We start from the raw sequence: 57,070 nt of genomic DNA, 5'->3' as shown, positions 1-57,070 counted from the left end.
CGGGGGCAGCAGGCCGGCGATCTTCTCCACCGCCTTGGGCGGCGCGGACAGCGCGGTGCCGACGGGCGTACCGGTCAGCACCAGATCGCCCGGGTCGAGGCGCTGGAACCGGGTCAGCGCGCGCAGCGCCTCCAGCGGCGGGTGGACCATGTCGCCGCCGACGAGGGCGTTCTGGCGGGGCTCGCCGTTGACCGACAGGGTCAGCCGCAGGTCGGGGAAGCGTGCGAACTCCTCGGCGTCGAGCAGCACCAGGGCGGGTCCGACCGGTGTGAAGCCGGGGTAGGACTTCGCCTCGTAGAACTGGGTCCGGGACAGCTGGATGTCCCTTGCGGACACGTCGTCGGTGACCACCAGTCCGGCCACGTGGTCGGGCAGGGAGTCGTCGGTGATCTCGGTGCCGACCGGAACGGCGCGGCCGACGACCAGTCCGATCTCGACCTCGTAGTCGAGCAGCCGTACGTGTGCGGGTCTGACGACGTCGTCCAGCGGGCCGCCGATCGATCCCGACGCCTTGCGGAAGAACGTCAGCGGAACGGTCTTCGGGTCCATCCCCGAATCCGCCGCGTGAGAGGCGTAGTTGGTCATCTGGGCGACCACGCGGCAGGGCGCGGTGACCGGCGAGACCAGGGCGAGGTCCGCGACGCGGTCGGTGGCCGGCGCGGTGGCTGCGCCGGCGATCGCCTTCCGGTCGGCGAGGAGTTCGCCGGTGGTGGTCGCGGCGGTGTCGACCCTGGTCGCTCCGCCGTCGTCGCCCTCGGTGAGGACGTACCAGGCGTCGGCGGTGTGCAGGAGGGAGGTGCTCATGAGCGGGCCACTTTCAGCAGGCCGAGCAGGCGGGGGACGTCGAATTCGTTGTCTTCGCGCAGTGCGGAGAGCATTCCGGCGAGTTCGCGGAGGGACTCCTTGCCCGGCTTGACGCCGAGGAAGTCCGCGGTGGCGGGCGGCCCCCACTGGGCGAGGCCGGAGGCGGTCATCGGTGCCCAGCCGGGTGCGAGGGTGTTGTCGAACAGGTCGCCGTCGCTGAAGTGCTCGACGAGGAACCCTTCCGGGTCGCGCCAGTAGTCGAAGATCTGGCTGCCCTGGACGTGCCTGCCGATTCCCCACGACCGCCGGTAGCCGTGCTCGCGCAGGTACTCCCCGCCGGCGGCCAGCGCGTCGAGGTCGGCGACCTGGTAGGCCGAGTGCACGTAGCGGTCGACCGGGCCGAGCATCATGGCCAGCGTGTGGTGGTCGGCGGGGGTGGCGCCGCGGTCGCAGCGGATGAAGCTCATCACCGGGCCGCGGCCGCGCTGCCCGGGGTAGTAGAGGAAGTCGCTGACGATCAGGCCGAGGTACTGGAGGTACCAGTCCAGCGTCCGGCGGTAGCTCCTGGTCTGGATCACCAGGTGCCCCAGGCGCTGCACGCGGGCGGGTTCCCTCGGCGGCCGCTGCGTGGCGTTGGTGCGCGGGCGGTCGTGCCCCAGGTTGAGCGTGTGCGGGGGCTGCGCGGGCAGGGCGGGCAGGTCGTGCGTGCCGGAGACGACGCGGACGCGCAGCCCGCCGGGGTCGGTGGTGGCGGCGGCGATCCCGCCGAGCGTCTCGGGCAGAGGGGCCACGCGGGTTCCGGCGGCCTCGGCGAATCGTGTGACGTCCTGGGGGTCGGCCGCGCGGAACGCCGGGCCGAGGAAGGCCGATCGGGGTCCCTTGCGGACGATCACGCAGGGGCCGCCGGGGTCCGTCCCGCGCAGGTGCAGTTCGTCCTCGGTGCTCAGGGACGCCGTGAAGCCGAACGCCTCGGCGAACACCGCCGTGCGTGCCAGGTCCGGCTTGGAGAACTCCAGCCAGGCGAGGTCGGGCACCTTGATCACGGGATTCGCGGCCCTGCCGGGGTGTTCGCCGGTGAGCGCACCGCGCTCGCTGTGCAGGTCCGCGTGCTGGTTCTGGTGGGGCACTGCCGCCTCCTCGCAGGTTCTGACGGAATCGTCAGTCCTGACGATTCTCCCGTCAAGAGGTTCTGACGAATTCCTCACCACTGGCTAAGCTGGCTCACCGAACGACAGAGGGAGCACGCATGCCCGAGCAGCCGCCGAACCGGCTGGAGCGCCGCAAGGCCCACACCCGCGCGGCCCTGGTCCGGGCCGCACAGGCGCTCATCGCGGCGGGCCGGACCAACGTCCCGGTCCTGGAGATCACCCGCGCCGCCGACGTCGGAATGGGCTCCTTCTACAACCACTTCACGTCGAAGGAGGACCTCTTCCGCGCGGCTGTCGAAGCCGCCCTGGAGGCCCACGGCACGCTGCTCGACACACTGACCGACGAACTGACCGACCCGGCGCGGGTGTTCGCGCAGAGCTTCCGGCTGACCGGCCGCCTGCACCGCCGGCAGCCCGACCTCAGCAAGGTCCTCCTGCACTACGGGTTCGAACTGACCACGTCGGAGCACGGGCTCGCTCCGCGCGCCCGCCGCGACATCGAGGACGCCGCACGCGAGGGCCGGTTCGAGGTGCGCGACCCCGAACTGGCGCTGGTGACCGTCGCGGGAGCCGCCCTGGGCCTCGGCTGGCTCCTGCACCAGGACCCGGAGCGCGACGACGCCGAGGCCACCGACCGGGTGACCGAGGATCTGCTGCGCATGTTCGGCGTCGGCGCGGCCGAGGCGCACCACATCTGCACCCGGCCGCTGCCCGATCTCGACGCCGCGCTCGACAGCGCCGGCTTCGCCGCCTGAGCCGCGGATCTCCGTACGAGACGCCGGGTCACCCACCCACCCGGATGTGCATCAGGTCGTTGCCCACACGCACCCGGCCGTTGAAGCCCCTGCTCGCCCGGCTCTTCCACCGGCTGTCGGGGATCTCCTTGGTGCCCGGGGCCAGGTGCGACAGCACCAGCGTCTTCACCCCGGCCGGCCGGGCCACCTCGGGGCCGATCCGCGTCACGTCGGAGTGACTGTTCTCGTGGTGCCGCAACTGCTCCGGTGTGAGGCCCGCCGCCTTCACGATCTCCAGGTCGATGGCCTCGTGCACGAGAACGTCGCTGCCCCGGGCGAGGGTGACCATGTTCGGCGTGATCGTGGTGTCCCCGGAGAACGTGACGGAGCCGTACCGCGTGTCGAAGCGGAACGCGAAGGAGGGGAACACCGGGGGATGGGCCACCAGAATGGCGCTGACCCGCACATGCTCGTCGGACATCACGGGGAACGGCTCCATCAGGGGAGCCATCGCGCCGAGCGGACTCGCACCCACGTCGGGAACGGGGATCTCGTGCACCCGGTACAGGTTCCTGATGTCCGGCCAATTCTCGTCGCGCATACGGAGGTTGATGTCGTAGGCGCTCGCGCTGACGGACTTCTCGACGAAGTCCGCCAGCCCGGGTGTCGGGCTGTCCGGCGCCAGGGTCGCCACCGGCTGCCCCGACGACGGCGCGGGCAGAGCCCCCGCGGAACCGGGCCCGTAGAAAGCGACGGGATGCGTGAGCGGGTCGACACCGCCGAAACGCAGCCACAGCAAGGTGAAGAGATCGGCGAGATGGTCGGAGTGCAGGTGCGTGACGAACACCGCGTCGAGAGCCGCCGCGGAGAGGCCGGACCTCTGGAACCGGTCGAAGGCGCCGTGGCCGAGATCGACCAGATAGATCCGGCCGTCGACGACCAGGGCACTCGAGATACCGGTGCGTCCCTGCATCGGAACCGGGCCGGCGGCGGTGCCGAGCAGCACCAGATGGGCGCCCTTGTTCAGCACGGACGCCGGCGGCAGGCCGGCGGAATCGGCCGACGCGGCGGCGGCCGCCGCGGGCGAGGCGGCGACCGCGGCACCCGAGGTCACCGCGGTGGCACGCAGAACGGAGCGACGGGACAACGGCATTGCGGCTCCTTTTTTCGAAATTGCAGGACAGCTGGAGAGCAAAAGATCAATTTCGGAATTCCGTGCTACGGTGACGCGCGATGCCCCCCGAACCCGCTGAACCCACCACCCGTAGCAACGCCGTCTTCGACCAGTTGCGCGCGGATCTGCTGGCCGGGCGCCTCACCCCCGGTTCGAAGCTCAAGCTCGCGGTGCTCGGCAGGCGCTGCACCGCCAGCCTCTCCGTCGTCCGCGAGGCACTGAGCCGCCTCGCCGAACAAGGGCTGGTGGTAGCTCACCCCCAGCGGGGCTTCAGCGTCGTCGCACTCAGCCCCGAGGACCTCGCCGACCTGACCGCCACCCGGATCGACCTGGAGACGCTCGCGGCCCGCCGCTCGGTGGAACGGGGAGACCTCGCGTGGGAGACCGCGCTGGTGGCCGCGCACCACATGCTGGCCGGCACTCCGGCGGCCACCCCCGAGGGCGAGGTCAACGAGGAGTGGATCACCGCCCACAGGGCGTTCCACGAGGCACTGATCGCGGGCTGCGGAAGCCGCCGCCTGCAAGGCATGACCAGCGCGCTCCGGGACAGTGCCGAGTTGTACCGGATCTGGTCGGAGTCGCTCACGCACGACCATGCCCGGGACATCGCCGGCGAGCACAGCACCCTGCTGTCGCTGGCCATCGGCCGTGACGCCGACGGCCTGGCCGACGCCCTCGCCGCCCACATCCAGCAGACCACCGACGTACTGCTGCGCTACGCCGCGCACACCGGAACGGGCGGCGCCTGACCACCGCATCCCGCCCTCAACTCCGGTGCGCGGCACGGGGGAACAGGCGGGCCCCGTTGCGCGTCGCCAACTCCCGCCAGGTTTCCCCGCCCGGCCTGTCGGCCGCGTCGATGGCGGCGAGCTGCGCGTCCACCGCGAACGCCGGGGTCCAGCAGTAGTCGCTCCCGTAGACCAGACGCTCGACGCCGAACGCGCGCTCCAGAGCCGGGACTTGGTGGGGGAACGGCGTACCGGCCATGTCGAACCACAGGTTCCGCACCTGGTCCGCCACGGGGTCGCCGTCGGGCGCCATCACCGCGCGGAACAGTTCGACGCGGTCCGCCAGCAGGGGGAGCGGGCCACCGCCGTGGGAGAGGATCCACTGGATGCCGGCGAACCGCTGGAGTGTCCCGGTGAAGATCAGGTCGCTCACCGCCCGTACCGTCTCGAACGGGAACTCCAGCATCGGCCGGGGCCTGCCGAGCGCGATCGCCTCGGCGTGGGGCGGTGACGTCGGGTGCACCAGCACGGGAGTCCGCCGACGCGCCAACTCCTCCCACAGGGGCGCGAATTCAGCGTCGCCGAGGTAGCGGCCGCCGACGTTGGTCTCGACGATGACGCCGTCGCAGTCCAGTTCGTCGAGGGCATGGGCCAGTTCCGCGAGCGCGCCGTCCACGTCGGGCAGCGGCAGCGACGCGAGGTGTCCGAAGCGGCCGGGATGCGCGCGGCGGATCTCGGCACCGGCGTCGTTCACCTCCCGCGAGAGCAGGCGGGCCGCCGCGTCGTCGCCGAAGTGGGTCCCGGGTGACGACACGGACAGCAGCGACGTCCCGATGCCCCAGCGCTCCATCAGCTCCAGGTGTGCGCCGGGCTCCCAACTGGGCCAGAACGGCATCCCGTCCGGCGCCCGGTGCCCTGCCGCCGTGGCGGCCTCGACGTAGGCCGCCGTGAGGAAGTGCGCGTGCACATCGACCAGTTCACTCACGCCGCACCGTCCCTGGTTCTCCCGGTCATCACCGGCTCCCTCGCTCCCCGTCGGTGGGCAACGCGCACAGTCTTGCGCATAATTTCGAAATCTCAAGAGATTGACCAAATTCTGTGTCATCCATGAGCGTCGACCGGACTGGGCGTCGACCGGGCAGCGGTCGGCCGGCGCGGTCGCCACCTGGCGGTTGCTGGACATGGCCGACGATGACCGCCGTCACCTGCGGGCACCGCCGGGAACAGCCGGCCGACGGCGCCGCGCGGGGTGCGGATGTTGAAGGCGGTGACCGGTCGACCCCGAGAGAGGTCCGGGGGACCGGCGCACACGGCTGTCATCCGGCGGGGCAGAGCGGTCCGGCCTTTGGGGCGGGCGGGGCGACGGCTGCCGGAGAGCCGGGCGCGAGCACCGGCGTGGCGCCCACGCCCACGCCCAGGCCCGCGCCCGCCCCGCAGACGGCGTGGCCGAGTCAGGTCGGCCACGTGCGACGTCGGGGCGGCCGTCAGGCTCAGGTTGGTGTCCCTGTGCCGTCTCTCCCACCGTGGCCGTGCGGGTGAGGGCGCGGCGCGGTACTGGATACCGGTGTCCAGCCACCGTTCGAAGCGCGAGCGATGCCCGCTCCGAGCAGACCGCCGAGCAGACCGTCGGCAGGACGAGGTCCCGCGGCCGGAAGACGCGACGAAGGGGTTTGCCGAAGACGCATCAAAGAGCGCAAGAGAGCATCAGGTTGAGCCGGTGAGGGGGTGCCGGGCTCACTCCGTACATACTCGCTCCCCACTCGGCGTGGTCGGAGCATGAAGCTCGTCGCGGCTGGTGAACACCGGCGGCATGACGGCAGACGTGCCTACTCCTCCGCCCGGTCTGCGCAGGCGGATCGGATCTCCTCCAGCAGCTCCGGGTAGCGCTCGCCGTAGGTGTTCACCGCGTGCCACACGGAGTCCAGTGCCGCCTTCAGCGGGTCGGGCTCGGCGGCCGCGAGGACCGCCGGAAGGGCGAAGTGGGGCTGTGAGATCCGCTCGGCGCCGGTCGCGGTGCCGGAGATGTGCACCACCGCCTCAGCGCGGGCCTCGCTCCGGACCGGTGTCGGCCTGTAGCCGGCGGGTGCCGGCGGAACGAGCGCGTTCAATCCCTTGCCGACGCCCCGCCGCCTGTGCCCGCCGCCTCCCGCCGCGAGTCGCACCGGCCCCGTGGCCGCCGGGGGTGTGGCAGGACGGTAGGGAGGCCGCTGCGGAGGTACCGCCCGGGACACCGACCGACTCGGAACATGTGGATCGGAGCGCAGGGCCTGCCACATCCGGGCCGTGTCGTCGAACGGCGACGGCAGGGGGCGTCTCTGCGTCAACGCGGTGAGCGCCTGGGTGACCCACGAAATGCCGGTCAGGCCCGCCGCCTCGCAGGCCCGCCGGGCGGCCAACAATGCCACCGCGCGCTGGACTTCGGACCCTGCGGCATCGAGCTTATGCACCAGATCGCTGTCGAAGCGGAGCAGACCGCGGACGTTGCCGCCGACGCCGCGCAGTGCCTCGCTCGGCAGCCGGCCGCCCCACTGCCACTGCTCATAGTGCAGTCGTCGCTCCTCGTCGGCCCGCTCGTCCGCCTGGCGGGCCAGGCGCTCGGTCTCGGCGCGCTGCTCCGGTGTGGGCGGCGGTGGAAGCTCGCGCGCGAAGCGGTGCCAGTAGGCGGCGCGCTTCGAGGTCTGGCGGATCACCTGGTCCGCGAGGGGCGGAGCGGGCCAGAACTGCAGGAGGTAGCGGTCCACCTGCGGCTCCTCGGGCAGTCTGGTGTCGCGCTTACCGCCCGCGTCCATCCCCTGGGCGCAGTACCGCACTCGGTAGGCGGTCCGCTCCAGATCCAGGTCCCACGCGGCCTCGCCCGCCCACTGCACCAGACGGGTGCGGTCCGACACCGGGCGGAAGGGCACCTCCACGACGTCCTCCCAGGCGGGGTCCAGCGGAGGTTCTTCGTCGTGGACTTCCACGACGAAGCCGACGTTGCCCGTGTGCAGCCCGGTGATCAGCCAGAGCACCCCTGGGACCGCCGCCCCGCACAGCCCGCCACGCTGGCCTGCGAACGCCTCGTTGAGGCCGGGATTCACGCCGTCCCGATCGCTTTCGACGTAGATCTGGCCGTAGTGAACGTGCACCTCGCCTGTGACTGGCCTGCGCACAGCACCCCTTCCCTTGTCAGGTCGACGCCCCGACCAGCCTTCGCCGGACGGGCCGTCACGTGCGCCGCAGCATGCCGCAGGCCAGTGACAACAGGGCGGACGGCAAGGGGACTTGGCAGTGGTCTCCGCGTCCCGCTGCCGGCAGGGTTCCCGTCGGGCGGAGAGGCGAACAGCTCCGCGAACACCACCTTGAAGACGCCTCCCGACGTCCCGACCGGCACAGCCGTACGACCGGTCACCCTGCCGGACGCCCTCAGTCCCTGCACGCCCATGAGATGGAACCGGCTTTGAGGTGCGCCCCCAAAGTGTTGCGGGTGAACTCGGCTTGCCGGGGGCGCTGTTCGGCGGCGACGCGACGCGACGCGTCCTCGGCCGTCCGTGCCGAGCGGTTCGCGCCGAGCGGTCTCCGTCGAGGGGAGGCCGCACGTGGGGCGTGGGCGCCGCCGTGCACCGAGTCACACGAACCGGAGCAGCACCACCAGGGCGATCGGTGCGAGGGACAGGACGCCGACCCTGTGCCACCGGACGTCCTTGCGCCTGACGAGACCGAGGAAGGCGAGCGCGTATGTGGTCGCCAACGGAATCACCGCTACCAGGCCCACGGTCGGCGACGGATGACGACCGAGGGCCAAGATCGCCCAGAGAGCGATCCACCCGGCGGTCCCCGCTGCGAGCACCCACATCGTGAGCAACCGGCGCCGGGCGTTACCCGTGCCTGCGCGGGACTCGGTGATCACATCGCGGATGATTACAACTCCCGTCCAGGCAAAGAGCGTTGTGACTCCCAGGATGATGAGCAACCCGAATGCCGCAAGACCGCCGTCACCGATGACCGCGTCCGGACTCCGGAAAGCCTCCAGAAGGATCCAGACCGGGACGCTCAACATCATGCCTGCCGCCCAGGTGTAGACGATCTCGCGGCCCAGCCGTTCGGACCACCACGATCGCAACCTCTTTACCCCGAAAGAGGCTTGCCGCAATCCCTCGCCCATACGCCCGTCTTCCCCCCATCCACCTCTGACGGCCCGGCACCCCGGGCCGTCCCTCCGAGGGGGACGCAATCAACTGAATGCACGGTTCTCCAGGCCCACTTGCCGGCACCGGCCGGACCGGGGCGTCGCGATGGAGTTGATGGTCGGCAGCGGCCGTGAGCGAGTGTCAGGTCCATCATGCCTGCTGGGAGGTGGTTTTCGGTAGGACGGAGCACACGTCCGTTCAGGCTTGTTCAGGGTGGCTGCCCGCCCGCAGACTCGTCGTCATCCACTCCCCGACGTTCGTGTCGGCATCCGTTTGCGGCTGCCGACACGTTCGTCGTGCTGTCTCGTCGTGGGACGGGAGCAGACGGAGGTGGGGGAACGGAGGGGGACCGATGGATCAGGACATGGTCATGCGGGCGAGGGTCCAGTTGCTCAGTGCCAACCGGCGGGTGGTGCGCGGCACGGAGGGGCTGCGGATCTACCGCCTGCTGACGCAGGTCGAGCCCGAGGTGTACGGGTCGAAGCTGGCGTACGTTCTTGTGGAGGCAGCCGCGTCCTCGCAGGTAAGGGAGTTGCCCGAGCAACGGCTGGCGTTGCTGGACGAGGCGGTGGCGGTGGCGTCGGCCCTGGAGCCCGTGAATCCGTACAGGGCGAGGGTACTGGCGAAGGCGCTTGCGGCGAGGCGGGAACTTGAGAGCGACAACCACAGCGGATCCGAGAGGGCCGCGGGGGACATGTGAGGGGGCCCGGTCGACCGCGTGGCCGCATGCGGCAAAGCCGGTGACGTGCGCGAAAGCCCCGGGCATCCGGTCGCCCATGGACGGGGCACGAGTCGGCGTCGCGCATTCCAAGCGTGCGACCCCGCGCGTCGGCGGCATGTGTTCTTGAGGGCGGATGCCGGATCAGGCACGCATCGACGCCGAGGTTGAGGCGATGTGGCTCGCGCTCGTTTCGACGCCGGAGTTCCTGTGGCGCAAGCCGCACGGTGTTCGCGATCGCTGCGCTTCCGGGAGCGACGCCGGGGCAGGGCGTCTCGGCGATTCGGCGAGCGAGGCTTCGGCGGGCCCGACGTCCGGAGGTTGTACGACGCGACCTGCCGCTCCGGCCGGGACCGAGCGGCAGCTCGCGCTGACGGTTGCCGGAGGTGGCCGGCACTCGGCACGCAGACCTGGTCCTCCCGGAACTGCCAGGTCGCCGGGCCGCGCTCCTGCCCAGGGCTACTGCGCACGCGCACAGCGCCGGAAGCCTGCCGTGGCCGGAGGCCGACATCGTCGGCGACGCGGTAGATCGGGAGTGCGACGACGCGCGAAGGACGAGATGACAAGAAAATCGAACATGCGATCTAATGCGGGGAATGGAAGAGACCGCGTTTCCCGACGACCCGATGCGGATCCAGCAAGTCTGGAGTGAGACCAACCAGGCACTGTGCGCGCACCGCCCGCAGGAGGCGGCGTTGCTGCGCCGACGTCTGCCCAGGCGTTCCGTGCACCAGTGGTGGCAGCCCTTCTGGTCCGGCACCGTGGCATCGCCGGCTGCCCGGGTCGAACCGTGCCGAGCGGTCCGGTCCTGGGAAGCAGTGGCGGCGTGATGGCGCCGGAGGCCGCGCCGACGCTCGCGAAGGAGCACCTCGGGTGAGTGACGCACCGATCGTTGTGCACAGGGCCCTGCCCGGCGGTGGCCGAAGGGTCACCGTGCACAGGGACGGCAGGGACGAGACCCTCGGTATCGCTCACAACGACCACGACCTGACCGTGTTCCTGGAGCGCGCCGGCATCGCCGAGCCCGAGGATGTGCTGGACGATGCGCGGTGGGTGGAGTGGCGCGGCGGCCACGCCCACGACTTCACTGCGACGTGACAACTCGGCGTCCGAAAAACGGAGTTGCTGGAGGATGAGCTTGTGGTCCACCGGATTCTGGGGTGCGGCTGGATGGCATCTCCAAGCGCCCGCTGTTCCCGAATGCGAACCCGAACCCGCTCCGGAACCGGAGCCGGAACTGGAACCCGAACCTGGGCCTGAGCCGAGGGGACGGGAGCGGACGTGGCCTGTGAAGGCGTTGGGTGCGATGGAGGCGGTCACGACTGTTGCGGGGCTGCCCGACCGGGCAGCCGATGCGGCAAGTCTGCGGGCAGGCCCGGCGCCGCACCCCGTGTGCGCTCCTGGCTCCTTGACCGCTCCGGCATGCCGAATACACGTCGTGTCTGGCGGACCAGCGTGCATGCGGGGCTGCGTCTGCCGTGATCGGGGCGGATGCAGGGAGCCAGGGAGCCAGGGAGCCGGGGAGTCAGGGACCCGGGACAGCAGCGCGGCGTCCGGTTGCACGCGGTGCGTGCGGTCTGGCGACAGGGCCACCCGCGGCAAGGTGCGCGTGCGCGTCCGTGGTGACCGCCGCCCCGGTGCGGCAACCCGAGCCGAGTCGATCCGGCCCAGGCTCGGCCAGGTCGAGAAGTCGGCCGCTGCGGGCGTCCAAGGCCCCGCGTCCAAGGCCCCCTGTCAATGCGTCGCGCAGAAGTCCACCGTCTTAAGTCAAGCCTAAAGAAAAGGCGTTGAAGTTCTTGACCGGTGCATGGCGGGCGGGCATGGTGCCGGTGGGCGCTTTCCCGGCCCTGCTCTCCGGTCGCGGTCCCGGGAGACGAGTTCGTGTGCAGCCGGTGTGACCGTGGCACCTGGTGCGGCCGCGGCCCGTGAGGGGGCCGGGGGAGCACCGGGGCCGCGCGGGCGGCGAACCGGGCGGAGCCGTGCGGCAGTTCGCGCTTCTCGCGGACTCGCGGCAGGACACCGCAGGGCAACCGGGGAGCGCGCACCCGCACCCGCACTGCTCGGCGACCTCAAGGAGACGTTGTGATCGGCAGACCCCCGGCCTTAACCTCCCACAGATCTTTCCGCGTGACGATCCTGGCATGTGTGACGATGCTCGTCGCCGCCCTGGTCCTGACCGTCACGCAGGCCCCCGCCCGTGCCGCCGGAACCCTCCTCTCCCAGGGGAAGTCGGTCACGGCCTCCTCCACCGAGAACGCCGGCACCCCGGCCACCGCCGCCGTCGACGGCAACCTCGGTACGCGCTGGTCCAGTGCCGCCGCCGACCCGCAGTGGATCCAGGTCGACCTCGGTGGCGCATCGACGATCAGCTCCGTCACCCTGAACTGGGAGGCGGCGTACGCCACGGCGTACCAGATCCAGACCTCCACCGACGGCACCACGTGGAAGAGCGCCTACACCACCACGACGGGCCGAGGCGGTACCGAGAACCTCACCGTCAGCGGTTCCGGGCGGTACGTGCGCCTCACCACCACCCAGCGCGCCACTCAGTACGGCGTGTCCCTCTGGGAGTTCCAGGTGTACGGAACGGGCGGCGCCACCAGCGCCTGCTCGACGACCAACGCCGCACTGGGCAGGCCCGCCACCGCCTCCTCCGCCGAGAACGCCGGCACCCCGGCCAGTGCCGCGGTCGACGGCAACTCCGGTACGCGCTGGTCCAGTGCCGCCGCCGACCCGCAGTGGATCCAGGTCGACCTCGGCTCCGTACAGAGCGTCTGCGGCGTCCAGTTGAGCTGGGAGGCGGCCTACGCGAAGGCGTACCAGATCCAGGTCTCCACCGACGGCACCACGTGGAGCAGCGTCTACACCACGAGCACCGGCGCCGGTGCCACCGAACTGGTCTCCCTGTCCGGCAGCGGGCGTTACGTCCGGATGTACGGCACCACCCGAGCCACCCAATACGGTTACTCGCTCTGGGAGTTCCAGGTCTTCACCGGAGGCACGACGACTCCGCCGACCGACGGCGCGACCCTGCTGTCGTACAAGAAGCCGGCCACCGCCTCGACCTACCAGGACGCCAACAGCTGCACCGGCTGCACCCCGGCGAAGGCGTTCGACGAGGACCCGGCCACGCGCTGGGCGACCAGTGACACCAACGGCTGGGTGGACCCGGGCTGGATCGCCGTCGACCTCGGCGCGACCGCGCACATCACCAAGGTCGTCCTCCAGTGGGACCCGGCCTACGCCACCGCGTACCAGATCCAGACCTCGTCCGACGGCGTCAACTGGACCAGCATCTACTCGACGTCCAACGGTAAGGGCTTCAAGGAGACCCTGAACGTCGACGGCACGGGACGCTGGGTGCGGATGTACGGCACGGCGCGCAGCAACGGCTACGGCTACTCGCTGTGGACCTTCGACGTGTACGGCACGGGTGGCAACCCCACCGCGCCGCCCGCGCCCCCGGCCGATCCGGGCAACCCCACGCACCTGGTGTGGAGCGACGAGTTCAACGGCGCGGCCGGCACCAAGCCGGACAGCACGAAGTGGTCCCAGGACCCCGGCAACGGCCAGAACGGCGAGCTGGAGTACTACACCAACGGCGACAACACGTCGATGGACGGCAACGGCGACCTGGTCATCGAGGCGCGCAAGGAAGCGAGCGGGCAGTACACCTCGGGCCGGATCAACACCTCCGACCACTTCAACTTCACCTACGGCCACGTCGAGGCACGCATCAAGGTGTCGGGCACGCAGGGCCTGTGGCCGGCCTTCTGGCTGCTGGGCTCGAACTTCAAGACCGGCACACCGTGGCCCAACTGCGGTGAGATCGACATCATGGAACACGTGGGCAAGGTCGCGGACTCCGTGTACTCCACGCTGCACGCCCCCGCGTACAACGGTGGCAACGGCTACGGCTCGCCCTACACGGTGGCGGGCAGCGACTTCGCCGACGCCTTCCACACCTACGCCCTGGACTGGAACTCCAGCCGCATGACCTTCTCCGTCGACGGCAAGAGCTTCTTCACCGCGGACCGTTCGACGGTGGAACAGACCCGGGGACCGTGGGTGTACGACCACCCGTTCTACATCATCCTCAACAACGCGGTGGGCGGTGACTGGCCCGGCGCTCCGGACGCGACCACCGTGCTGCCGCAGAAGATGCTCATCGACTACGTGCGCGTGTCGCAGTAGTCGACCACCGCACACATCCCGGTTCCACGTCGTGCGGCACCGTGCTGCGGATGCCGCCCGACGACGCCGTGGCCGCCCGGGTTCCCCGTGCGGCCACGGCTGCTTCTCGGTCCGGGGCACCGTGGTCACGGTGCGCCGGGCAGGGCCGGCCGACAGGGCCCTTCGGAGGGGAGTGCGATCACGTGAGGTCTCCGACGCGGCAGCATGCGGCCGGGAACATCCGCCGATGACAGGGCGTCACCGGGACCAGGCTTCGCGCGCTACGGGCACTGGGCCGACGCAGGGAAGACGGCGCCTCGCAACGGCAGGGCTGCGGCCACCCCGGCGACGTGGTTGCCGGCAGCCTGGCGGACGCGTCACCAGCCCGTCAGGAGCAAGTGGTTGACCAGGAGCGCGCCCGCCGCCTGGACCGTCAGCCAGAGGCGCGGGCGCGGCAGTAGCGCGCACGCGGGTGTCAGCCACGCCACGAACGGCAGCCAGATGCGCTCCGTCTCCGCCTTGCTCATCCCGGAGAGGTCGGCGGCCAGCAGTGCGAACAGGGCGCACAGCACGAGCATCGCGAGGCGCGCCTCGGCGGAAGAGTTGTCACGTTCCGCCGTGCGGGCAGCGGCCACGGGCGCGGGCAGGAGGGCGCAGGCACCCGCATCCGGCCGGCCGGCCGTGCCGGGTGGGGTGGCGGCGGCACCCTCGACCGCGGCTGCCGTGTGCCCGACGGGTTCGAGGGCGGGACCCGGGCGAGCAGCCGCCCGTCCGTCGGAGCGGCCCCCGGCGGGGCCCTGTTCCGTGGGTCCTGGGGCAAAGCGGCCGCCGCCGCCGGGCACACGTCGCGCAAGCAGCGCGCGGCCGGCCCGCACCAGGGCCGGCGCCGTCGCGAGCCCCGCGCACAGGACGGTGCACGCGAGGTTGGCCCAGACCCAGTAACCGAACGGCCGTACGCCGCCCACGCCTTGGTCGTAGCGTGTGACGAGCAGGCGGTAGGCGTCCCACCAGTTGAATCCGGCCACGCCGAACAGCACGGGCACGACGGCGGTTCCGCAGAGCAGGGGAACCGAAAGCCGCGGGAGGTCGCGCCCGCGAGGGCGCTGGAGCAGCAGCGTGCCGGCCCCGATCAGGGCGATCAGGGCCAGTCCGTAGGACAGGTAGCAGGTCAGCCCGAACAGAAGGCCCGCGCCGAAGGCCGCCGTCCGGGGGCGCCGTCCTGTCGTCGCGCATGCCCACAGGGCCACCGACCAGGCGGCCACCGCCGCGAAGTACCCGTCGGCCGAGGTGCCCGCCCAGACGGCGCTCGGTGCCAGGGCGAGGAACGGGGCGGCCCGCCGAGCCGTTTCCCGGGAGGCCAGCCTTCCGACGGTCACGAGAACCGCGACACACGTGGTCGCGCCTGCGCCGATGCACCAGACACCGGCCCAGCCCCCACCGCCCAGTCCGACGCGATCGAGCAGCACGAACGTGAGCGTGGACGCGGGCGGGTGTCCCGCGACGTGGGCGGGCCAGGGGGCGGGGGAGCCGAGCAGGATGTGGTGGGTGAAGTCCCGCAGTGCCGCCGGGACGTCGTGGAACCGGTCGACGGCCTGAAGATATTCGTAACGGCTGGCAAGCCGGTGGGCGACCCCGCGTTGCCAGCCGTCGACCAGCGCCAGCGACCACGTCCAGACCAGGGCCGTGGCGCAGCTCGCGCCGAGCAGCGCCCGCCACGACAGGCGGGCGGCGACCGCCGGACCGTACCCGGCCACGACGATCGCCGTGGCCAGGGCGGCAGGAGTGCCGGGGCCCACGTGGGGGCCCCAAGAAGCCAACAAAGGTGGCCAGTTGACGAACAAGGTGTGGTCGGCGCCCTCGATGTGACGGCCCACCAGGACGGCCGCCGCCACGAGCAGGACGGCGGCGGAAGCGGCTGCCGGGTCACGAAGCTGATCGCGGTTCACACGTGGACGCTAGGCGGGAAACCCCGCATGGACGTCACGCCGGGCGGTGACGTCAGCGTTTCGTCATGAGTTGCGCCCGTGTGGGCGGCCCGGGTGGGCCTACGGTCGGGGCATGTCACCGTCTCCCGCGCCGACCGGCCCTCCCGGGCCGACCCCGGCCGAGTCAGGCCCCGGCACCCCGCCGCCCGCGCGCTCGGTTCGTGCCCTTCTGTCGTCACCCGCCGCACCGTCCTCGCCCGCCTTCTGGCGCAGCCCGGTGCGCGGCGCCTGGTTCACCTCGGTGCTCGGGGTGGTCCTGCTGGCCGGGATCACCGTGCTGTTCGTGACGGGGCTGCTCTCGTACGCGGCGTACAACCCCGGGCTGTCGCCGGTGAACGACAAGACACCGGACAAGGGGCTGCTCGGTTTCTACCTCTTCTCGTGGCCGACCCACCCGTACTGGCTGTACCGGCTGACGCAAGGGGTGCACGTCACGCTCGGTGTCGCGCTGGTGCCGGTGCTTCTGGCGAAGCTCTGGTCGGTCGTGCCGAAGCTGTTCGCCCTGCCTCCCGCGAGGTCTCTTGCGCACGCGTTCGAGCGGATCTCGCTGCTGCTCTTGGTGGGCGGCGCCCTGTTCGAGTTCACGACGGGCGTCCTCAACATCCAGCTCGACTACGTCTTCCCGGGCTCTTTCTACCCACTTCACTTCTACGGGGCGTGGGTCTTCTTCGCCGCGTTCCTCGCGCACGCCGTGCTCAAGACGCCTCAGGCCCTGCGCAATCTGCGCGCGGGGACACTTGGCGGGGGCCGGGCCCGAGGCCCGGCGAAGCGGGCGGCGACGGACGAGTCGCCGCACGGCGACGGCGACGGCACCGGGGAAGCGGTGGGCGCCGACACGTTGGCATCGGCCCGGCCGGGCGACCCGACAGTGTCGCGGCGTGGTGCGGTCGCGATGGTCGGTGGCGGTGCGCTGCTCCTGTTCGCCACGACGGTCGGGCGTTGCTTCGACGGATGGCCGCGCCGCACTGCGGTCCTCGCGCCGCACGGGGGCGCCGAGCCCGGCAGCGGGCCGGGCGGGTTCCAGATCAACAAGACAGCCGCCTACGCCGGCATCGACGCCCGGGAGACCGGGGCGGACGTGTGGCGGCTCGTGGTGACCGGGCGGTCCGGTGCCGTTCGGCTGTCCAGGGAGGATCTGCTGCGCATGCCGCAGTACGAGTCGGCGCTGCCCATCGCGTGCGTGGAGGGCTGGTCGACGTCGGACCAGCGATGGCGGGGTGTGCGACTGCGCGACCTGGCCGCACTCGTCCACGGGAACACCGGAGCCGACGGCGACGGACCCCCGGATGTCCTCGTCGAGTCGCTCCAGCGGCACGGCGCGTTCCGCCGCTCCGCACTGCGCGCCAACCAGGTGGCCGACCCGCGCTCGCTGCTCGCGCTGCGGGTGAACGGAGCCGACCTGACGCCCGACCACGGTTTCCCGGCGCGGATCGTCGTGCCGGCGGCGCCGGGCGTGCTCAACACCAAGTGGGTGTCCCGCCTGACGTTCGGAGAGCTGTGATGACAGGTGAACCGGGGAACGGCGGATCGACGAACGCACAGGGCGCCGGTCGTCCCACGACGGTAGGGCACCCTGCGGCGGTGTGGCGTCGCGGGCAGCTGGGGAGCCCGTTCCAACTCCTCCTGCTGGCCTGCTCGTTCGCCCTGGCGGGCTACGCGGGGGTGCGACTGCTGGCGGGCGACTGGTTCATGGTGGTGGTGTGGTTCGTCGGGGCGGCGTTGCTGCACGATCTGGTGCTGGTGCCCCTCTACTCGGTGGTGGACCGTCTGGTCGTGAGGTCGGCCGGTGCGGCCGGGCACCGTGACCGCGCGCTGTACGTGCGGGTCCCGGCCGTCCTCTCGGGGCTGCTCCTGCTGGTGTGGTTTCCGTTGATCACAGGCCGGGTCGCGGATCGCTACCGGGCGGCCACCGGGTTGTCGCCGGACGGGTTTCTCGCTCACTGGCTGCTGATCACGGCCGTGCTGTTCGGTGTCTCCGCGCTGCTGCTGTTCGTGCGGGTGCGCAGTGAGACGAAGCACCGGCCGCCGTCCGTCCACTGATCACATGGCAGCCATCCGGCGTGCGCGGCATGCCGCAGCAGTGCCGTCGTGCCCAGCCGGGCCCACGGAAACGCGGAGCCCTTGCGGAGGTCCGCGGTGTCGTGGGACCCGGCGCCCGCGCGCTCCTCGCGACGTGTGACGCCGGGAGCGGGGACGATGCGGACGGTGACTCGCTCGTCGATGTCGGCGGGCGCGGTCTCCGCCACCAACAGGCCGCCTGGGCGTAGGAGTTGACCCACCCGGTGGAGCAGCGCGCAGGGGTCGCCGCCGATACCGATGTTGCCGTCGATCAACAGGACGGTGCCCCAGCGGCCCTCGGCGGGCAGCGGCTCGAAGACGGAGCGCTGCAGCGCCGGTCCGCCGAACCGGCGGGTACGCGCCACGGCGGCCTCGCTGACGTCGATGCCCAGGGACCGTCGTCCCTGCGTGGCCAGGGCGGAGACAAGTCGTCCCGGTCCGCATCCCACGTCGAGGACGCTTCCCTCGCAGCGGTGCAGCACCGCCAGGTCCGTCGCGTCGGCGGCAGCACACCAGCGTTCGATCTCCAGGGGCAACAGCCAACCGTCGGTCCGGCGCAGGAACAGCGGACCGTCGCCCGTGCGCAGGGCCTCGGAGTAGACGTCGTCGCGGGACCAGAGGCGTTCCGTGTTCTCTCCGGGCGCGTCCTGGGCGTGTCGGGCGGGAGCGGACGGCGAGGGCGAGGCGATGACCCGGGCCGGATCGGTGATCGCGGGGCGCACGGTGCTCATCGGCCACCCGCTGCGGTCAGTTCCTCCAGCCGCGTCGCGAAGCGGCTCCCGGGAACGGCCGCGGCGACCGCGTGCGCGTCGGACGCGGTGTCCACGTCACGCAGCCGGGGCAGGTCGCGTACGCGCAGGCCCGCGCCGACCAGACGCTCTCGCTGCATCGCGCCGGTCGTGGACGTCGACATGGGAACGCCCCGCAGCAGATCCGGGTTCGGTTCGGCGAGGCCGAGGGCCCAGAAGCCCCCGTCGTCCGCGGCGCCGAAGAAGGCGTCGCAGCCCTCGAAGTCGACGGTGAGCAGGGCCGCGGTCACCTGCGGTGTGTCCATGCCGATCAGCAGTGCGGGGCCGTCGCAGCCGGCGAAGGCGGCGGCGAGGCGTTCGTCCAGGGCGCCGGCGCACTGGGGTTCGACGTCGAAGCCGGGCGGCAGCCACGACCCGGGCGTTCCGTCCAGCACGAGGACGCGGCGTGCGGCGGGTGTTCGAGCCACGGTCCGCAGGGTGTCGGTGAGCGCGGCCTCCGCCAGTGAGGCGGCCTCACCGGGGGTGAAGGGCGGGGTCAGCCGCGTCTTGACGCGTCCGGGCCGCGGTTCCTTGGCGATGACGAGCAGAGTGGTCACGACCGGACTTCCTTTCGCTGCACGGGGTTTGCCTCACCGGCGGCGGAACCGACGGACCCGGCCGGAGCCGGAGCCGGAGCCGGAGCCGGAGCCGGAGCCGGAGCCGGAGCCGGAGCCGGAGCCGGAGCCGGAGCCGGAGCCGGAGCCGGAGCCGTCCCGCTCGCGGGGAGGGCGGTCGTGCCGGCAGCGGTCAGCACTCGGCTCATGTCCCGCACCGCGTGCCAGGTGCCCCGCCAGGTGCCGGTGACCTTGGAGGCACCCGTGCGCGGCAGGTAGGGGACGTCGTGTTCGGTGACCCGCCATCCGGCGTCGGCGGCACGCACCACCATCTGGAGGGGGTAGCCACTGCGCCGGTCCGTGAGGTCCAGACCGAGCAGGGCCTCACGTCGCGCGGCACGCAGTGGACCGAGGTCGTGCAGCGGCAGCCCGGTCCTGCGGCGCAGCAGACGCGCGAGGGCGAGATTGCCGACCCGGGCGTGAAGGGGCCAGGCGCCCAGCCGCTGCGGGCGACGGCGTCCGAGTACCAGATCCGCCTCCCCCGAACGGATTTCCTGCACGAAGGGGATCAGGCCCGACGGGTCGAGCGAGGCGTCGCAGTCGCAGAAGCAGACGATGTCCGCGGTCGCCGCGGTGAGCCCGGCATGGCAGGCGGCGCCGAACCCGCGCCGCTCCTCGTGCACGACGGTCGCGCCCAGCGCGCGGGCGACGTCCGCCGAACCGTCGGTGGACCCGTTGTCCACGACGAGTGCCCGCCAGCCCGCCGGCATGCGGGCCAGTACCCAGGGGATCGCCTCCGCCTCGTCCAGGCAGGGCAGGATCACGTCCACTCCCACCGGTGGGGAGGGGTCAGCTGGAGATGCGCCGGGAGAGATCTTCACGCCCTCACCTTACGGATGCCAAACGGGCAAAACGGGCTTCCCCACCTTACGGATTGCGGACGTCGCGAGCGTGCCGGGCCGTCCGTGGCCGACGGGTGCGACGCTGGACGCATGCAACAGCCGAACGAGCCCATGGCGGCGGTCCTCGCGGGACCCCGCGCCTCCGACAGCACCCGGGTCCTCGTCGTGGACGACGACTCGACGGTGGCCGAGGTGGTGGTCGGCTACCTCGTACGCGCCGGTTACGAGGTCGACCGCGCGGGTGACGGACCCACCGCCCTGGACCTGGCCGAGGCACACCGGCCCGGCCTTGTGGTCCTCGACCTGATGCTGCCCGGCATGGACGGCCTGGAGGTGTGCCGCCGCCTGCGCGAGCGCGGACCGGTGCCCGTCGTCATGCTGACCGCGCGCGGTGACGAGGACGACCGAATCCTCGGTCTGGAGGTGGGGGCCGACGACTACGTCACGAAACCCTTCAGCCCTCGGGAGCTGGTGCTGCGCGTGGACGCGGTGCTGCGCAGGTCGCGGACCGTCACGGCGGCGCCCCCGCTGCGCGCGGCGGGCCTCGCGGTCGACCCCGTCGCCCGCCGGGTGACCCGCGACGGAGTCGAACTCGCGCTCACCCTGCGGGAGTTCGACCTGTTGACGTTCTTCCTCCGGCACCCCGGCCAGGCGTGCAGCAGGGAGGACCTGATGCGCGAGGTGTGGGGATGGGACTTCGGCGACCTCTCCACCGTCACCGTGCACATCCGCCGGCTGCGCGGCAAGGTGGAGGCCGATCCGGCCCGGCCCCGCCTGATCCGGACGGTGTGGGGCGTGGGGTATCGGTTCGATCCGGCGACGGCCGACGGCCCGACGGCCGTCCCGTCGGCGGCAGACGACTCGGCCCCGGGGGACCAGGCCCCGGGGGACCAGGCCCCGAGGGACCAGGCTCCGGAGGACTTGGCGGCGGTATGCCCGGCCGTGACCGGTGACGCGGTCCACCGTGCTTCCGCGGACAGCCGCGCGGCGGACGTCTCCGCCGGGGCGGAGGACTGACGGTGCGGGACAACCTGCTCATCGCCCTCTACGCCTTCCTCGGCGCCGCGACCGTCGGCCTGCTGGGCGCCGGCGTGCTGCTACTGGTCCGGCGCCGTTCGCTCACCGTGCATCTCACGGTGGTGGTCGTCGTCGCGGTCTCCGCGATGCTGGCCGGCACCCAGGCCGTGGCGCGGGCCATGTTCCTGTCGGCGCACGACCTGCGGGTGGTCACGACGGTCGTCGCCATGGCCGCCGTCGTATCCATGGCGACCGCGCTGCTCCTGGGCCGCTGGGTGGTCGCACGCAGCCGCGAACTCACCCTCGCTACACGCTCGTTCGGCGACGGCGGCGACTTCACCACGCCCCTCGCCCCGGCGACCGCCGAACTGGCCGCCCTCAGCCGGGAATTGGAGGCCACGAGCGCGAAGCTCGTCGAATCCCGCGACCGGGAAAGGGCGTTGGAGTCCTCTCGGCGCGAGCTCGTTGCCTGGATCTCCCACGATCTGCGCACCCCTCTCGCCGGACTCCGCGCGATGTCCGAAGCGCTGGAGGACGGCGTCGTCTCCGATCCCGACCGCTACCTGCGCCGGATGCGCACCGAGGTCGAGCGGCTCAACGCCATGGTGGGCGACCTGTTCGAACTCTCCCGCATCCACGCCGGCGCGCTGGCGCTCACGCTCGCCCCCATGTCGGTGTACGACCTGGTGGGCGACGCGATCGCGGGCGCGGATCCGCTCGCGCGCAAGCACGGGGTCCGGCTCGTCGACCAGGGCGTCGCACCGATCCCGGTCGAGGTCGACGGCAAGGAGATGAGCCGGGTCCTGGGCAACCTGCTGGTCAATGCCATCCGCCGGACTCCGGCCGACGGGACGGTCGCCGTGACTGCCGAGCGGTCGCCCGAGGGTGTCGTCCTGTCGGTGTCCGACGGCTGTGGAGGCATTCCGGAGAAGGACCTGCCGCGCGTCTTCGACACCGGCTGGCGCGGCAACCACGCGCGGACCCCGCCGGCCGGAGCGGGTCTGGGACTCGCGATCGTGCGGGGCATCGTCGAGGCGCACCGGGGGCGGACGACGGTGAGCAACATTCCCGGTGGCTGCCGCTTCGAGGTCGTCCTGCCCGTCGCCGGGGTGTGATCCGGCGGGCGCCCGGCGACGGCGCCGCAGGCCGCGGACACCGAGGCCCGTTCCTGCTTCCGCAACCCCCGTGCCCCCTGGGGCCCTACCTTGTGGCGTCCTCGCGCAGTTCCGCCCGCGCGAACTCGGTCATCCCCTCGGCGAAGGCGACCTCCGGCTTCCACCCCAGTTCGGCGCGCAGCCGCGAGGAGTCCGCGGTGACGTGGCGTACGTCCCCGAGCCGGTACTCACCGGTGACCACGGGCTGCGGACCGCCGTGCGCGTCTGCCAGCGCGCGGGCCATCTCCCCGACCGTGTGCGGCTGCCCGCTGCCGGTGTTGTACACAGTGAGGACTCCGTTGGGGGGCGAATCGCTCTCCAACGCGGCCACGTTGGCCCGCGCCACGTCCCGGACGTGGACGAAGTCCCGACGCTGCCGCCCGTCTTCGAAGACCCGGGGCGACTCACCGCGCGCGAGGGCGGAGCGGAAGAAGGAAGCGACACCCGCGTACGGAGTGTCCCGCGGCATTCTCGCCCCGTACACGTTGTGGTACCGGAGCGAGACAGCGCTTCCGCCGGTGGCGCGCGCCCATGACGCGGCGAGGTGTTCCTGGGTGAGCTTGGTCGTGGCGTACACGTTCCGCGGATCGACGGGCGCGTCCTCCGCGACCAGGCCGGGGGAGAGGTCGGCGCCGCAGCCCGGGCAGCCGGGCTCGAAGCGGCCGGCGTCGAGGTCGCCCTGTGCGCGCGGTCCGGGCCGGACCGTGCCGTGTCGCTCGCACAGGTACCGTCCCTCGCCGTAGACCACCATCGACCCCGCGAGCACGAGCCGCCGTACGCCCGCCTCCGCCATGGCCGCGAGCAGCACGGCGGTGCCGAAGTCGTTGTGGGAGACGTACCGTGCCGCGTCGTCGAAGCCCTTGCCCAGTCCGACCAGGGCGGCCTGGTGGCACACCGCATCCACGCCGGACAGGGCACGGGCGACGGCGCGACCTTCGCGGACGTCGTCGTCGATGTCGACCCGGCGGTCGAACACGACGGGTTCGTGCCCGCGCGCCGCGAGCGCCTCCACCACATGGGACCCGATGAACCCGGCACCGCCGGTGACCAGTACACGCATACCTGCACGTTAGGGTGCGTCGGCCCGTGTCCGGCAGGGCCACGCCCACCACGTCACGGCTTCGTAAGACACGCCCTCGGGCGTTTGGCCGATCCGCCTTCGCACGACGGGACGGGACTTCGGCGGCCCACCGAGCCGCCGCGTCGGGATCGCATCACACACCGGTGACGTGGGTGCTCGATCGGCCATGTCGTCCGAGCACCCACGTCGGCGGCGGTGCCAGTGCGGCGCACCACCGCGGTGTGCGGCGGATCTACCCGCGGTGGCCCGAAGCGAGCGGGTTGCCGGCCTTCTTGACGACCTTGGCTATCCAGGCCATGGCCTCGGGCACGTCGTAGTTGCCGGCGTGCGGCTGGTTCCATGCGAACTGGTAGTTCACGTCGCCGACCTGCGGGTCCGCCTCCAGCGCGCGGTCGAGGTTGATCGAGATGATGAACGAGGTGTCGCGGTCCCGAGTGCCGGTGCGGACATACCAGTTGGGCGCGGTGTCCGCGGCCTTGGTGCCGACGAAGTCCATGGGATTCACGAGGTGGATCTGGTCGTCGACGGTGGTGCTCTTCCTCGCCGTGTACTGCTTCCAGGTCAGCCCGGTGTCGTCCAGGCCGCTCCCGTCGCCGGGGACGCTGTTGTGGTCCCAGCTGAACTCGGTGTAGTTCATGTACTTCTGGGTGTACGGACCGAAGAGGTTGGTCTCGGTCCCGCTGGTGGTGTTGCCGTAGACGCCCACCGCGTCGAACGCGGGAGTGGTCTTGAGCGTTGCCTGAGTGGCGACGAACTTCAGGTAGTTCGTCATGTTGACCGAACGCACCTTGTTCGCGGCGTTGTCGACGTCCAGCCAGTCGTTGACGTACGACTTCGTCGTGCCTCCGCCGGGACCGCCGGACGTGATGACGAAGTTCTCGCCCAGGGCCGGGATCGTGTTGGCGGCGTCGGCGTTCAGGTAGATCTCCGCGGAGCGGACGACCTCCTTCTTGATGGTGTCCAGCATGGTGGCCGCGGTCAGTGGCGAGCCGTCGGGGTTGCGCAGGCCGAGGCTCTTCTCGTAGGCGGGGAACTTGGCAGCGATCGCCGCCGCGTCCGCCGGCTGGCCGTTCGAGCCCGTGGCGTCGCGCGTGCCCAGCACGTTGTACAGCCACTCGTAGGCGACGTCCGCGTTGCCCAGGTCGGTGATCGGGCAGTACGCGTTCACCGCGAACACGTCGTCGCGCAGCGTGCTGCGCCCCGCCGCGTCGATGCCGGCCGCGCCGATCGCCGCGAGGTAGGGGTCGTACTCGCTGTCGTTGCCGGAGGCGCCCAGGATGGAGGAGAGCGCGCCGCCGCCGCTGGTGCCGTTGACGACGATCCGCTCGGCACTGCCCGGCATGGCGGCGTCGTTGAGACGCAGGTAGCGCACCGCCGCCTTCGCGTCGACCGCTGCCGCCGGGGCCTTACCCGGTGACGAACCGTCAGCTCCCACGAGCCCGCGGCTGCGGTTCGCGACGTCCACGAAGACGTAACCGGCCTTCAGGGCCGCGCCGACGTTGCTCGTGGAGCTGTTGTAGGTGGCACCTGAGGTGACGCTGGCCTTGAGGTAACTGGCCATCCAACCGGCGTTGTTGACCGCGAAGTAGATCGGCGCCCGCTGGTCCCCGAAGGCGCTCTCGGGGACGAACACGTTCATGCTCTCGTAGCCGCAGCGCGTGTTCTCGATGGTGGTGGTTCCGCCCATCCCGGGCTGCTGGGCCGCGGCGGCGACCGGGTTGGCGACGTAGCAGAGTTCCTTGTACCAGCGCACGTTGACCGGCTGGCCGTCGACCGTGACGGTGATCGGCGTGTAGGCGCTCTGGTCGAATGCCAGCGCCGCGTCCTGAGCGTCCACGACGTGGCCGCGCTCGTGCGGCGCGGACGCGACAGCGAACGAGGCGGGCGTCACGACCGCCGTCAGGGCGAGGGAGCCGACGATCGCCATACCGCGCAGAAGTCGCATGCGGGCCGGAGCGCGTCTTTCCTGAAGAGCTGTGGGGGGAACTGCGGTGCGTCCCAAGGACGCCGGGAACCGCTGCATGGAGTCTCCTCGTTGAGTACCAGGTGCCTCGCCGGTCCCTCAAGGCGAAGGCGTCGTGCAGGCTACAAGATTGTTGACAATATGCACAGCGATCCTGCGGGCATTTCTGTTGACGAATTCTCGACCCCTGTCGATCCGGCCACGTCAGGGTCAACTGGCCTGTCTGGCGCGACTGGTGCCGATCAGTCAGCGACACGAGCGGGGCGACCAATGCGTTGAGGGCACCTCACCGACGCGCCTCGCTCATCCACCTGACCGGCCGAGGAGCAGGGGCCGTCGCCACAGTCGTAGCGCACGAGCACGCTTTGCTGCGAACGGACTTGAGTCTCCAGTAGGGGGAGGCATCAAGGTGGGGGCCTGGACTGCGGCACGCTCTACTCGATCGGCGAACTCGCTCGACGGACCGGTCTCACGGTTTTGGCCGGGCGGGAGTGAGGCTTGGCTATCACCACGACGGGATCCCCGGTGCCGAGACGTCGATCCGCTGCGGGACGCAGGGCAGGCTCCACCGGCTACGCGGCGCGGGCGTGGACGCCCATGCCGCCCGAGACGAGCAGGTTGTCGCCCGTGATGTAGGTGGCGCTGTCGGATGCCAGGAAGGCGACCGCCTCGGCGACGTCGGCAGGAGTCCCGACGCGGCGCAGAGGGACGCCTTCTCCCCAACTCGCGAGCGTCTCGGGGGAGATGCCCAACTTGGCGTAGGCGGGCGTGTCGATGATGCCGGGGCTCACCGCGTTGACACGGATGCCCCGGGGGGCGAGTTCGAGGGCGAGGGTGCGCACGAGGGGGAGCAGCGCCCCCTTGGCGGCGGTGATGGCGGCGCCCAGTCCCTCTCCTGCGCCGATGGTGAACACCACCGAGGCTCCGTCGTTCAGCAGGGGAAGCGCCTTCTGGAGAGTGAAGAAGCTGCCTTTGACGTTGACGTCGAACATGGCGTCGAAAGCCGCCTCGTCGGTGGACTCGATCGGGCCGGGGTGCAGGGCGGCGGCGTTGAGGAACAGCAGATCGAGCGTGCCGAGGTCCTCGCGGGCCCGGTCGATGACGCGGTCGATGTCGGGCAGGGAGCCGGCGTCGGCGCGGACGGGGATTACGTCCGCCGGGAGACCGGTGTCGCCATCGGCACTGGAGCGCCCGGTGACCATGACGCGGTAGCCGCGTGAGTGGAGCAGTTCCGCCGTGGCCCTGCCGATCCCGCTGGTGCCGCCGGTGATGAGTGCGGTCTTCGTCGTCATGGTCGTACTCCTTGCCGAGGGGGTGGAATGCCCGCGCTGTCAGCGTATGAAAGATTGGCAGTCACTGTCAAAGGGCGTGCGGATGCCATCCTGGCGGACGCAAGTAGTCTGGGGACATGACGCAGGGGACGAACGACACGGCGGGAAGAACGGCGGGAAGAACACCCACGCTGTGGGACCGGACGAGGCAGCTGGCCTCTCAGGAAATCCTCGACACGGCCTTGCGCCTCTTCGCGCAGCAGGGTTACGACGAGACGACCGTGGCCCAGGTCGCCCGCGAGGCCGGGGTCTCCCAGCGCACCCTCTTCCGGTACTTCGGCACCAAGGAGGACCTTGTCGGCGGCAGCCAGGAGCGCTTCGTCGCCCTGCTGACGCAGGCCGTCCGCGAGCAGCCGCTCGACACCGACGTGTGGGGCGTGCTGCGCGCCGCGTTCGAGGCGTCCCTCTCCCTGCACGCGAGCCCCGAGCAGGCACTGGAGCGCCTCCGCCTGGTGCACCGTACCGACTCGCTGCGCGCCGCCTACCTCGGCAAGCGTGTCCGTTGCCAGGAAGAACTCCTGCCCCTGCTCGAAGCCAGAGCGCCGTCCCCGGACACGGAGGGCGCGCTGCGAACCCGTGCCGTCGTCGCGACGGCCTTCGCCGTGCTCGACGCCGCCATGGCGGCGTGGGTGGAGGGCGACGGCCGGGGTGACATCCTCGACCTCTACGACCAGGGCCTCGCCGCAGTACGCAAGTAGCGCCCACGGGCGGGCACTTCGCGGGGTGTCGGCCGGCGGCCGGTGGGCGTCGATGTCGTCGCGAGGTGGGGCGGCCGGACGACACGTTCGCGGTTTCGGCGGTGGCATGTCCGGCTTCGTCAACTGCGGCCGGGTGCGCGACAGTTCCGGATCGGCGGCGCCCAGGGCCGCGTTCCGCGGCACGGTCCGCGCGGCCGCGTCCCCCCGATCCGTCGAGGCGGGCTTCTCGGGAACCGGCTGCCCGCCGAGGCGCATCCAACTGCCAAGCGCGACAGCGGGCTTCGGCCTGAAGTGGTCAGAGGGGTATCAACTGTGTGACGCCGCCGGGGTTTTCGCGAGTAGCGGCCGCGACCGGCGATCGGCGAGTGCCGGGCGGATAGAGGATCAGACGATGCTTGCTGCCGGGGCGGGCCCGGTCGACCGCACGCCGTGCAGGCCGGGGGCGGAGAGCATGCCGCTCCTGTGTAGGTTGTTGCGACGTGATCAACAGTGACGGGCAGCAGGTTGTCGCCGAGCGGTACGTGCTCACCGAGCGCCTGGGCAGTGGCGGGATGGGCACCGTCTGGCGGGCTTGGGACCATCTGCTTCAGCGGGCTGTGGCGGTCAAGGAGTTGTACGTCGTCGCGCACGGCGAGGAACACCGGGCACTCATGCGGCGGGTGCTGACCGAGGCGCGTGCCATCGCCCGGGTGTCCCATCCGCACGTGATCGACATCTACGATCTGGTGGAGTTCGACACGCGGCTGTGGATCGTGATGGAACTGGTCCACGGCGGCTCCCTCGCGGAGCGGCTGCAGAGCGACGGTCCGATGCCTGCGGCCGACGTCGCCCGCATCGGCCTCGAAGTGCTGTCGGCGCTGGAAGCGGTGCACGCCGCGGGTGCCCTGCACCGGGACGTGAAGCCCGCCAACGTCCTGCTGCGGTCCGACGGGGCCGCCGTGCTGACCGACTTCGGCATCGCCGCGCTTGCCGACGGGGGCGCCCACACCGCGACCGGCGGGGTCGTGGGGTCGGTCGACTTCATGGCACCGGAAAGACTGCGCGGACTGACCGCCGGCCCGCCCAGCGATCTGTTCTCCCTGGGCGGCATGCTGTGCGCGCTGGCGACCGGTACGCCGCCCTTCGCCCGTCCCGAGGTCACCGCCGTGATGCACGCGGCGGTGTACGAGGAGCCCGAAATCTCCTTGGGGGCAGGCGCGTTGCGGGAGGTCATCGAGGGCCTGCTGTGCAAGGACCCGACCGCACGGCCGACAGCGGACGCGGTCGAACGAGGCCTGCGCGCCGTACTCGACCCCCGGGCCGCGGCACCCCTGCGGCCCACCCGACGGGAGAGGCGCCTGCCTCCCGCGCGTCGGCGCATACCGGTGTGGGCGGTGGCCGTCGTCGGGCTGGCAGCCCTCGGCGGCATCGCTGCCGGCGTCCACGGGCTCAGCGACGCCGCCCACTCCTCGGCGTCCGGCAGCTCCGCCGCCCAGGAGAGCACGGGGCAGGTGGACGCGGTGATGGCGGTGCCGGGTCGGGGGGATCGTTTCTGGGTGTTCTCCGGCAGCAGGTACGTGCTGGTGGAGGTAGGGGATTCTCCGGCGGGCGCGCGGCGGGTGAGCGGTCCTGGGTCGTTGGGGGACTGGAAGAGGAGTTTCGGGGGGCTGCCGTCGTTCGAGGAGGGCATTGACGCGGTGATGGCGGTGCCTGGGCACGACGACCGGTTCTGGGTGTTCTCCGGTGATCAGTACGTCGAGGTCGAGGTCGCCGGTACGGGCGTTGCGGCTCGTGGGCGGTTGGGAGCTGTCCGGCCCGTCACGGACTGGAGCGTTGCCCTCGGGGATCTGCCCGGATCCGGTGGCCGAGTGGACGCGGTGATGGCGGTGCCGGGTCGGGGGGATCGTTTCTGGGTGTTCTCCGGCAGCAGGTACGTGCTGGTGGAAGTGGGGGATTCTCCGGCGGGCGCGCGGCGGGTGAGCGGTCCTGGGTCGTTGGGGGACTGGAAGAAGAGTTTCGGGGGGCTGCCGTCGTTCGAGGAGGGCATTGACGCGGTGATGGCGGTGCCTGGGCACGACGACCGGTTCTGGGTGTTCTCCGGTGATCAGTACGTCGAGGTCGAGGTCGCCGGTGCGGGCGGTGCGGCTCGTGGGCGGTTGGGAGCTGTCCGGCCCGTCACGGACTGGGCGCCCCTGGACAGCCTCCTCGGTGACTGAACCGCTGTCCGGTTCCGCCGTGCAGGCTCCCGCGGATCAGGCAGGGACTCCCCGTTGGCGTGTGCGGTGCTCCGCCACGTCGCGAACACACAGCGCCGTGTGGGCGAGGGCGCGTTGCGCGGGGTCCGTGGCGTCGAAGCCGCATGCGTCGGCGAGGCGGGAGAGCCGGTAGTCGACGCTGTTGGGATGCAGGTGGAGTTCTGCCGCGGTCAGGCGCCGGTCGCAGTGATGCCGCAGATACACCCGCAGCGTCTCCTCCCAGTCCGGGTGGCTGTCGAGCGGGGAGAGCCGTTGCAGGAGCAGGTCGAAGGCCGGTCCCGGGCGCGTGAGTTGGTAGTCCACCAGCAGGTCTTCGAGCTGGTAGACGCCGGGCGGGCGGCGCGTGGCCACGGCGATCTCCGTGACCTCGGCACACTGTGACGCGGCGGTCGGGATCTCGGCAGTGGGGACGAGTGCCGCCCCCATGTGCACTTCCGCGTCGAGGACTTCGGCCAGGACCCGCAGACCGTCGTAGGCCTTCGTGGCGGCGGCGGGCGCGTGAACGGGGACGAGGGCGGTGGTGACGGGCTCGCCCACGACGGCCAGGACGTCACCGTCGGCGTGCTCGGCGAGGATGCGCTGGATGGTGTTCGCGCGCCGCCGCCGGGTGACCAGCGGCCGGACGTCACCAGGGGCAGCGGACTCGGAGAGACGGATCGAGAGCACGAGATAGCGCTCCGCGAGGGTCAGACCTGCCCGGGACACCTCGGCGGCGGGATCGTTCCCCGACAGCAGGGCGGTGTACGCGGCGTAGCGGGCGTCGCGTTCGCCGATGCTCAGGCTCGCCGCTTCGTGGTGGTAGCCGCGCAGCACGAGGGTGGTGACAGCGAGGAGGTGGGCGTGAGTGCGCGCGGTGAGCCGCAACAGCCCGTCCGCGTCCGCGTTTCCGACCTCCTCCAGGACCGCCTGCCAGACGGCGTCGAAGCCGATCTGGTAGTCGCGCATCAGGTTCTCGACCGGCTGCCCCTCGCCGGCGCGCCGGGCCGCGGACGCGACGAGGTCGGCGGCGTCGTCCTCGGTGACGGGACGCGCTTCCGGGTCTTCCAATGCGCGGACGAACAGGTCGATGTTGTAGCCGACGATCCAGGGCAGGTCCGTGTCGGGCCGACGGGAGCCGGGGTCGGCGAGCCGCGACAGGACACGGTCCACGAGGGCACGCCGCCGGTCCCGGATCCACCGGGAGGCCACAACGCCGTTGATCGTCAACGGCACGTCTTTTGGAGATGTCACAACGGGAGCGTCGCACGTTTTGGTTGTGGGTCAATTTCTGCCGGGTCCGGTTTGGGAGATGGTCGGCTCCGTACCCCGTCTCCACTTGAAGAGGACAGTCATGACGACCATCGGTGAGGACGTGGAGTGGCCGTCGGGCCATGTCCCGGCCGTCCCCGGCGCCAGGATCCCCGACGGCGGCTTCCTCGGCCTCGGCGTTCTGGACACGTGGCAGCGCGACCTGGACGCACGCGGACTGCGGGCCACCGGGTCCGACGCCCACCACGCCTACGTCGCGTCCCTGGTGGACAGGCTCGGCCGCGTCGGCGTGGACGACGTCCGCCGGGAAACGCTGCCGCTCAGACGATGGACCCCCCTGTCCTGGCGGCTCTCGGTCACCGGCGCCGACGGCCCGGTCGACATTCCCCTGGTCGCGCCGGTCGCGTACTCGGGGAGCACTCCGGCGGAGGGGGTACGCGCCGAGTTGTCCGCCGAGGCCGTCAAGGGCCGGATAGGCGTGGTCGACGTGCCGCTGCCGGCCCTCAGCGCGCAGGTCTTCGACGACCTCGACTGGGGCGAGCACCAGGACATTCGCCGCGGTGAGGACTACGATCCGGGCACTCCCTACGAGCGGGTGTGGCTGAGCCAGGACACCATGCGCGAACACCTGGACCGCTTCGCGAGGGCAGGGGCGGCCGGGCTCGTACTGATCGTCGACCTGCCCGCCGAGGCGCTCCGCGAGGGGTACCTCCTCTACGACGGAGTGCACCGCGGGGTGCCCGCCGTCTTCGTCGGCCGCGAGCAGGGTGAGCGTCTGCGCGCGGCAGCCGCCACCGGTCAGGAGGCCACCCTGGTCCTGGAGGCCCGGGTGGACGACGTCGAGACCGCCAACGTGCTCGGACTGATCCCCGGTTCGAGCGACGAAATCGTGGTCCTGCACTCCCACACCGACGGGACGAACGGACTGGAGGACAACGGTCCGGAGGCCATCCTGGCCATGGCCCAGTACCTGTCGCGGGTCCCCCGGCACGAGCTGCCGCGCAGTGTGCTCGTCCTGCTGACCACCGGCCACTTCAGCACCCACACCGCGTGGGGCCTGGAAGCCTTCCTGGAGCGGCACCGGGACGATCTCGTGCCGCGGATCGCCGCCGCGCTGTGCCTGGAACACCTTGGTGCCCGTACCTGGACCCACGACCAGCAGGCCGGACTGCCTTTGCAGGAGCACGAGTTCGGGTGCGCCTTCGCCAGCCCTCACCAGGCGGTCATCGACGCGGTGCGACGCGGACTCGACCGGGCGGCCGTCACCGAGTCGCGGGTACTGCGCCCCTTCGTCCCCGACACCACGGGCCGCTCCCCGGACGGCACCACCTGGCCCGGCGACGGGAGCGCGTTCTGGCACAGCGCCGGTCTGCCGTCGGCGAACTTCATCACCGGACCCGGCTACCTCCTGAACGCCGTTCCGGTGATCGACCTGATCGATGTCGCGGCGCTGCGCCGTCAGGCCGTCGCGTTCACCGAGACCGTCATCGACCTGTGCGCGCTCCCGTTCACGGACCTGCGCGCCCGCCGGGATCCGCGATGAGCGCGGCTCCCGTCGAGGAGTCGTCGCCCGCGGCGGAGACGGTTCGTTGCCGGACGGGAATGGTGCGTGTGGCTGTCGGGCTCCTGGTGGGCACCGTGGCCTGGTCGATGCCGTTCGCCACCGGGACGGCGGTCCTGCTGCCGGCCCGCGTCGAGGACATCGCCCCGGACCACAAGGTGACCCTGCTGGCCGTCCTCACCGCGGCGGCCGCACTCGTCGGCCTGACGGCCAACATCGTCGTCGGTGCCCTGTCCGACCGCACCCGTTCCAGGCTGGGTGCGCGGACTCCGTGGATCGTGGGCGGTGGCCTCGCCACAGCGCTGTTCATGTCGCTGCTCGCGGCCGCCGACACCTTCTGGACCCTGTTGGGCTGGTGGTGCCTGACCGTGATCGGGCTCAACGCGATGACCGCACCGCTGAACGCGATCGTGCCCGACCGGGTTCCCGTCGCACGCCGTGCCACTGTGTCGGCCCTGGTGGGAGTCGGGATCCTGCTCGGGAACGCGCTGGGCGCCGTGATCGGTGCCGTCTTCCTGGACTCGCCGGGGACCGGGCTGGTCGTCACCGGGATCGCCTCGATCGTGCTGGCGGGCCTGGCCGTGTGCGTGGCGCCGGACCTGTCCAGCGCGAACGACCGCCCGGCTCCGCGGCCCACGGCCGGGCACCTGCTCCGCTCCGTCAGTTTTCCCAAGGGCGCACCGGACTTCCACTGGGCGTTGTGGGGGAGACTCCTGCTGGTCCTCGGCTACTTCATGATCAACAGCTATCAGCTCTACATCCTCACGGACCACGTGGGCCTCTCCAAGAGGCGCGCGGCGGCGGCCCTGGGCATCAACTCGGTGTTCTTCCTGGCCACCGCGATCGCCGGTTCCGTGGTCTCGGGACCGCTGTCGGACCGCACCGGGCGACGCAAACCCTTTGTCATCGGCGCCTCCTTGCTGGCGCTGGTCGCCATCGCCCTGCCCCTCGTCCGGGCGACACCGGCCGGCATGACCGGGTTCTCCTGCGTCGGCGGACTCGCGTTCGGCTGCTACTACGCCGTCGACGCAGCCCTGATGGCGGACGTCCTGCCCGACCAGGCCGCCCGGGGCAAGGATCTCGGGATTCTCAACGTCGCCAACACGGGCGGGCAGGCACTGGCCCCCGCCGCCAGCTCGGCCCTGGTGGGCCTGGGAATGGGGTACTCACCGGCCTTCGTCGGAGCGATGGGCGCCTGCGCCCTGGGGGCGATCCTCATCGTCCCCATCCGCAAGGTCCACTGACCGTCCTTCGGACTCCCACGAGCCGGGTCCGGGAGCGACTCTCCCGCCGACTGACCCCGGCCAATCCAATCCAGTCCGATGCGATGGGATCCGAGTCAGGAACGGCTCACCGACAGGAGCGTCATGACGAGCGACGAATTCGCTGTCCGCGGAGGCCACCTCCACGACGGCGACTACAGCAGGCGTGTCCTGCCGTCCGGAGCGGTGGTGCACGTCTGGACGCCGGAAAACCCCGTGGCGCAGGTCCAGTTGCAGCACGGCTTCGCGGAGTACTCCGAACGGTTCGTCCACCAGTACTCCCAGTTGGTGCCACGCCTGGTGGACAGGGGAGTCGAAGTATGGGCCATGGACATGATCGGACATGGCCGTTCCCGGGGGCGCCGAGGCGTCGTCGATGTCCGCCGGGCCGTCGGCGATCACACAGCCGTCCGGCGGGAGATGCTCGCCGCTTCCCTCCCCCTGGTGGTGTTGGGCCACTCTTTGGGCGGGCTGGTCACCGCGGGCAGTGTCAGCGCGGACGACCACGGGATCTCGGGCGTGGTGCTCCTCGCACCCGCTCTCCCACCCTCCCCGCCCGCGACGCTGCGGAGCCTCATCGACATGCTGGCCCGGCTCCTGCCGATGGTTCCCGCACCGGCACCCGCCGCTCCTGCGTCGGCGTTGACCCGGCGCGATGACGTAGCACGCGAGGCGCTGCGGGACCCGCTCATGGTCCACCGGAGACTGCCGCTGCTCGTGGGCGCCAGCGCGCTCGACGTCGCGGCGGACGTGTGGGCAGCGGCCCCGCACTGGCGGCCCCCGGCTTTCGTGGCTCACGGAACCGCGGACGTCGCGACCGATCCCCGGGGAAGTGCCCGCCTCGTCGGGCTGCTGACCGCGGAGGGCGGCAGACACCTCTCGGTCCAGGAGGGCCGGCACGAGCTGCTTCACGACGACGATGCCGACCTCGTCCTGCGTGAACTTCTCGCCTTCGTGGACCGCCGCCTGGGCCTGTGAGCGGCCGCGAATGGGGAGGTCGGAACCGGGAGGCCGTCGTTGAGTGGCTTCATCGGTGAGGCGACTGCTTCATCGGTCCGGTCAGCTTCGGCCCCAGGCCCCAGGTCTGGGGCCTGGGCGCGCTGGTCCTGATGCTCGGCGGAGGCACCCTGCCGGGGGCCATGGAGTGCCCAGACGAACACCGGACGAGTGGCGACCGCGGGCTTCGCGCCGGACCGCGGTGCTGCCGGTCAGGTCGTGGCCGGGAGAGTGAACTCGACGCGGGTGCCGTCGCGGTGGGTGGTGTCGACGTGGATGGTGCCGCCGTGGAAGTCGACGACCTTGCGGCACATGGCGAGGCCGATGCCGCTGCCGGCGTAGGTGTCGCGGGTGTGCAGGCGCTGGAAGATGAGGAAGACACGGCCGGCGTACTCGGGGTCGATACCGATGCCGTTGTCGGTGACGGCCAGGTGCCACAGCCCGCCGTCCTGGCGGGCGGAGAGATGGATGCGCGGGGGCCGGTCGGGGGCGCGGAACTTGACGGCGTTGCCGATGAGGTTCTGCAGCAGCAGGGTGAGCTGGGTGGAGTCGCCGGCTATGACGGGCAGCGGATCGTGCGTGACGTCTGCGCCGGCCTCCTCGATGGCGATGCCGAGGTTGTCCAGGGCCTGGGCCAGGCTGTGTTCGAGGTCGACCCGGGTGTTGTCCTGGTGGACGCGGCCGACGCGGGAGAAGGACAGCAGGTCGGTGATGAGTTTCTGCATGCGCGCGGCGCCGTCGACCGCGAACGCGATGTACTGGTCGGCCTTGTCGTCGAGCTGGCCGCTGTAGCGGCGTTGCAGGAGCTGGCAGAAGCTGGCGACCTTTCGCAGGGGTTCCTGCAGGTCGTGAGAGGCGACGTAGGCGAACTGCTCCAACTCCTCGTTGGATCTCTTGAGTTCGGCGCTCTGCTGGTCCACGGCGGCGCGCGCCTGTTCGGCGGCGCGGAGCTCGTCGAGGAGGCGCAGCCGCATCGCCTCCACGTCGGCGGCAAGGGCGCGCAGGTCGGCGGGCCCGGTGGGGGTCACCCGGTGGGCGAAGTCGCCGCCGGTGACGCGGCGGGTGTCGCGGGAGAGCGCGGTCAGGGGGAGGGCGACACCGCGGCGCAGCCCGCTGAAGACGAGGAGGAACAGGATCAGCAGGGTGGCCGCGATGGCGGCGAAGACGATGTTGCGGGCATGCCGGGCGGCGAGCAGGTCGCTGCGCCCGTCAGCCCGTGCCTGCCGCAGATGCGTCTGCTGGGTGGCGGTTGCGTCGCGCAGGGAGTCGAACAGGCGCTTGCCCTCGTCGGCCCGCGTTTCGGCGACCTTCGGAGGGGACCCGGCCGGTGCGGTCACGACGGGGTCGGCGATCTCCCGCTGCCAGGCACCGGCGCGTCGCAGGACCAGGGCGAGGTCGTCGCGGTCCTGTCGGCTGACGCCGAGGCCGCGCAGCTTCGCGGTCGCCGTGCGTTGCTGGGCCTTGCCCTCGGCGTAGGGCTCCAGGAAGTCGCGTCTGCCGGTCAGCCCGTAACCGCGTACGCCGGTCTCCTGGTTGACGAGGGCCGCCTCCAACTGGACCGCAGCTATGAGGGCCGGTGAGGTGTGGTCGACCAGGCGGACGGAGACCTGTGTGCCGTGCTGGAGGGTGCGCGCCCCCACCACGCCCAGTACCGCGAGGAGCACCAGGGCCAGGCCCGTGCCCGAGACGAGCCATCGCCGGGTCGTCCAGCCGGACACGGTGTTCGGAGGGCGGTTCTCAGGCATGAAGGTCCTCTGGGCGGGCAGCAGTGGCGGTACACAAGTGCCGCTTCACCGGCGGAGGTGCGGCGTGGCGGGCAGCGGAACTCTACAGGGGGTGACAACCCTGGTTGTCAGGGGTCTGTCGCACCGTTACATTGATGGCCATGCCCGGAGCCCACTTCGAAGTCCGGATGACCGAAACCGAGATTGCCGAAGCCGCTGAGGCCGTCATGGCGGACACCGCCCGACGGCTGGCGCGCTGTGCCTTCCGCCCGATGGCCGGCGTCCGGACGGACGAGGCCAGAGCCCTGGCTCACCTGCACGCCCTGCTGCACCTGCAACGTGCCGCGGCGCGCGTCGCCGACCATCTTGCCCGGGACGCGGCCGAGGCCGGGTCCGGGTATCCCGATGTCGGGGCCGCGCTCGGGATGAGCCGGCAGGGCGCCCGCAAACGTTTCCCCGACCTTCTGCACCGTCACCCCGAAGAGAGCTGACCGTGGCCTATCCCGTGCCGCCCCTCGCCCGCGACATCCTCCTCGTCGAGGATGACGACGCGGACGCGTACCTCATCCAGGACGCCCTGGAGAACAACGGCACCCCCCGCAGCGTGACCCAGGTCGGCGACGGCGTGGAGGCCCTGCACTACTTGCGCGGACCCGACGCCCCCCGGCCGGACCTGATCGTCCTCGACATCAACATGCCGCGCATGGACGGCCACGAACTCCTCGGCGTCCTCAAGACCGACGAGGACCTTCGCACCATCCCGGTCGTCGTGCTGTCCACGTCCAGCTCGCCCGACGACGTCCAGGGCGCGTACCACCGCCATGCCAACGCCTACGTCACCAAGCCGGTCACGCTGGACGACTTCACCACCGCCGTCACCAGCATCGACGACTTCTTCCTGCGCACCGCCCTCCAGGCCCCGGCCTGCTAGCAAGCTCTGGGCCGGGCAGACGTCCTCGGCCGACAGCGCGCCGAGTGTCACGAGAAGGGCCCGGTCTCCCACCTGATGGTGGGAGACCGGGCCCTTCTCGTGTCCTGGGGGCCTCTCAACAGGCGGGCGGCCAGTCCGCAAAGGCCGGCGGTCCGGGCCAGCAGCCGGGCGGCCGTCGTCGCGCACCGGCGGAGCAGCCGCGCGGCCGGCGGCGCGTCCAGCCCGGTCGCAAAGTGCCACGTCAGCTCGGCAGTGCGTCCCGTCGCCGGTCATCGCCGGCTGTGGCGGAGAGGGCGTTGTCGACGAGGGCGGCGGCGATGGCGGCGGCGGTGGGGAAGGCGTCGGCGTCGAGGACCCGGGTTCGGGCCGCGGCACCGTCGAGGAGCAGCGCGAGCTGCTCGCCGAGCTGATCGGGGTCGGCGGCGCCGGCTTCGCGGGCGGTGTCGGCGAACCGGGCGGCGACGGCCTTCTTGTAGTCGCGTGCGTACTGGGACGCCGGGTGCTGGGGGTCGTGGAGTTCGACGGCGGCGGCGATGTAGGGGCACAGCGGAGTGGTCGGGGGGATGTCGAAGGCCGCGAGGAGCCGTTCGCGGGGCGTGAGGTCGGGGCGGTCGAACACGCCGGACAGAACGGAGGGGTCGAACTGGCGCAGGTACTCGGCGACGAGTTCGTCCTTGCCGGTGAAGTGCTGGTAGGCCGTGCGCTTGGACACCTCGGCCGCGGCGCAGAGCTGGTCCATGCCGGTGCGGTTGATGCCCTGCGCCCGGAAGAGCTGCTGGGACGCGTTGAGGATGCGCTCGCGCGCACCCCGGCCGCGGCGGCGGCCCGTGGGGCCCTTCTCCAACTCTGTCATGGGCCCATGCTACCCCGACCGGGTAACGACCGGTGTACATAGTTTGCGCCGCGGCCGTCCGCCCCGTACGGTACGTAAACGGGTCGGTGTACATAACGTCGTCGTCCCAGGTGCGCACGGCACCAACGATCCAAGGGAGCGACCATGGGAAAGCTCGACGGCAAGGTGGCGGTCATCACCGGCGGTACCACCGGCATGGCACTGGCCGGGGCGAAGCTGTTCGTCGACGAGGGCGCCTACGTCTTCATCACCGGCCGTCGCCAGGACGCCCTGGACGAGGCGGTCAGGCAGATCGGCCGCAACGTCACCGGCGTCCGGGGCGACGCCGCCGACCTGGGCGACCTGGACCGCCTCTACGACACCGTCAAGCGGGAGAAGGGCAACCTCGACGTCCTGTGGGCGAGCGCCGGCGGCGGCGAGCCCGCCCCGCTCGGTGAGATCACCGAGGCCCAGTTCGACACCTGGTTCGGGCTCAACGCCCGCGGGACCCTGTTCACCGTCCAGAAGGCCCTGCCGCTCTTCAACGACGGCGGCTCCATCCTCATGACCGGCTCCAACGCCTCCCTCGGTGGCTTCCCCGGCTGGAGCGTCTACGCCGGCAGCAAGGCCGTCCAGCAGGCATGGGCCCGCATCTGGCTCAACGAGCTCAAGGACCGCCGCATCCGCGTCAACGTCCTGACGCCCGGCCAGGTGGCCACCGCCAAGCAGGAAGAACTCTTCGACGAGGCCACCAAGCGCCAGTTCGAGTCCCTCATCCCCCGCGGCCAGATGGGCCGCCCCGACGAAATAGCCACCGCCGCCCTCTTCCTCGCCTCCGACGACTCCAGCTACGTCAACGGCATGGAACTGGTCGCCGACGGCGGCACCACGGCCGTCTGAACCCGACAACACGCAACCAGGGCAGGACACTTCATGAGCGACATCAGCATCCTCGGCACAGGGAACATGGCACGCACCATCGGCGCGCGGGCGCTGGCGGGCGGCAACACGGTCGAGATCATGGGCCGCGACCAGGCCAAGGCCGCCGACCTGGCCAAGGCTCTCGGCGACGGCGCCACGACCGGAGAATGGGGCACCGCCCCGGCGGGGGACATCGTCATCGTGGCCCTGCTGTACGACGGCGTCGTGCCGGCCGTCGCCCAGTACGGCGACGCTCTCGCCGGCAAGGTCATCGTCGACATCAGCAATCCCTTCAATTCCACGTTCGACGGGCTGGCCCACCGCGAGGAGACCTCGATCGCGCAGGAGGTCGCCAAAGCGGCCCCGGCAGATGCCAGTGTGGTGAAGGCGTTCAACACCGTCTTCCGCCATGTCCTGGAGAAGGGGCGGCCCGACATCTTCCTCGCCGGCGACAACGCTCGGGCCAAGGCGAGTGTGGGGGTGTTCGTCGAGAGCCTCGGGCTGCGCCCGCTGGACGTCGGCGGCCTGAACATGGCGCACTGGCTCGAAGGAGCGGGCGTGGTCACGGTGGGCCTCGCCAACCACGGGGTGGGGAACCTGGACTTCGCCCTCGGCATCACCGAACTCCCTGTCTGAGGACGGGTGATGGCGCCTTTTCGGCGCGGTCGGTGTCCGGCGGCCGACAGTCGCGGGACCGGGCTGGTGCGGGCGGGGCGCGATGGACAGGGCTTCCCGTGCCGCCGCGGAGATGTCCGAGGTCTCAACGCGGGAGCACGGCAGCCCTGTTGGGGTTCCGTGCTCCCGACGGTCCATTCGACCGGTGTCTGCGAGCTCTGACGGGGCCCAAGGCTCGACGCCTATCCGGCCTTCTGGACGTGAGTGGTGTCGGCGTCAACGGGGTTGCCGTCGGCGCTGGTTGGTGCGATCTCCGGTACAGGGGTGCCGTGCTCGTCGACCAGGGTTGAGTGTGCTTCTCCGGGTGCGAAGGCGTGGCGTTCCCCCCACTGCCGCAGGGTGAGGATGACGGAGAAGAGGTCGCGGCCGGCGTCGGTGAGTACGTATTCCTTGCGGCGGCCCGACGGTGCTGTGCGCTGGGCGAGGAGCCCGTAGGTGGTGAGCCTGCGCAGGCGCTCGGTGAGGATGTTGCGGGCGATGCCGGTACGCCGCTGGAACTCGGTGAACGACCGCGCCCCGTCCATCGCGTCGCGGACGACGAGAAGGCTCCATCTGTCGCCGACGAGGTCGAGTGCGCGGGCGACCGGACAGTCGGGGTCGGTCCAGTCCGGCTTCGCGGCGCGCGCGGTGGTGCGCGGCATGACACCTCCCAATGAGTTGCGGATTGAAACCAGCATGCCCTACCGTCAAAACGGTTGCAATTCGCTACTGATCGGGGTTGGGGTGCGATGGACGTGTGGCGGCGGCTTCTGCTCGCGGCGGTGTGTGGCGTCGCCGTGGCCGGCATCTATGCCGCGCAGCCGGTACTTGAGCCGATGGGACGGGATCTCGGTGTGCCGGCGGCACACGCGGGGTGGATCGTCGCGAGCGGCCAGTTCGGCTACCTGGCCGGGCTGGTGCTGCTCGTACCCCTCGGCGATGTGGTGGCCCACAGGCGCCGGCTCATCGCCGTGCACCTGGCGATCACCGCAACGGGCATGATCCTCACGGCCTCGGCGCCAGCCGCGTGGACGGCGTTCGCGGGGCTCACGGTGGCCGGAGTGTTCGCGGTCGTCGTGCAGACCACGGTTGCCTACGCCGCATCGGTCTCGCCGCCTGCCGAGCGCGGCCGGAATATTGGCGCCGTGACCTCGGGTGTCGTGGTCGGCATCCTCGGTGCGCGAGTCGTCACCGGCGCGCTCGCCAACATATGGGGCTGGCGGAGCATCTACGTCGTGCTGGCCGTGCTCTCGCTCGGGCTCGCGGCTCTCGTCCTCGTCGCTCTGCCGCCGGAGGAACGTCCCGGCCGACCTGTTGGGTACGGGCAGGCCGTCGCATCACTCGGCGGGCTCTTCGGACAGCGGCTGTTGCTGACGCGAGGGCTCATCGCGTTCTTCCTGTTCGCCTCCTTCGGAACGCTGTGGAGCGGGCTGTCCCTGCCGCTCGCGGACGCACCGTGGCGGCTGAGCGAAAGCCAGGTCGGACTGTTCGGCCTCGCGGGCCTCGCCGGCGCCGTCGGCGCCGCACGCGCGGGACGGTGGGCGGACGCAGGACGGACAATTCGGGTCACCGGGCTGGCGCTCACCCTGCTCGTCCTCTCGTGGGCAGCGATCGCGCAACTCCCGTGGACACTGGGACTCCTCGCCGTCGGGATCGTGGCCCTCGACTTCGCGGTCCAGGCCGTACACGTGAGCAACCAGCACCTGCTCACCACCGCTCATCCGCTGCGCACCAGCAGTGTCGTCGGCGCCTACATGGTCTTCTACTCGCTCGGCTCCGCCCTCGGCGCCGTGGCGACCACGGCCGTCTTCACCGCCCACGGCTGGACGGGCTGCAGTCTCCTCGGGGCGGGATTCTCGCTCTGCGCGCTGATCGTCTGGGCTGCGGACAGGCGCTTTCCGCATAGCGGTGCACCTGTGCTGCGCCCCGGGAGTCGGCGGACGCGTGGCGGCGCGAGCCGCGAAAGTGCTGGTCAGGTCGGACGGTGACGCATGGCCGCCAAGTCCCTTTCCTGCGCTGTGACTTCATCAGTTCGGGGCTCGGGCCTGGTCGGACACCAACCCGTACGGAATCTCCGACGTCTGCTGCGTGCACGGGAAGCGGCTTCCACGTCGCGGCCACAGCCGTGCCGACGCGGCCACGGGGTTCCCCGAGCGATCAGGAGCGGGCGGAGCCTCCGTCTGCTGCCGAGCGCTGACGCTGGTAGTGGCGAGCCGCTCGGGCGCGGTTTCCGCAGGACGGCTTGCACCACTCCTGCCGCCCGTGACTCTTGACGAAGTAACGCACGCAGCGGGGCGCGGTGCAGGAGCGCAGCCGAGTGCGCTGCGGGCCGCTGAGAAAGTCGATCGCGGCTCGGGCCAGGGCGGCGACAAGCCGAACGTGCGGATCCTGCTGCGCCGACAGCAGTCGGGTGGCAGGAGGGCCTTCGACGGGCCAGTCGATCTGCGGGGCGATCAACTCCCGCGCGGCGGCCGCGTTGAGGTGGCTGATCGCCCGGTCGGCAGTCATCAGGCGATGGGCGTCCGCCGGGCTGGGGGGAGCGGGGCTGACCGCTCGGGCGAACAGGGCTCGGACTGCCTGCCGGAGGTCGACGATCGCGAGCCTGAGGTTTTCGTCCGCCGTGAGCCTTCCCTCCGGGATGTGGCCGGCCAGCAGATCCCCCTGCTCCTGGATCCAGAGCGTCGTTCCCTGGACCGTGGCGAGGTCGTCGGCGACGCCGCCGTCCCCGTCGTGGCGAATCGTGCTCGCCAGTTCCAGTGCCGCCCAGCGCTCCACAGCCATCCCGCATCCCCTCATTTCCGTCCCGGTGGCCGGTCGGCGGCCCACTTGATCCATCCCACCGCGCACCCTATGGTCCTAACGGTAAGTCAGAAAAAAACCGTTAGAACCTGGAGCGGGTGGAGACACTCGTCCCGGCAAGGGACGGCGGCTCGGCCCGCCACGGGAGGCGACCGCGGATGACGCTGCTTGCACAGATCAGCGACCTGCACCTGGACGGCAGCGAGAGGGCAACCCGACGTGCCACCCGCGTCATGGACTACCTGCGAGCCCTGCCCCACCCGGTGGACGCGCTCCTGGTCACCGGGGACATCGCCGATCACGGCGATGAGGCCGAGTACGAGGAAGCGGCCCGGATCCTGGCCGCCCCTTTTCCCGTGCTCACTTGCCCCGGAAACCACGACGCGCGGCCGGCCTACCGCAAAGCCCTGCTCGGAGAGGCACCCGACCAGGGCCCCGTCAACCAGGTCCACGACATCGCCGGTACCGCCATCCTGATGTGCGACTCCACCATTCCGGGGCGCGACGAGGGACGCCTCGACGACCAGACACTCGCCTGGATCGACGCCACCCTCACGGCGCTCCCGCAGGACGCCGCCGCGCTGATCGCCTTCCACCAGCCGCCGGTCGAACTGCACCACCCCCTGCCCGACTCCGGCATGCTCGAAGAGCCCGGACGACTGGCCGACCTGCTCGACGCGCACCCGCGGGTCGTCGCGGTCCTCACCGGCCATGCCCACACCGCGGCCGCCTCGACCTTCGCCCGGCGTCCGCTGATCGTCGGACCGGCCGTCACCTGGACCCTGCGCATGCCCTGGGAGGGCGATCACGCCGCAGACCGCGACCAGCCGCCCGGCCTCGCGTTCCACGTCCTGTCCGACGACCGGCGCCTGACGACCCACTACCGCGTCGTGCTCTGATCCCCCTCGCGCGATCCGGAGGCCTCGTGGCCCGTCCCTGCGGCGTCGCCGGGTTCCTGGTGGCGATCCCTCTTCCGGGGACCGCCCGCGCGCTGCTGATCGCGCTCTGGCTCCCCGTCTGGACGCTCCTCGTCCTGCGTTGCTCGCGCGTCCTGCGGAACCCGGTCTGTCCGCCGAGGCCCGACGCTTTCCGTAGCTGAGCGGCTACGCCTTCGCGCTTCCGCTCCGGAGGGCTCCGGCGCCGGCCGAAACCCCGCACGCGGGCCGGTCCGGCCACCTGGTCGGCGCGCACCCTGCCGGCGTTGCCGTCCACGTCGCAAGGTTGTGATGTGGCGAGGGGTTGATCTGTGGGGCGGATGGGGTAGAACAGGTGTCGGGTGCCCTCCGGCGACGGAGAGGCGCCCGTCATGGATCAGCCGGGGGAGCCCGGCGTTATTTCGAAGGACAGCAGTATGGCCAGCGGCACCGTGAAGTGGTTCAACTCCGAAAAGGGCTTCGGATTCATCGAGCAGGAGGGCGGCGGCCCGGACGTCTTCGCCCACTACTCCAACATCTCCGGCAACGGCTACCGCGAACTGGTCGAGGGTGAGCACGTCACGTTCGACGTCACCCAGGGCCAGAAGGGCCCGCAGGCCGAGAACATCGTCCGCGGCTGACGCGAGCAGCCCGTGGGCGCCCGCCTCTTTCGAGATGGCGGTCGGCTCGCAGTGCGTGAAGAGGGGCCCGGCGTACGCCGGGCCCCTCCGCGTTTCCCCGCGAACCAGGTCGGCCCGCACCGGGCACGACGCCCCTGTGACCGGGGGTGGCCAGACGCGTCACGCAGGGTGTTCTCCAGAGGTCAGGCCGTCAGCGCCCTGGGCGCGGTGCGGTGTGCCCTCGGCTGAAGCTGCTCCACCTGACCCGCGGGCCGAACGTTCGAGCAACTGCCCCTGGCCGTGGGGCGGACGCGCATCCGTGCCGAAGCCTGGGTCTTCGGCGACCTCCGCCCGGTGACCGCCGTGCGGGATCTGACCGTCCCGGGTCCGGGGGCCCCCTTCCCGTACGGCTCTACTCGTTGCCCGGCCTCGACGGTCCCTCGGCACTGCTGGTCTGCTTCCACGGCGGCGGGTGGGTCCTCGGCGACCTCGAAGCCGCCGACTCCGCCTGCATGTTCCTCGCCGTCCACGCGGGACTGTCCGTCCTGTCGGTCGACTACCGGCTCGCCCTCGATGCCGTTGCGGCGCAGGCGCCGGGATCGAGTTCGGCGCCGGGCAGGACGATCGGCAGCGCGGCGAGCACCTCTTCGGGGTCCGTCTCGCTCGCCGGGCACGAAGGCGTGCAAGAGCCGTTCCCGCGAACCGGGGTGGGCGCCCCGACCGTTCCGATCTCCTCTCCGGGGGAGGCGCCGTTGGCGACAGCCACGCCGCGTTCGGCAGAGGCCCTCGGGGCTCTGCCCCGGTGGCGGCAGGGGATTCGTGCGCACCGTCAGGGTTGGGCAGCATTTGCCCGGGGGAGCCTGTGCCCTGCGGACCGCTGAACGATGCGGGACCCCTGTGGTGTAGCGGCCGTTGCTCAAGAGCCGGAGAGACTTCAGGGATGGAGCTGATGCGCGGTGGAACGACGCTTGCCGGTGGCAACCCACTGGGGCAGTTTCGTGGCCGTGGTCGATGCGGGTCGGCTGGTGCGTATTGAGCCCCGAGGAGATGACCCCGCGCCGTCGCCGATCGGCCCAGGCATGGTGACGGCAGCCGAGGACAGTGCCCGTGTGCTGCGTCCCGCAGTGCGCAAAGGGTGGCTCGACGGCGTGCCGCGCGCCGAAGGAGCGGGCAGAGGCACGGACGCCTTCGTGGAGGTCGGCTGGGACGACGCGCTCACGCTGGTGAGCGAGGAACTGCGCCGAGTGCGTGCGCGGCACGGGGACAGCGCGGTGTTCGGCGGCTCGTACGGCTGGGCCAGCGCGGGCGGGTTCCACAATGCGCAGGGGCAGCTTCAGCGGTTCCTGGCGCTGGGCGGGGGCTACACCGACTCCCGCAACACGTACAGCACCGCGGCTCTTGAGGTCATCCTCCCGCACGTGATCGGCGGGGCCCCGTGGAGCTACCAGTCCCGGATGCCGATGTGGGACGAGATCGCCGAGGGCTGCGAACTCGTCGTGGCGTTCGGGGGGTTGGCTCTGAAGAACAGCCAGATCAATCCCGGCGGGCTGGCCCGGCACCGGACGCGGGACCTGCAGCGCAAGTGCCGCGAGGCCGGGGTGCGGTTCGTGAATGTCAGCCCGATCCGCCGCGACACCGCCGACTTCCTCGACGCCGAGTGGTTACCGGTCCTCCCCAACACGGACACCGCCCTGATGCTGGGCATCGCCCACACCATGCTGGTCAACGACTGGCACGACAAGGACTTCCTCGCCCGCTGCTGCGAGGGGTTCGACCGTTTCGCCTCCTACTTGACCGGCGACGTGGACGGCGTCGTCAAGGACGCCGACTGGGCCGCGAGGATCACGGGCATCAGCCGCGATTCGATTCGCGATCTCGCCCGCCGCCTGTCGACCCAGCGGTCCCTCGTCATGGTCAACTACGCCGTCCAACGGGCGGACCACGGTGAGCAGCCGATCTGGATGTCGGTCGTACTGGCGGCCATGGCGGGTTCGCTGGGCCGGCCCGGCTGCGGCTGGGGCGCGGGCTACGCGACGATGGACGCGACCGGCGTTGCCCCGGGCCGCCCGTCCGTGGCGTCGATGCCGCGGGTGGCGAACCCCGTCGCGGACTTCATCCCGGTCGCCCGGATCGCCGACACCCTGCTGGAACCGGGCGCGACCATCGACTACGACGGTCAGCGCCTGACCCTGCCCGACCTGCGCCTGATCTACTGGTGCGGAGGAAATCCCTTCCACCACCACCAAGACCTGCACCGCCTCACCCGGGCCTGGCAGCGTCCGGACACGGTGGTGGTCCATGAAGCCTGGTGGAACACCACGGCGAAGTTCGCCGACATCGTCCTTCCCGTCGCGACCAGCCTGGAGCGCGACGACTTCGCCGCAGGGTTCTCCGACCCTCACCTCGTCGCGATGCCGAAGGTCCGCGAGCCCGCCGGCGAGGCGCGCACCGACCACCGGATCTTCGCCGATCTGGCTGCCCGGCTCGGCTACGAACGCGAGTTCACCCAGTCGCGGTCCGAGATCGAATGGGTCCGGCACCTCTACCTCCAGACCCGGGCGGACCTCGGCGAGGACGCGGCCCTGCCGGACTTCGACGACTTCTGGCAGCGCGCCTCCGGTGTCGAACTGCCCGCACTCACCGGGCCGTTCCCCGGCAGCTTCGCGGCACTGCGCTCCGATCCGCAGCGCTTTCCCCTCACGACGCCGTCCGGCCGGATCGAGATCTTCTCCGCGGAGATCGACTCGTTCGGCTACGACGACTGCACCGGACATCCGACGTGGTTCGAACCGGTGGAGTGGCTTCGTGCCGACCTGGCTGACCGCTTCCCGTTGCATCTGATCTCGAACCAGCCCGCCTCACGCCTGCACAGCCAGTACGACAACGGTGACCACAGCCGCAAGTCGAAGATCCACGGCCGCGAGCCGGTGACTCTCAACCCGCACGACGCGGCATCGCGCGGTATCGGGAACGACATGATCGTGCGCGTCTTCAACGACAGAGGCAGTTGCCTGGCGGGCGCGATCCTGTCGGACGCCGTCATGCCCGGCGTCATCCAGCTGTCCACCGGAGCGTGGTGGGACCCGGCCCAGCCCGGCCGCAGCGGAACCCTGGACCGCCACGGCAACCCGAACACCCTCACCGGGGACCGCGGTTGCTCGCGTCTGTCCCAGGGACCCAGCGCGCACAGTGCGCTCGTCGACGTCGAGGTCTACGACGGGCCGGTGGAGGAGGTACTCGCCTTCACACCACCACACCTCGAACACTGAACCGAAGTCGTCGCAACGCCGGGCGAGTTTGCCGTGTTCACCCTCGCCCGGCGTCCGGTCGGCTCGTCCGGCCGGTGCTCGGTCTCGATAAGGATGATTGCGTGTCCGTGACCGGGTGAATACGGTGCGCGTTCATGACTGCACTTCAAGACCTCAAGTACGGGCAGTGGTTCAGGGGCGCCGACGTCGACGGCGACGGGTTCATCACCCAGCACGACGTCCGCAGGATGAGCGAGCGCTACATCGGCGCCCGCGAGGCCACCCCTGACGCCGAGACCGTCCGCCGACTCACCGAGGGGATGGACCAGTTCTGGTCGAACGTCATCGCCCCGATGGACCAGGACGGTGACGGCAAGGTCGACGTGCGGGAGATGACAGAGGGCTTCAAGCGGGTCCTGACCGACCGCGCGCTCTACCCGCAGCAGATCGCGCCGGTGACCAACTGCTTCTTCGACCTCGTCGACCTCAACGGAGACGGCAAGATCGACCAGGCCGAGTTCCAGCAGATGTTCGCCTCGGTCGCCGCCGTGCCCGGCGAGGACGGTGCCGCCGTTTTCGCCGCCCTGGACCTCGATGGGTCCGGCGGACTGGACCGGGACGAGTTCCACCAGGCCCTCGAAGAGTTCTTCTACGGCAACGACCCCGACGCCCCCTCCAACCACATCTTCGGCAGGGTCACCGTCTGACAGTGCCGCAACGTGCCCCGGGCCCGTGCTTGTGCCAGGGCCCGGCCTGCCGCGAGTGCTTCGAACAGGTCGTCGCCCGGCGCCCGAGCCCTGCCCCGTCCGGCCCGCGCGGCCGAACCAGGTGTGCGTGCGTCCTCGATGCCGACGCGTTCCCGATCCCAACGGCAGGGGTGCTCACGCCATGAGTGGGTGTTCCGTCATGCGCAGTTGCTCGATCACGCTGGCCAGTTGGGCCTCGGCCGCGCTGTCGGCGGCGGCGGGATCGCGGGCCGTGACGGCGTCGATGATGGCGAGGAGCTGGGGCAGGGACTCCTGCGGGCGTCCGGCGCGCAGGGCGAGGCGGAACTGGAATCGCACCATCTGGACGTTCAGCCGCTCCAGTTGGCGTTTGGCGATCCGCTGCCCGCTGAACTCGATGACGAGATCGTGCAGTCTGCGGTTGAGCGCCGAGTAGGTGTGGGTGTCCTCCGCCAGGACTGCCGCACGCAACTGTTCGCCCAGCTCGGTGAGTTGGGCGCGCTCGTCCTCGGTGGCGTGTTCGGCCGCCTTGCGTGCGCACAGGCGCTCCAGGGCGGAGCGGCACTCGGTGATCTGGATGGCTTCCTCGACCGAGACCACCCTGACGCTGGCACCGCGGTTGGGCACCAGTTCCACCAGATCCTCGGAGGCGAGGTCGAACAGTGCCTCGCGGACGGAACTGCGGGTCACCCCCAACTGATCGGCGATGTCCTGCACCACGAGCCGTTGTCCCGGCAGCAGGTCGCCGTTCCACAGTGCCTGCCGGATGTGCGTGCTGACGTGCAGCCGCGCGGCCGCGCCTCGGATCTCCGTGGTGCTCACCTGCTGCTGGTCCCTCTCTCGCAAGTCTGTCGCCGACGGGCCCTGTCCGTCTCTGACGCGGACGCTGCGGCGCCGGCCGCCCGGAAGCCGCCGAGCCTATCATCAGCGATTTTGTCAGCGAACTCTTTGCAAATCCACCGACGGCCGTGAGCGGGCGTGGACGGACGCGAGTCCGGGCGTCCGGGCGGCGGCTGCGTTCACCCCCATGTGCGTTCGCGATCAAGCCAGTTGGGCTTCGGCCGTGCCGACGCCGGGGTGGGAGCCGTCCAGCATGCCTGCTCCTCCCCGCTGTGCACCGTGGTCGTGCGGGCAGGATCTGCGAAAGGATCGCTGAAAATATTGTCGCCAAAATGATTGACCATGCTCGGGGGCAGGGTTAGCGTCCCGTTTTGCCGCATCCGGGGCGTCCCTGGGTGCGACGTGCGAGCGAAGGGACTCCCTGTTGATCATCGACTGCCACGGCCATTACACGACCGCCCCACCGGCGCTGGGCGACTGGCGCGAGCGACAGGTCCAGGCGCTGTCCGGCGGCCGTCCGCCACGTCCCGCGGAGCTGCGGATCGGCGACGCCGAGATCCGCGAGACCATCGAGGCCAACCAGCTTCGCCAGATGGACGAGCGCGGCATCGACCTCACGGTCTTCTCCCCGCGCGCCTCGTTCATGGCGCACCACATCGGCGACTACACCGTGTCGGCGGCCTGGGCCCGCATCTGCAACGACCTGTGCGCCCGCGTCGCCCAACTGTTCCCCGACCGCTTCGCCCCCGCCGCGATGCTGCCGCAGTCACCCGGCGTCGACCCGGCGACCTGCATACCCGAACTGGTCCGCGCGGTCGAGGAACTCGGAGCCGTGGCGGTCAACCTCAACCCCGACCCCTCCGGCGGCCACTGGACGGCGCCACCGCTGACGGACCGCTCCTGGTACCCGCTCTACGAGAAGATCGTGGAACTCGACGTGCCGGTGATGGTGCACGTGAGCACCAGTGACAACCCTGCCTTCCACACCACGGGGGCGCACTATCTCAACGCGGACACGACCGCGTTCATGCAACTCGTACAGGGCGATCTGTTCGCCGACTTCCCGTCCCTGCGGCTCGTCCTCCCGCACGGCGGCGGCGCGGTGCCCTACCACTGGGGGCGTTTCCGCGGGCTGGCGCAGGCGCTGGGCAGGCCCGAGCCGACGGAACACCTGCTCGCCAACGTCTTCTTCGACACGTGCGTCTACCACCAGCCCGGCATCGACCTGCTGCTCAAGGTGATCCCCCACACCAACGTGCTGTTCGCCTCCGAGATGATCGGGGCGGTACGCGGCGTCGACCCGGACACCGGCCACCATTTCGACGACACGCGCCGCTACGTGGAGGCGGCGGGACTCACGCCCGCAGACCTCGTGGCCGTCGAAGAGGGCAACGCCCGCACCGTCTACCCCCGGCTCGACGCGCGACTGAACGCGACCGGCCCCGGCAGGCCCGGCCGAGTACCGGCGCCGCATCGGGGCGCCACCGAGCCCGGAAGCGTCGCCTCCCGCAGCTGAGCGGATCTTCCCGGAACCGCAGGCCGCCCTTCCGCGCTTCCGCAAGACGCCCCCGGAAAGGCCGCCCGATTCCGCACACCCATCCCGGCCCCCACGCGCGACGGCTCGCAGGCCCACCCCTGCGCCTGTTCCTCCGCCGCGTCGACCGAAAGGACACGTCCCACCCCATGCTGGTGATCGACAACCACACCCACGTGATCTCGACCGACACCGAGCGCTACCCGCCCGCGCCGATCGGCGGGCGCCGCTCGACGTGGTCCCAGGAACGCCCGGTCGACATCGACGGGCTCGTCCGCGCACTGGACGCCGCGGGGATCGCCAGGGCGGTGGTGGTGCAGGCGTCGACGGTGTACGGACACGACAACCGCTACGTCGCGGAGGCTGTGCGGACCCACCCCGACCGGTTCGTCGGCGTGTACTCGATCGACGCCCTGGCCCCGGACGCCGTGGAGCGCATCGGGCACTGGCAGGCCGAAGGGCTCGCCGGCTTCCGCCTCTTCACCACCGGCACGACCATGCCCGGCCAGGCGGACTGGCTCGGCCACGAGGACTCGTACCCGGCCTGGGCCTGCGCCGAGGCGCAGGACATACCGGTCTGCCTGCAAATGACGATGCAGGGCCTGCCCGCGCTCCGCGAACTGCTGAAGCGGTTCCCCCGGGTGCGGGTCCTGCTGGACCACTGCGCCCGCCCCGACCTCTCCGACGGCCGCCCCTACCGGCGGGCCGCGGACCTGTTCGACATGGCGGCCTTCCCCGGCGTCCACCTCAAGCTCACCCACCGCGCACTGACCGCGGCGGAGCAGGGAGGTTCCACCGCGGCGGAGTTCCTGGCGGACCTGGTAGCGGCGTACGGGGCGGACCGCATCGCCTGGGGCTCCAACTACCCGGCGGCCGAGGGCACCCCGGCCGACCTGCTCGCCCAGGCGCGGGAGGCGGCATCCGGCCTCTCCCGCACCGCCCAGGACCTGATCTTCGGCGGAACGACCGCAGCGTTCTACTCCGCCACGGCACCCACCGGAGGCACCCGTGCCTGACCTTCCCGCCCCCGAGAGCTCGTCGCTGCGCACCGTGCTGGGCGACCACCCGCACACCGCGCCCCTCAAGAACGGCCAACTCACCGACCCTCAGGTGCGGTTGAACTTTGTCCCCGTCTCGCCCATCCACCGGGCGTTCGCCCCGATGGTGCGCGAGGAGGCGTACGACCTGTGCGAGCTGGCGATCGTGACCGCTCTGCAGGCCATCGCCCACGGCAGGCCCGTGGTGCTGCTGCCCGCGGTGGTCGCCGCCAGGTTCCAGCGCGGATGCCTGATCGCCCACGCCTCCCGCCCCGTGCGGCCCGAGAACCTGCCGGGCCTGCGCGTCGGGGTGCGCTCGTACACGCAGACCACCGGAATGTGGGTGCGCGCCCATCTCGCGGAGGACCACGGCCTCGCCGCACAGGACGTCCGGTGGATCACCCGCGACGGCGCGCACGTCGCCGAGTACGCCGACCCGGAGTTCGTCACCCACGACCCGGACGCCACAGACCTCCCCGGCATGCTGCGCACGGGCCGCATCGACGCCGCCGTCCTGGGCAACGACCTGCCCCGGACCGACGAGTTCGTACCCGTCGTCCCCGACGCGGCCGCACGCGACGAGCAGTGGTGGCGGCAGCACGGCTTCATGCCGATCAACCACATGGTGGCGGCAGCCGCCTCGACGTGCCGGAAGGACCCCGCCGCCGTCCGCGCGGGCTACGCGCTGCTGCGACGCGCCGACGCCACCGTGCGGCGTCCGGACGGCACGCCCCACCCCACGCTGTTCGGGTTCGAGCGCCTGCGAGGCCCCGTGGAGTCGGTCGTCGACGCCTGCCTCGCCCAGGGGCTCCTGCCCCGACGGCTCAGCGCGGAGGAGATCTTCGCACCGGCCATGGAGGTGCTCGGCAGCGACGCGGCCTGACCTACGCCCGCCCCTCGGCGCCCGAACCACCCTGTCGGCACCCGGACATTCAACGGAGAAACCGGAAACGATGAGCGACATCACGTCCACGGACGCACCCACCGCCTCGGGCACATCCGCGCAGGAACCGAAACGACGCCCGCCGTTCTACCGCGACCTGGCATTCCAGGTCCTCGCCGGAGTCGCGCTGGGCGTGCTCGTGGGCGCGCTGGCGCCCTCGGTCGGACAGCACGTGCAGTTCCTCGGCGACATCTTCATCCACCTGATCCAGATGGTCGTCGGACTGATCATCTTCTGCACCGTCACGCACGGCATAGCCAGCGTGCGCGACCTGGGCAAGGTCGGCCGCATCGCGATCCGTTCGCTGGTGTACTTCGAGGTCATCACCACGCTCGCGCTCGTGATCGGGCTCGTCGTCGTGAACGTGCTCAAGCCGGGCTCCGGGATGCACATCGACCCGTCGTCCCTGCACGCGGACCCCTCCGCCACCGCGCCGGCGAAGTCGGAGGGCTTCGACGACTTCCTCGTCGGCCTGGTGCCGACCTCCGCCGTGCAGGCGTTCGCCGAGAGCAGCATCCTGCAGATCCTCGTCTTCTCCGTGCTGTTCGCGTGCGGACTCGCCTCGGTGGGGGAGAAGGCGCAGCCGGTGCTCGACATCGTGTCGACCGTGCAGCAGGCGCTCTTCTGGATCATCCGCAAGGTGATGCGCATCGCCCCGCTGGCGGCGTTCGGCGCGATCGGCTTCACGGTGTCCGAGTACGGTCTGGGGACCCTGCTCTCCCTGGGGCGGCTGGTCGCGGTCTTCTACCTGATCGTCCTGCTGTTCTTCGTCCTCGTGCTGTGGCCGGTGTCCCGTTACGCGGGGGTGAGCCTGCTGAAGCTGCTGCGCTACTTCCGCGCCGAACTGGTCCTGGTACTGGGTACGAGCTCCTCCGAGAGCGTGTTCCCCCAGCTCACGGCGAAGCTGAAGAACCTGGGGGTGGACGAACCCGTCGTGGGCCTCGTGCTGCCCACGGCCTACAGCTTCAACCACGACGGAACGTGTCTGTACTTCGCGGCGGTGTCCGTCTTCCTCGGCCAGGCCACCGGTACGGACCTCAGCCTGACGGCCCAACTGGGGCTGCTGGTCGTGCTGTTGCTGACCTCCAAGGGCGGCGCGGGAGTCTCCGGTTCGGCGATCGCGGTACTCGCGCTGACCCTCAGCGCGACCCACTCGATCCCGGTCAGCAGCATCGCGCTGGTCCTGGGCGTCCACAGCATCCTTTCGGCGGCGTTCGTCTTCACCAACATCGCCGGCAACTGCGTGGCGACCCTCGTCGTCGGCAAGTGGGAGAACGCGGTCGACCGGGAACGACTGCGCACGCAGCTCGACGCCGGTTACCAGACCGCCGCGTAGGGCGAGCATCGCGGCCTGCGGCGGAGCCGGCGGGATCCCCTGCGTTCCCGATGCGGACGGTCTCCGGCGCAGACGGACGACGACCGTCCCGGCGGGACGGGACAGGGCAGGGGCGGGACCGGCGAGGCCTGTCCCGCCCCTGCCCTGCGTCAGACCGGCAGGGACTGCCACTGCCTGCCCCGGACGTCGCCCTCCGCGCAGCGCTGCGTGATCACCACGGGCGCGTTGGTATCGACGCCCAGGAGCAGACCGCTGCTCCGGTTCGCGATCTCGTAGACCCGGGGATCGTCGGCCGCGGTGCCCACCGGGATCAGCCGCCAGTGCTGATGGTGGGCCTCGTCGCCTTCGTAGGCGCGCTGCACGAGCACCGCCCCGGGCGCGACCCGGGCTTCGTCGACCTCCAGAACCTTCCCGCTGCGCACGTTCTCCATCGTGTACACCACGTCACCGCTGTCGTTCCTTCCGGCCACGACCAGCCGCCACCGCTGCGACTCGCGGAGAGCGGCCAGGGACTGCTGGATCGTGGCCCCGTCCTTCAGCGACTCGCGCGTGACCCCGATCCGCAGCCGGCTGCGGACGCTCGCCCAGGACACCACCGTGCCCGATGCGGGCAGTCCTGCCATGGCTTCCGCCGCGACCTTCCGGACACGGTTGTTGACGTAGTCGGCGATGTAGAGGGCGCCGACGCAGTCGACCGCGAGCCCGAACGGGTAGTTCAGCTGGGCGGAGGTGGCGGGGCCGCCGTCGCCGCTGAAGCCGTCGGTGCCCGTGCCGGCGACCGTGCTGATCGTGCCGTCTGCGGCGACCCTGCGGATGCGGTGGTTGTTGTGGTCCGAGATGTAGAGGGTGCCGATGGTGTCGGCTGCCACCCCCAGGGGGAAGTCCAGTCGGGCGGAGGTGGCGGGGCCGCCGTCGCCGCTGAAGCCGTCGGTGCCCGTGCCGGCGACCGTGCTGATCGTGCCGTCCCCGGCGACCTTGCGGACCCGGTGGTTCTCGGCGTCGGTGATGTAGATCTGGCCCCGGCCGTCCACCGCGACGCCGTACGGGCCGTTCAGCCGAGCTGCGGCGGCGGGCCCGCCGTCGCCCGAGTATCCCGGGGTTCCGGTCCCGGCGATCGTGCGGACCTGCCCGTCCGGTGCGACCTGCCTGACCCGGTGGTTGTCGGTGTCGGCGATGTAGAGGTTGCCGGTGCTGTCCACCGCGACCCCGTACGGACAATTCAACTGGGCAGCGGTGGCAGGGCCGTTGTCGCCACTGAACCCTGCGGTGCCCGTGCCGGCGACGGTGCTGATCTGCCCGTCGGCCGTGACTTTGCGGATCCGGTGGTTGTCGGTGTCGGCGATGTAGAGGGTGCCGGCACTGTCCACCGCCACCTCGCGCGGGCTGTCCAGACGGGCCGAGTTCGCGGGGCCCTGATCGCCCCTGTATCCGGCGGTGCCGGTGCCTGCGACCGTGCGGATCCTGCCGTCCGTGGTGACCGTCCGGACTTGGTGGTTGTTGTGGTCGGAGATGTAGACGGTGCCCGTGCTGTCCAGCGCGAGGCCGTAGGGGCGGTCGAGGCGGGCCGCGACAGCGGGCCCGTCGTCTCCTGAGGCCCCGGTATCTCCGGTACCGGCGACCGTGGTGATCTCGGGGCCGAGGCCCGCACCCTCCGTTGCTGCTTTCTGGGCAGTGCTCATCGCCATCCCCTCACCGTGTGTCGGGCGGTCAGGACCGAGGTCACGCCGATCGTGTCCGGAGACCGAAGGAGCGACGGTCGGCGAGCACGCCCGCGCGTGGACGTCGTGGCGGTCACTCGTCGACCCTGTACTGCAAGGTCATCTGCGTGCCGTTGCGCGTGATGCCCACAGGCACCGCGGTTCCGGCTCGCTTGTCGGCGAGGGCTGCGTTGAGGGATGCGGCCGACGTGACGGGCCGGCCGTCGACGGAGGTGATGACGTCCTTGTCCACGAACCCGGCAGCGGCGGCGTTCAGATCGGGGTCGACGAAACGAACCCGTGCGCCTCCGCCTCCGGGGACGTTGCTGACGTACCCGCCGAAGGCGCCAGGAGTGCCCTCGGTGATGTTGACGGTCCACTCCACCACCACACCTTCGAGGGTGAGAGTGCCGGTGAACCGGCCGCCCGCCATGGGGGCGTCGTCCGTGGCGACGACGTCGACCCTGAAGGGCCGGCTCCACACCCAGTTGTTGCTCTGGAGCGAAAAGCCTGCGGACGAGCCCTCGGAGGCGATGGACACGGGGCAGCTCATGCCGCTGCACCAGGGATCCACCCGGACGATGCGCGTGTACTCCGGAGCCTGGATCGACACGTGCCCCGGACTTGAGCGGACCCGCCCGTCCGGCGGGAACTCGACCGTCCTGGCCGGACCCGGGGCATCGAGATCGGGGACGGACGAGGGAGGCGTCGGCGCACGGAGGGCCGTGACCGCACCAGGAGCGGCCGTGGCAGCGGCTCCGGGCGCCAGCCCCCCGACCAACAGGCTCGCTCCCAGGGCGAGCACCGTGCATGCCGTCGTGAACCTACGCATGTTCTCTCCTCAACTTGGTTGGACTGTGCGGTGTGTTGGGTTGATGGCACAGGGCGTCGGTGCCCCGAGCGGATCGGGTGGGATGGGGGCCGGGGTGGCCGGGGCGCCACATTCGGGCGCCGTTCACAGGACTGCGGCCCGTGACCCGTCGTTCGAGATGCCGCCGTTGCCGTCCCCCCCCCAGGTCCGTCCCGACCCCGGGGCCTAACGGGTCCGGAAGCGGCGGAAGAGGTTTCGGGCCACGTACACACCCGGGCCGCCGAAGCCGACGATGTCGACGCGTTCGTCGCCGGTGATGTCGGCGAGGAAGCGGGGGTGGTGGCCGACCCGCCAGGCGCCGGCGTCGTCGTTGTAGCCGAAGCCGCGGCATACCAGTCGGGCCTGCTCGAACTGGCCGTCGCCGGTGTTGTGCGACACCCAGACACCTTCGTCGCCGAAGCCGACGATGTCCGGGGCGCCGTCGCCGGTGACGTCGGTGAGGAACCTGAGGTGCTTGCTTCTTGTCCATCCCTGCGCGGTCCCGAAGTCGTTGAGCACGAGCTTCGCGGGCTCGAACGTGCCGTCCCCGCGCCCGCGCGCGACGACGACGCCGTGAGGGCCGAAGCCGACGATGTCCGCTGCTTCGCCCGCGGTGGTGCCGAGCAGGAAGCGGGGGTGCTCCTCGGCCGAGCTCCACCCCTGGTCGACGCCGAAGTCGTCGAGGATGTACAGGGGTTCGGCGAAGTTTCCTTCGTCGTCCTGGAGGGAGATCCAGACGCCGTCGTCGTGGAAGCCGAGGATGTCGAGCCTGCCGTCGCCGGTGGTGTCGGCGATGAGGCGTGGGTGCTTGTCGGCAAGCCACCCGCCCGCCCCCTCGCCGTGGCCGAACGCCGCGAGCACCGGTTCGTCGGCGAGCGGTGCGAAGTTCCCCTCGTCGTCCTGGAGGGAGATCCAGACGCCGTCGTCGTGGAAGCCGAGGATGTCGAGCCTGCCGTCGCCGGTGGTGTCGGCGATGAGGCGTGGGTGC

The 57,070-nt window shown here is 71.0% G+C and carries 50 protein-coding genes and 2 pseudogenes (1 of these 52 only partly in view); 30 read left to right on the top strand and 22 right to left on the bottom strand.

All coding sequences use genetic code 11. From position 1 onward, the window contains the following. Both ACFZA0_RS25610 and ACFZA0_RS25605 read right to left on the bottom strand, forming a co-directional pair. Positions 1-804, bottom strand: partial view of a fumarylacetoacetate hydrolase family protein gene (locus ACFZA0_RS25610; RefSeq protein ID WP_391021076.1) — the 5' portion only. Its footprint begins 147 nt before the window's first position; only the first 804 of its 951 coding nucleotides appear in the window; it begins with the start codon at positions 802-804; its stop codon lies beyond the left edge, outside the window. Further along, on the bottom strand, positions 801-1,931 hold the full coding sequence (locus ACFZA0_RS25605; RefSeq protein WP_391021074.1) for a VOC family protein: 1,131 nt from the start codon (positions 1,929-1,931) through the stop codon (positions 801-803). Before ACFZA0_RS25605 ends, ACFZA0_RS25610 begins: the two co-directional genes overlap by 4 nt. Before the next feature lie 119 nt (positions 1,932-2,050). Between ACFZA0_RS25605 and ACFZA0_RS25600 the strand changes: the two genes are divergently transcribed. Then, positions 2,051-2,707: a TetR family transcriptional regulator gene (locus ACFZA0_RS25600; RefSeq protein ID WP_391021072.1), complete on the top strand. Its 657-nt coding sequence runs from the start codon at positions 2,051-2,053 to the stop codon at positions 2,705-2,707. Positions 2,708-2,735: 28 nt separating this feature from the next. Here ACFZA0_RS25600 and ACFZA0_RS25595 read toward each other — a convergent pair whose 3' ends face one another. Continuing rightward, the gene (locus ACFZA0_RS25595; RefSeq protein WP_391021069.1) at positions 2,736-3,839 is read right to left on the bottom strand and encodes an MBL fold metallo-hydrolase; all 1,104 of its coding nucleotides are present in this window, start codon (positions 3,837-3,839) and stop codon (positions 2,736-2,738) included. Between the two features lie 80 nt (positions 3,840-3,919). Here ACFZA0_RS25595 and ACFZA0_RS25590 point away from each other — a divergent pair, with 80 nt between their 5' ends. After that, the gene (locus tag ACFZA0_RS25590) at positions 3,920-4,609 is read left to right on the top strand and encodes an FCD domain-containing protein (RefSeq protein WP_391021068.1); all 690 of its coding nucleotides are present in this window, start codon (positions 3,920-3,922) and stop codon (positions 4,607-4,609) included. Positions 4,610-4,625: 16 nt separating this feature from the next. Here the strand turns inward: ACFZA0_RS25590 and ACFZA0_RS25585 are convergent, their stop codons facing one another. The 3 genes from ACFZA0_RS25585 to ACFZA0_RS25575 form a co-directional block, all read right to left on the bottom strand. Then, positions 4,626-5,573, bottom strand: a complete 948-nt coding sequence (locus ACFZA0_RS25585) for an amidohydrolase family protein (protein WP_391021067.1) — start codon at positions 5,571-5,573, stop codon at positions 4,626-4,628. Positions 5,574-6,414: 841 nt separating this feature from the next. Further along, a complete protein-coding gene (locus ACFZA0_RS25580; protein WP_391021065.1) occupies positions 6,415-7,737 on the bottom strand; it encodes a hypothetical protein in 1,323 nt (440 codons plus the stop codon). A gap of 455 nt (positions 7,738-8,192) precedes the next feature. After that, positions 8,193-8,729, bottom strand: a complete 537-nt coding sequence (locus ACFZA0_RS25575; RefSeq protein WP_391021063.1) for a hypothetical protein — start codon at positions 8,727-8,729, stop codon at positions 8,193-8,195. 377 nt (positions 8,730-9,106) lie between these two features. Between ACFZA0_RS25575 and ACFZA0_RS25570 the strand changes: the two genes are divergently transcribed. From ACFZA0_RS25570 to ACFZA0_RS25550, 5 genes and pseudogenes are all read left to right on the top strand, one after another. After that, positions 9,107-9,454, top strand: a complete 348-nt coding sequence (locus ACFZA0_RS25570; RefSeq protein WP_391021061.1) for a hypothetical protein — start codon at positions 9,107-9,109, stop codon at positions 9,452-9,454. A gap of 76 nt (positions 9,455-9,530) precedes the next feature. Next, positions 9,531-9,741: pseudogene (locus tag ACFZA0_RS25565) on the top strand (aminoglycoside phosphotransferase family protein); the annotation flags it as partial. A 327-nt stretch (positions 9,742-10,068) separates the two neighbouring features. Next, a complete protein-coding gene (locus ACFZA0_RS25560) occupies positions 10,069-10,302 on the top strand; it encodes a hypothetical protein (RefSeq protein WP_391021059.1) in 234 nt (77 codons plus the stop codon). A gap of 43 nt (positions 10,303-10,345) precedes the next feature. Then, entirely contained in the window at positions 10,346-10,570 is a 225-nt protein-coding gene (locus tag ACFZA0_RS25555; protein WP_391021057.1) for a hypothetical protein, read from the top strand. A gap of 1,047 nt (positions 10,571-11,617) precedes the next feature. Then, positions 11,618-13,666 carry a discoidin domain-containing protein gene (locus ACFZA0_RS25550; protein ID WP_391021055.1) on the top strand — a complete coding sequence of 683 codons (2,049 nt, stop codon included), beginning with the start codon at positions 11,618-11,620 and terminating at the stop codon, positions 13,664-13,666. A 356-nt stretch (positions 13,667-14,022) separates the two neighbouring features. On the opposite strand, the gene ACFZA0_RS25545 is transcribed toward ACFZA0_RS25550, so the two are convergent. After that, positions 14,023-15,591 (bottom strand): hypothetical protein, encoded by a 1,569-nt coding sequence (locus tag ACFZA0_RS25545; RefSeq protein WP_391021053.1) that lies wholly within the window; start codon positions 15,589-15,591, stop codon positions 14,023-14,025. A 112-nt stretch (positions 15,592-15,703) separates the two neighbouring features. Between ACFZA0_RS25545 and ACFZA0_RS25540 the strand changes: the two genes are divergently transcribed. Both ACFZA0_RS25540 and ACFZA0_RS25535 read left to right on the top strand, forming a co-directional pair. Further along, a complete protein-coding gene (locus ACFZA0_RS25540; RefSeq protein ID WP_391021051.1) occupies positions 15,704-17,131 on the top strand; it encodes a molybdopterin-dependent oxidoreductase in 1,428 nt (475 codons plus the stop codon). An 80-nt stretch (positions 17,132-17,211) separates the two neighbouring features. Then, a complete protein-coding gene (locus ACFZA0_RS25535; RefSeq protein ID WP_391021048.1) occupies positions 17,212-17,670 on the top strand; it encodes a hypothetical protein in 459 nt (152 codons plus the stop codon). Here ACFZA0_RS25535 and ACFZA0_RS25530 read toward each other — a convergent pair. The 3 genes from ACFZA0_RS25530 to ACFZA0_RS25520 are packed head-to-tail and all read right to left on the bottom strand — an operon-like array spanning position 17,568 to position 19,860. Next, positions 17,568-18,419, bottom strand: a complete 852-nt coding sequence (locus ACFZA0_RS25530; RefSeq protein ID WP_391021046.1) for a methyltransferase domain-containing protein — start codon at positions 18,417-18,419, stop codon at positions 17,568-17,570. The two genes, ACFZA0_RS25535 and ACFZA0_RS25530, sit on opposite strands and share 103 nt — an antisense overlap. Continuing rightward, positions 18,416-19,033, bottom strand: a complete 618-nt coding sequence (locus ACFZA0_RS25525) for a DUF2064 domain-containing protein (protein ID WP_391021044.1) — start codon at positions 19,031-19,033, stop codon at positions 18,416-18,418. The genes ACFZA0_RS25530 and ACFZA0_RS25525 overlap by 4 nt, the downstream gene beginning before the upstream one ends. Then, the gene (locus ACFZA0_RS25520) at positions 19,030-19,860 is read right to left on the bottom strand and encodes a glycosyltransferase (RefSeq protein WP_391021374.1); all 831 of its coding nucleotides are present in this window, start codon (positions 19,858-19,860) and stop codon (positions 19,030-19,032) included. Before ACFZA0_RS25520 ends, ACFZA0_RS25525 begins: the two co-directional genes overlap by 4 nt. A gap of 162 nt (positions 19,861-20,022) precedes the next feature. On the opposite strand from ACFZA0_RS25520, the gene ACFZA0_RS25515 reads away from it, so the two are divergent. After that, the gene (locus ACFZA0_RS25515) at positions 20,023-20,949 is read left to right on the top strand and encodes a response regulator (protein ID WP_391021043.1); all 927 of its coding nucleotides are present in this window, start codon (positions 20,023-20,025) and stop codon (positions 20,947-20,949) included. A gap of 2 nt (positions 20,950-20,951) precedes the next feature. Continuing rightward, positions 20,952-22,064 (top strand): ATP-binding protein, encoded by a 1,113-nt coding sequence (locus ACFZA0_RS25510; protein ID WP_391021041.1) that lies wholly within the window; start codon positions 20,952-20,954, stop codon positions 22,062-22,064. Between the two features lie 85 nt (positions 22,065-22,149). Here ACFZA0_RS25510 and ACFZA0_RS25505 read toward each other — a convergent pair whose 3' ends face one another. From ACFZA0_RS25505 to ACFZA0_RS25495, 3 genes are all read right to left on the bottom strand, one after another. After that, a complete protein-coding gene (locus tag ACFZA0_RS25505) occupies positions 22,150-23,163 on the bottom strand; it encodes an NAD-dependent epimerase/dehydratase family protein (protein WP_391021039.1) in 1,014 nt (337 codons plus the stop codon). Between the two features lie 253 nt (positions 23,164-23,416). Further along, positions 23,417-25,129: a subtype B tannase gene (locus tag ACFZA0_RS25500; RefSeq protein ID WP_391021037.1), complete on the bottom strand. Its 1,713-nt coding sequence runs from the start codon at positions 25,127-25,129 to the stop codon at positions 23,417-23,419. A 590-nt stretch (positions 25,130-25,719) separates the two neighbouring features. Further along, positions 25,720-26,439: an SDR family oxidoreductase gene (locus ACFZA0_RS25495; RefSeq protein ID WP_391021035.1), complete on the bottom strand. Its 720-nt coding sequence runs from the start codon at positions 26,437-26,439 to the stop codon at positions 25,720-25,722. 116 nt (positions 26,440-26,555) lie between these two features. Here ACFZA0_RS25495 and ACFZA0_RS25490 point away from each other — a divergent pair, with 116 nt between their 5' ends. Together ACFZA0_RS25490 and ACFZA0_RS25485 are read left to right on the top strand one after the other, a co-directional pair. After that, positions 26,556-27,176, top strand: a complete 621-nt coding sequence (locus ACFZA0_RS25490) for a TetR family transcriptional regulator (protein WP_391021033.1) — start codon at positions 26,556-26,558, stop codon at positions 27,174-27,176. A 479-nt stretch (positions 27,177-27,655) separates the two neighbouring features. Then, positions 27,656-29,371 carry a protein kinase gene (locus ACFZA0_RS25485; RefSeq protein ID WP_391021031.1) on the top strand — a complete coding sequence of 572 codons (1,716 nt, stop codon included), beginning with the start codon at positions 27,656-27,658 and terminating at the stop codon, positions 29,369-29,371. A 36-nt stretch (positions 29,372-29,407) separates the two neighbouring features. On the opposite strand, the gene ACFZA0_RS25480 is transcribed toward ACFZA0_RS25485, so the two are convergent. Then, positions 29,408-30,640 carry a helix-turn-helix domain-containing protein gene (locus ACFZA0_RS25480; protein ID WP_391021029.1) on the bottom strand — a complete coding sequence of 411 codons (1,233 nt, stop codon included), beginning with the start codon at positions 30,638-30,640 and terminating at the stop codon, positions 29,408-29,410. A 100-nt stretch (positions 30,641-30,740) separates the two neighbouring features. On the opposite strand from ACFZA0_RS25480, the gene ACFZA0_RS25475 reads away from it, so the two are divergent. From ACFZA0_RS25475 to ACFZA0_RS25465, 3 genes are all read left to right on the top strand, one after another. Then, the gene (locus ACFZA0_RS25475) at positions 30,741-32,201 is read left to right on the top strand and encodes a hypothetical protein (RefSeq protein ID WP_391021027.1); all 1,461 of its coding nucleotides are present in this window, start codon (positions 30,741-30,743) and stop codon (positions 32,199-32,201) included. 68 nt (positions 32,202-32,269) lie between these two features. Next, positions 32,270-33,463: an MFS transporter gene (locus ACFZA0_RS25470; protein WP_391021025.1), complete on the top strand. Its 1,194-nt coding sequence runs from the start codon at positions 32,270-32,272 to the stop codon at positions 33,461-33,463. Between the two features lie 123 nt (positions 33,464-33,586). Further along, the gene (locus tag ACFZA0_RS25465; RefSeq protein WP_391021023.1) at positions 33,587-34,459 is read left to right on the top strand and encodes an alpha/beta fold hydrolase; all 873 of its coding nucleotides are present in this window, start codon (positions 33,587-33,589) and stop codon (positions 34,457-34,459) included. Positions 34,460-34,689: 230 nt separating this feature from the next. Here ACFZA0_RS25465 and ACFZA0_RS25460 read toward each other — a convergent pair whose 3' ends face one another. Further along, positions 34,690-36,222 (bottom strand): ATP-binding protein, encoded by a 1,533-nt coding sequence (locus ACFZA0_RS25460; RefSeq protein ID WP_391021021.1) that lies wholly within the window; start codon positions 36,220-36,222, stop codon positions 34,690-34,692. Positions 36,223-36,362: 140 nt separating this feature from the next. Between ACFZA0_RS25460 and ACFZA0_RS25455 the strand changes: the two genes are divergently transcribed. Then, on the top strand, positions 36,363-36,692 hold the full coding sequence (locus tag ACFZA0_RS25455) for a hypothetical protein (protein ID WP_391021019.1): 330 nt from the start codon (positions 36,363-36,365) through the stop codon (positions 36,690-36,692). Positions 36,693-36,694: 2 nt separating this feature from the next. Continuing rightward, positions 36,695-37,132, top strand: coding sequence for a response regulator (locus ACFZA0_RS25450; protein ID WP_391021017.1), 438 nt, complete (start codon positions 36,695-36,697; stop codon positions 37,130-37,132). 241 nt (positions 37,133-37,373) lie between these two features. Here ACFZA0_RS25450 and ACFZA0_RS25445 read toward each other — a convergent pair whose 3' ends face one another. After that, the gene (locus ACFZA0_RS25445; RefSeq protein WP_391021015.1) at positions 37,374-37,985 is read right to left on the bottom strand and encodes a TetR family transcriptional regulator; all 612 of its coding nucleotides are present in this window, start codon (positions 37,983-37,985) and stop codon (positions 37,374-37,376) included. Between the two features lie 144 nt (positions 37,986-38,129). Here ACFZA0_RS25445 and ACFZA0_RS25440 point away from each other — a divergent pair, with 144 nt between their 5' ends. Beyond that, complete coding sequence (locus ACFZA0_RS25440; protein WP_391021013.1) at positions 38,130-38,864, top strand: SDR family oxidoreductase; 735 nt, start codon at positions 38,130-38,132, stop codon at positions 38,862-38,864. A 33-nt stretch (positions 38,865-38,897) separates the two neighbouring features. Continuing rightward, positions 38,898-39,521 carry an NAD(P)-binding domain-containing protein gene (locus ACFZA0_RS25435; RefSeq protein ID WP_391021011.1) on the top strand — a complete coding sequence of 208 codons (624 nt, stop codon included), beginning with the start codon at positions 38,898-38,900 and terminating at the stop codon, positions 39,519-39,521. 221 nt (positions 39,522-39,742) lie between these two features. Here the strand turns inward: ACFZA0_RS25435 and ACFZA0_RS25430 are convergent, their stop codons facing one another. Continuing rightward, positions 39,743-40,201, bottom strand: a complete 459-nt coding sequence (locus ACFZA0_RS25430) for a winged helix-turn-helix transcriptional regulator (protein WP_391021009.1) — start codon at positions 40,199-40,201, stop codon at positions 39,743-39,745. Between the two features lie 87 nt (positions 40,202-40,288). Here ACFZA0_RS25430 and ACFZA0_RS25425 point away from each other — a divergent pair, with 87 nt between their 5' ends. Next, positions 40,289-41,527, top strand: coding sequence for an MFS transporter (locus ACFZA0_RS25425; protein ID WP_391021008.1), 1,239 nt, complete (start codon positions 40,289-40,291; stop codon positions 41,525-41,527). 169 nt (positions 41,528-41,696) lie between these two features. On the opposite strand, the gene ACFZA0_RS25420 is transcribed toward ACFZA0_RS25425, so the two are convergent. Continuing rightward, entirely contained in the window at positions 41,697-42,314 is a 618-nt protein-coding gene (locus ACFZA0_RS25420) for an ABATE domain-containing protein (RefSeq protein ID WP_391021372.1), read from the bottom strand. A 182-nt stretch (positions 42,315-42,496) separates the two neighbouring features. Between ACFZA0_RS25420 and ACFZA0_RS25415 the strand changes: the two genes are divergently transcribed. From ACFZA0_RS25415 to ACFZA0_RS25395, 5 genes are all read left to right on the top strand, one after another. Beyond that, positions 42,497-43,237, top strand: a complete 741-nt coding sequence (locus ACFZA0_RS25415; RefSeq protein ID WP_391021006.1) for a metallophosphoesterase — start codon at positions 42,497-42,499, stop codon at positions 43,235-43,237. A gap of 452 nt (positions 43,238-43,689) precedes the next feature. Then, a complete protein-coding gene (locus tag ACFZA0_RS25410; RefSeq protein ID WP_081220973.1) occupies positions 43,690-43,893 on the top strand; it encodes a cold-shock protein in 204 nt (67 codons plus the stop codon). 146 nt (positions 43,894-44,039) lie between these two features. Then, complete coding sequence (locus ACFZA0_RS25405) at positions 44,040-44,753, top strand: alpha/beta hydrolase fold domain-containing protein (protein WP_391021003.1); 714 nt, start codon at positions 44,040-44,042, stop codon at positions 44,751-44,753. Positions 44,754-44,828: 75 nt separating this feature from the next. Further along, positions 44,829-47,141, top strand: coding sequence for a molybdopterin-dependent oxidoreductase (locus ACFZA0_RS25400; RefSeq protein ID WP_391021001.1), 2,313 nt, complete (start codon positions 44,829-44,831; stop codon positions 47,139-47,141). A 134-nt stretch (positions 47,142-47,275) separates the two neighbouring features. Further along, entirely contained in the window at positions 47,276-47,827 is a 552-nt protein-coding gene (locus ACFZA0_RS25395; RefSeq protein ID WP_391020999.1) for an EF-hand domain-containing protein, read from the top strand. Between the two features lie 174 nt (positions 47,828-48,001). Here ACFZA0_RS25395 and ACFZA0_RS25390 read toward each other — a convergent pair whose 3' ends face one another. Beyond that, positions 48,002-48,667, bottom strand: a complete 666-nt coding sequence (locus ACFZA0_RS25390; protein WP_391020997.1) for an FCD domain-containing protein — start codon at positions 48,665-48,667, stop codon at positions 48,002-48,004. Between the two features lie 442 nt (positions 48,668-49,109). Between ACFZA0_RS25390 and ACFZA0_RS25385 the strand changes: the two are divergent. The 4 genes and pseudogenes from ACFZA0_RS25385 to ACFZA0_RS25370 all read left to right on the top strand — a co-directional run. After that, positions 49,110-50,126: pseudogene (locus tag ACFZA0_RS25385) on the top strand (amidohydrolase family protein); the annotation flags it as partial. Positions 50,127-50,368: 242 nt separating this feature from the next. Beyond that, positions 50,369-51,235: an amidohydrolase family protein gene (locus tag ACFZA0_RS25380; protein WP_391020995.1), complete on the top strand. Its 867-nt coding sequence runs from the start codon at positions 50,369-50,371 to the stop codon at positions 51,233-51,235. Beyond that, complete coding sequence (locus ACFZA0_RS25375) at positions 51,228-52,139, top strand: hypothetical protein (RefSeq protein WP_391020993.1); 912 nt, start codon at positions 51,228-51,230, stop codon at positions 52,137-52,139. Before ACFZA0_RS25380 ends, ACFZA0_RS25375 begins: the two co-directional genes overlap by 8 nt. Before the next feature lie 70 nt (positions 52,140-52,209). Beyond that, positions 52,210-53,535: a cation:dicarboxylate symporter family transporter gene (locus tag ACFZA0_RS25370; RefSeq protein ID WP_391020991.1), complete on the top strand. Its 1,326-nt coding sequence runs from the start codon at positions 52,210-52,212 to the stop codon at positions 53,533-53,535. 149 nt (positions 53,536-53,684) lie between these two features. Here the strand turns inward: ACFZA0_RS25370 and ACFZA0_RS25365 are convergent, their stop codons facing one another. From ACFZA0_RS25365 to ACFZA0_RS25355, 3 genes are all read right to left on the bottom strand, one after another. Beyond that, positions 53,685-55,214, bottom strand: coding sequence for an RICIN domain-containing protein (locus ACFZA0_RS25365; RefSeq protein WP_391020989.1), 1,530 nt, complete (start codon positions 55,212-55,214; stop codon positions 53,685-53,687). Between the two features lie 112 nt (positions 55,215-55,326). Then, positions 55,327-56,064 carry a PDZ domain-containing protein gene (locus ACFZA0_RS25360; RefSeq protein ID WP_391020987.1) on the bottom strand — a complete coding sequence of 246 codons (738 nt, stop codon included), beginning with the start codon at positions 56,062-56,064 and terminating at the stop codon, positions 55,327-55,329. Positions 56,065-56,268: 204 nt separating this feature from the next. Next, on the bottom strand, positions 56,269-57,070 hold an 802-nt coding region (locus tag ACFZA0_RS25355), incomplete at its 5' end, for an FG-GAP-like repeat-containing protein (protein ID WP_391020985.1).

This window comes from Streptomyces sp. NPDC008150 (genome assembly GCF_042956945.1).
Taxonomy (GTDB): domain Bacteria; phylum Actinomycetota; class Actinomycetes; order Streptomycetales; family Streptomycetaceae; genus Streptomyces.
Note: the sequence above shows the minus strand (reverse complement) of the source record. Positions and strands in the feature narration are given on the sequence as shown.

Coding starts and splice junctions, on each gene's coding strand:
- ACFZA0_RS25595 (WP_391021069.1), bottom strand. CDS start 3,839: ATGCCGTTGTCCCGTCGCTCCGTTCTGCGTGCCACCGCGGTGACCTCG.
- ACFZA0_RS25560 (WP_391021059.1), top strand. CDS start 10,069: ATGGAAGAGACCGCGTTTCCCGACGACCCGATGCGGATCCAGCAAGTC.
- ACFZA0_RS25460 (WP_391021021.1), bottom strand. CDS start 36,222: ATGCCTGAGAACCGCCCTCCGAACACCGTGTCCGGCTGGACGACCCGG.
- ACFZA0_RS25500 (WP_391021037.1), bottom strand. CDS start 25,129: ATGCGACTTCTGCGCGGTATGGCGATCGTCGGCTCCCTCGCCCTGACG.
- ACFZA0_RS25570 (WP_391021061.1), top strand. CDS start 9,107: ATGGATCAGGACATGGTCATGCGGGCGAGGGTCCAGTTGCTCAGTGCC.
- ACFZA0_RS25600 (WP_391021072.1), top strand. CDS start 2,051: ATGCCCGAGCAGCCGCCGAACCGGCTGGAGCGCCGCAAGGCCCACACC.
- ACFZA0_RS25540 (WP_391021051.1), top strand. CDS start 15,704: ATGTCACCGTCTCCCGCGCCGACCGGCCCTCCCGGGCCGACCCCGGCC.
- ACFZA0_RS25410 (WP_081220973.1), top strand. CDS start 43,690: ATGGCCAGCGGCACCGTGAAGTGGTTCAACTCCGAAAAGGGCTTCGGA.
- ACFZA0_RS25360 (WP_391020987.1), bottom strand. CDS start 56,064: ATGCGTAGGTTCACGACGGCATGCACGGTGCTCGCCCTGGGAGCGAGC.
- ACFZA0_RS25415 (WP_391021006.1), top strand. CDS start 42,497: ATGACGCTGCTTGCACAGATCAGCGACCTGCACCTGGACGGCAGCGAG.
- ACFZA0_RS25530 (WP_391021046.1), bottom strand. CDS start 18,419: ATGAGCACCGTGCGCCCCGCGATCACCGATCCGGCCCGGGTCATCGCC.
- ACFZA0_RS25515 (WP_391021043.1), top strand. CDS start 20,023: ATGCAACAGCCGAACGAGCCCATGGCGGCGGTCCTCGCGGGACCCCGC.
- ACFZA0_RS25475 (WP_391021027.1), top strand. CDS start 30,741: ATGACGACCATCGGTGAGGACGTGGAGTGGCCGTCGGGCCATGTCCCG.
- ACFZA0_RS25395 (WP_391020999.1), top strand. CDS start 47,276: ATGACTGCACTTCAAGACCTCAAGTACGGGCAGTGGTTCAGGGGCGCC.
- ACFZA0_RS25425 (WP_391021008.1), top strand. CDS start 40,289: ATGGACGTGTGGCGGCGGCTTCTGCTCGCGGCGGTGTGTGGCGTCGCC.
- ACFZA0_RS25430 (WP_391021009.1), bottom strand. CDS start 40,201: ATGCCGCGCACCACCGCGCGCGCCGCGAAGCCGGACTGGACCGACCCC.
- ACFZA0_RS25455 (WP_391021019.1), top strand. CDS start 36,363: ATGCCCGGAGCCCACTTCGAAGTCCGGATGACCGAAACCGAGATTGCC.
- ACFZA0_RS25490 (WP_391021033.1), top strand. CDS start 26,556: ATGACGCAGGGGACGAACGACACGGCGGGAAGAACGGCGGGAAGAACA.
- ACFZA0_RS25590 (WP_391021068.1), top strand. CDS start 3,920: ATGCCCCCCGAACCCGCTGAACCCACCACCCGTAGCAACGCCGTCTTC.
- ACFZA0_RS25365 (WP_391020989.1), bottom strand. CDS start 55,214: ATGAGCACTGCCCAGAAAGCAGCAACGGAGGGTGCGGGCCTCGGCCCC.
- ACFZA0_RS25435 (WP_391021011.1), top strand. CDS start 38,898: ATGAGCGACATCAGCATCCTCGGCACAGGGAACATGGCACGCACCATC.
- ACFZA0_RS25495 (WP_391021035.1), bottom strand. CDS start 26,439: ATGACGACGAAGACCGCACTCATCACCGGCGGCACCAGCGGGATCGGC.
- ACFZA0_RS25465 (WP_391021023.1), top strand. CDS start 33,587: ATGACGAGCGACGAATTCGCTGTCCGCGGAGGCCACCTCCACGACGGC.
- ACFZA0_RS25505 (WP_391021039.1), bottom strand. CDS start 23,163: ATGCGTGTACTGGTCACCGGCGGTGCCGGGTTCATCGGGTCCCATGTG.
- ACFZA0_RS25445 (WP_391021015.1), bottom strand. CDS start 37,985: ATGACAGAGTTGGAGAAGGGCCCCACGGGCCGCCGCCGCGGCCGGGGT.
- ACFZA0_RS25575 (WP_391021063.1), bottom strand. CDS start 8,729: ATGGGCGAGGGATTGCGGCAAGCCTCTTTCGGGGTAAAGAGGTTGCGA.
- ACFZA0_RS25380 (WP_391020995.1), top strand. CDS start 50,369: ATGCTGGTGATCGACAACCACACCCACGTGATCTCGACCGACACCGAG.
- ACFZA0_RS25370 (WP_391020991.1), top strand. CDS start 52,210: ATGAGCGACATCACGTCCACGGACGCACCCACCGCCTCGGGCACATCC.
- ACFZA0_RS25440 (WP_391021013.1), top strand. CDS start 38,130: ATGGGAAAGCTCGACGGCAAGGTGGCGGTCATCACCGGCGGTACCACC.